Raw genomic sequence first — 57671 nt, forward strand, 5'->3', positions numbered from 1 at the left:
AAGGCCGTCTGAATATTTTTCAGACGGCCTTTTTCAGGTTTTATTCTTTAACCAAAGGACCTGATTTCTTTTCGCTACCGGCGGCAATGCGTACCAATTGGAGAAATTCCGATTTCAGTTCAAACGGATCGTTGCCTTGGACTTGCTGCGCCATTTTTTCGATGTCGCTCCAGCCCAGTTTGCCGTTGTATTCACCGCCGCGCAGGGCTTGGGCATAGGAAGCTGCGGCAAGGGCAAGTAGGGTGTCTTTATCGGCTTGCTCCAGCAGTTTGCTGCCAACGGGAATTGCTTGTTCCATCAACTTGCTGTCTTTTTCTCCGGGCAGTTTGTAGCGTACTTTGACAAAGGCGTATTCGTTTTTACTGCCTTTGACGGCAGGGGCTTTTTGATAGCGTGATTCGTTCAGCCAGCCGTTTTTGCCTGCCGGAATAATTTCATAGATGGCGGTCACGCTGTGGCCTGAGCCGATATCGCCCGCATCTACTTTGTCATTGTTGAAGTCTTCATTGCGCAAGGTGCGGTTGGTGTAGCCGACCAAGCGGTATTCTTTGACAGTGGCAGGATTAAATTCGACTTGGATTTTGACATCTTGCGCAACGGTGGCAAGCGTGGAAGTCAGTTGCTGCTGCAGAACTTTTTTCGCTTCTTTTTCATTGTCGATATAGCTGTAATTGCCGTCGCCTGCATCGGCAATTTGTTCCATCATGTCTTCGTTGTAATTGTCCGTACCAAAGCCTAGCGTACTGAGTGAAATACCGGTTTTACGTTTTTCGGCAACCATGGATTTGAGGGTTTCGGTATCAGATATGCCAACGTTAAAGTCGCCATCGGTCGCCAACAGGATACGGTTGATGCCGTTAGGTACAAAGGCTTTTTGCGCTTCTTCGTAGGCCATGCGTAAAGCGGATTCGCCTGAAGTCGAGCCTTCGGCTTTCAGCTTGTCGATGGCCTTCAGGATGGTTTCTTTATCTGAACCTGATGTGGGCGGAAGCACCAGCTCTTCGCCTGAAGAATAGGTAATCAGGGTAACTTTGTCCTGAGGCCGTAATTGTTGGGTCAAGATACGAAGCGTTTTTTGAACCAATGGAAGTTTATTTTCTTCATCCATACTGCCGGATACGTCCACGAGGAACACAAGATTGGCAGGCGGCAGGTCTTTCTTTGCCGTGTCTTGTGCTTGGATACCGATTTTGATCAGCTTGGCTTCCGGTTGCCATGGAGAATCAATGGTTTCAGTGTGAACGGCAAATGGACGGCCGTCAGTAGGTAGTGGATAGTTGTAAGGGAAATAATTAATAATTTCCTCAATGCGCACGGCATCTTTGGGCGGCTGTTTGCCGTTGTTCAGAAATCGGCGGACGTTGGCGTAACTGCCGGTATCGACATCGATGCTGAATGTGGAAACAGGTTCTTGAGCAACGGATTTGACCGGTTGGTCGGGTTGATCTTGGTAGCGTTCGGTATTTTGAACCTTGACAGCAGGTGTTTTAACCTTCTGTATGGCAACAATTTGGCTTTCCTTGAATCCTAGAGAGGGTCCAAAAGAGGGATTTGAGTATTCTTTTGATTCAGAACACGCGGTCAAAGCCGCCAAAGTGAGTATGGAAACGGTTTTTAGGAAGAAACGGGGCATGATTTAAGCTCCAGGGAAATATCATATGCTGATTATTAGAAGTGTTGATGGCAGTGTATTGGCAGAGTTAACGCTGGCGCTGAGTCACTTTTTTTGAGTTTTAATGTGTGAATAGTGGGTTAAGTTTAAATCAGGACAAGGCGGAGCAATGCGGTACTGGTCTAAACTTAACCCACTATTTTTATGACTTAGGCAAGATTTTGTCGGGCTGAGACGATTTTGTAAAGGCCTCAGCCCCGATTTATCTTACATTAACTTTTCTTCCGGCGACGTTCGCCTGGCAGCAGCATATCTGCCCATTTGATGATGTTGGCAACTTCTGCCGGATTGAGTTCGTAGAACTGGCCGCGTTTGAGGCGGTTGGGCAGGCCGATGGGGCCGAAGCCTACGCGGACGAGGCGGCTGACGGTCAGACCTTGGCTTTCAAAAATGCGGCGTACTTCGCGGTTGCGGCCTTCTTTGATAACCACGTTGTACCATTTGTTTGCGCCTTCGCCGCCTTGTTCGTAGATGCGTTCGACTTTTGCCAAACCGTCTTCGAGCATGACGCCTTCTTCGGTCAGGACGCGCATTTGTTCGGTGGTTAGTTCGCCCAATACGCGCACGGCGTATTCGCGTTCGACTTCAAAGCTGGGGTGGGCGAAGCGTTGAACGAGTTCGCCTGAAGTGGTCAGAATCAAAAGGCCGCTGGTATTGATGTCCAAGCGTCCGATGGCCACCCAGCGGCTGCTGGCGGCCTGCGGCAGGCGGTCGAAGATGCTGACGCGGCCTTGCGGATCGTCGCGGGAAACGATTTCGCCTTCTTGTTTGTAGTAGAGGATGATGCGTGGCAGGCGGTCGGCCCATTTGAGTTTGATGATGCTGCCTTTGACGGTAACGTGGTCGTCGGGCGTAACTTTGTCGCCCAGTTGGGCGACGCGGCCGTTGACCGTTACCCAGCCGTTGCTGATCCATTCTTCCATTTCGCGGCGTGAGCCGACGCCGGAGGCGGCCAGGACTTTTTGCAGACGCTCGGGTTCGAAGCGTGAAAGGTCGCTGCGGCGTTCTTTCAAATCGCGGGCGTGCTCCATGATTTTTTGATTTGGGTTGCGGACAACCAGTTTTTTGGCTTTGGCGGCACGTTGTTTGGGCGTGGTATTTTGAGCTTTGGGGCCGTCTGAAACTTTTTGGCCGTAAGGTTTGCCTGATGTTTTGCGTTCGTTGTCTTGACGTTTTTTATTGGCGAAGGATTTGGCCGGTTTGGAAGGTTTCTTGGCGGCAGATGATACGCCGTCGCGCCATTGGCGTTTGCTGGAAGGCTGTTTGGACATGATTTTTCCTAACTCGCTTGAAAAAGCGGTTCTTCTGCGGCAGTTGCGGCAGGGGTTGGATTGGGGGAAAAGGCCGTCTGAAAATCAGATTCAGACGGCCTGCCGATGAAAGGCTGTATTGTAACTCAACCAGTAGATTTTTGTTTGAAAATCCGAAAATTATGGTGAAAGGCGTTCGCGTATCCAGTTGCCGTCAACCAGGCGGTATTGGATGCGGTCGTGCAGGCGGCTGGGGCGGCCTTGCCAGAATTCGATGCGGTCGGGAATAACGAGGTATCCGCCCCAATGCGGCGGGCGGGGAACATGCAGGGGATGTTTGACACCGACGGCTGCGGCTTTGGCCACCAAGACGGCTTTGCTGGAAATCACTTCGCTTTGTTCGCTTGCCCATGCGCCGATACGGCTGGTGTAGGGGCGGCTTTCGAAATATTCGTCCGAAGCGGCGGCGTCGAGTTTTTCAATGCGTCCTTCAATGCGCACTTGGCGCTCGAGTTCCGGCCAGAAAAAAGTCATGGCGGCAAAAGGGTGTGCCGTATAGGAGCGGCCTTTACGGCTGTGGTAATTGGTAAAGAAAACAAAGCCTTTGGGGTTGACTTCTTTTAGCAGCACCATGCGGCTGTTGGGCCTGCCGTCTTCGCCTACGGCGGCAACGTTGACCGCGGTCGGCTCGTTGACTTCGGCGTGAATCGCTTCGTTCAGCCATTGCTCGAATTGGACAATCGGGTCGGCGTGGCATTCGGCTTCCGACAGCTCGCGTTTGCTGTAATCTTCGCGGATATTGTGCAGATCCATGATTTTTCTCCTTAGGTCTGACTGAATCATACTCCGTTTTTTCAGACGGCCTCAAGGGCATTTGTGTATAATCGTAGCCCTTTCCAATATAGAACAATACGGAGTCCCGTCATGCAAACCGAAGTCGAACTGAAAATCTTAAATCCGAAAATGGCCGATTCCCTGCCTGCTTATGCAACGCCCGGTTCCGCCGGTTTGGACTTGCGTGCCTGCTTGGATGAAGCTGTTGTATTGCAGCCGGGTGATGTGTATCTCGTTCCGACCGGTTTGGCGGTGCATTTGGCCAACCCTGCGTATGCAGCCGTTTTATTGCCGCGTTCCGGCTTGGGTCATAAACACGGTATTGTTTTGGGCAATTTGGTCGGTTTGATTGACTCGGATTATCAAGGCGAATTGAAGGTTTCTTTGTGGAACCGTGGTAAAGAAGCGTTTACCATCGAGCCGATGGAACGCATCGCGCAGATGGTGATTGTGCCGGTTGTCCAAGCTGCGTTTAAGGTTGTGGACGAGTTTGCCGCCAGCGAGCGCGGTGAAGGCGGATTCGGCAGCACCGGCAAAGCCTGATGATTTAAAAGGCCGTCTGAAACAGGATAAATTGAAATATTTGATTTCGGTTTGCCACGGTTCAGACGGCCTTTTTGTTGTGCCAACCTTTGCATAATTACACACAAGATTGCATTTTTATATCTTGCCTGCATGGCCGACGCACCCAATAATACAGGCCGTCTGAAACCTTTACGGAGCGTTGTTATGTCCCGCCCCTCACTTTTTCTGCCTTTGTTTTTGATTATCTTTGGCGCGATTTGGTTTTTACGCGCTACGGATATTTTGCCTGCGACATCGACAATGATTGCCGGTGTATTAATTATTTTGGGCTTTGCCGTATTGATTATGGACGGCATCAACAAACAGTCCATTGTTTCCGGCCCGATGTTGGTTTATATCGGTACAGCCATTTATCTGTACATGAGCTACTGGATTTACCTCTCGCCGTTGCTGGCCATCGGCATGGTCGTGTTGGGTTGCCTGCTGTTGCTCTCGCGCAGCGATATGATTCCTGAGAAACACACAAAATAGAAAGATGAGAGATTTGGGTTTTGCCCTATAAAGGCCGTCTGAACAATGGTATAATCCGCCGCTTCAGACGGCCTTTTTTATTGTGGTTTAAATTTGAAATTTACCCTATCGGCCGCACCGTTTTCTTACATTTTGCAAAGTTTCCTCCATGACCCAAGACAAAATCCTTATTCTCGACTTCGGCTCGCAAGTTACCCAGCTGATCGCCCGCCGCGTGCGCGAAGCCCATGTTTACTGCGAACTGCATTCTTTCGACATGCCTTTGGAAGAAATCAAAGCCTTCAACCCGAAAGGCATCATCCTCTCCGGCGGCCCTAATTCCGTTTACGAATCCGATTATCAAGCCGATACCGGTATTTTTGATTTGGGCATTCCGGTTTTGGGCATCTGCTACGGCATGCAATTTATGGCGCACCACTTGGGCGGTGAAGTTAGCCCGGGCAACCAACGCGAATTCGGTTATGCACAAGTTAAAACCATCGACAGCGAGCTGACACGCGGCATTCAAGATGATGCGCCTAATACGCTCGACGTATGGATGAGCCATGGCGATAAAGTTTCCAAACTGCCTACCGGCTTCTCTGTCATCGGCGACACCCCGTCTTGCCCGATTGCCATGATGGAAAACGCTGAGAAACAATTCTACGGCATCCAATTTCACCCTGAAGTGACCCACACCAAACAAGGTCGCGCGTTGTTGAACCGCTTTGTCTTGGATATTTGCGGCGCACAACCAAGCTGGACCATGCCGAACTACATCGAAGAAGCCGTTGCCAAAATCCGCGAACAAGTCGGCAGCGACGAAGTGATTTTGGGTTTGTCCGGCGGCGTGGATTCTTCCGTAGCAGCCGCGTTGATTCACCGCGCTATCGGCGACCAACTGACCTGCGTGTTTGTTGACCACGGTTTGTTGCGTTTGAACGAAGGCAAAATGGTAATGGACATGTTTGCCCGCAACTTGGGCGTACGTGTGATTCACGTTGATGCCGAAGAGCAATTTTTGGCGAAACTTGCCGGCGTGACCGATCCGGAGAAAAAACGCAAAATCATCGGTGCGGAATTTATCGAAGTCTTTGACGCTGAAGAGAAAAAACTCACTAACGCCAAATGGTTGGCGCAAGGTACGATTTACCCTGACGTAATCGAATCCGCAGGCGCGAAAACCAAAAAAGCCCACGCCATCAAATCCCACCACAACGTCGGCGGCCTGCCTGAAAACATGAAGCTCAAATTGCTTGAGCCTTTGCGTGATTTGTTCAAAGACGAAGTGCGCGAACTGGGCGTCGCTTTGGGCCTGCCGCGCGAAATGGTGTACCGTCATCCGTTCCCGGGCCCGGGTTTGGGCGTGCGTATCTTGGGCGAAGTGAAAAAAGAATATGCTGACTTGCTCCGTCAAGCAGACGATATTTTTATTCAAGAATTGCGCAATACTACCGATGAAAACGGCACATCTTGGTACGACCTGACCAGCCAAGCATTTGCCGTATTCCTGCCTGTGAAATCCGTCGGCGTGATGGGCGACGGCCGTACTTACGATTACGTCGTAGCCTTGCGTGCCGTGATTACCAGCGACTTTATGACTGCCCACTGGGCTGAGCTGCCTTACTCGCTGCTTGGCCGCGTGTCCAACCGCATCATCAACGAAGTCAAAGGCATCAACCGCGTGGTTTATGATGTCAGCGGCAAACCGCCTGCCACGATTGAGTGGGAATAATCCCTCAATAATAAAGGCCGTCTGAACAGATATTGTTCAGACGGCCTTATTTATTAGGGACCTAAGCCCAATTAAAATTGATTTTTCAATTCACGCAAAGCGGCGAAGACTTCGAGTTCGCTGTTTAATTTTCGTCCGCTCAATTCTTCGGCGCGTGCCTGAACTTGGGGCAGGTGTACGCGGAAAAACGGATTGACTTTGCGCTCGTGCGCCAGGCTGACAGGCAGTGTCGGCGTGTGTTCGGCTGCGGCCAAGGCCGTCTGAATGTCGATGTTGTCCGGCTCGATGTGCTGGGCAAAGCGTAGATTGGAGGCGGTGTATTCGTGCGCTGGATAAAACAGTGTTTCTTCGGGCAGCTGGTTGAATCGGTGGAAGCTGTCGTAAAGCTGCTCGATTGTGCCGGTAAATACGCGGCCGCAACCGGCGGAAAACAAGGTATCGCCGCAGAAAACGTGCAGGCCGTCTGAATTTTCCAACAGATAGCTGATGTGGCGGTCGGTATGGCCGGGGGTTGCCCAAACGGTAACCAAGCCTTCGCCAAACGGGAACTGCGTACCTGCGGTGACGGTATGCGTCGCCACGTCGATGTCGCTTTCGCCATAGATTGGGGATTCTAAAAAGCCATGGAACAAGCTTTTTGCGCCGCCGGTATGGTCGGGGTGCGGATGGGTAATCCATGTTTGCGCCAGCATCAGGCGGTTGTGGACGAGGAATTTCAAAACGGGCGTGGCATCGGATGGATCGACGCAGGCAGCATGGTTGCCTTCTTGAATCATCCAGATGTAGTTGTCGTTTAGGGCTTTAATTGGCGTGATTTTCATATGCTTTCTTCTGGTTTGGGGTTTCAGACGGCCTCTAAATAATCTTTGATATTCGGGCTTTGGCCGAACACGGCTTCATGGGCTTGATGGATGCACAGTCGGTTGAACAGCAATCTTTGGGTTTGGTCGCTGTCGATAATCCGCACTTGGCCTTGCAGTTTGGGCGCGTCGTGATGAAAGGTATTCTTAAACGCGTGCCAACGGTCGGTTTGCAGATGGACGACGGCAAACATATCGTGCGAGATATTAACGCCGACACTGAATAGCTTGGCCGAGGCTTGCAGGCAGAAACTGCTGTCGCCAAACAGGCATAGCCCCGTGTTTTCCGGATAGCGGAACAATTCGATTTTCACGGCTTCGGGTTTGGCAAAGATATTACAAAACAGCCGTTCAAACAACGACGGCTGTGCCACGCCTTCGCTCAACATACCGTAAAGTCCGCCCAGCCAATCGACATAGCCGAGAAAAGTGAAACGGTAGTCCTGTATAATGGCTTCGATGCGCTTGGGGTCGCGTTTGCTGATCAAGCGGACAAATTCAAAACCGACTTCCGGCAGCCGCGCCCGAAGTGTTTGATGTAGGCGGTGGGCAAACAGGTTTTTATGGTTGTGCGGATTGCGCAGGATACCGAGGAATTTCAGCCGTAATATCCGCCACAACGCATCCGGTACTTTGACGGTATCGGTATTTGCCGTAGTTGTTTTCAGACGGTCTGCAGGCAGGGTGCGCAGGTGGTTGCAGGCTTCTTCGTAGCCGCTTTCATGACGGTTGAACCAGCTTTCCAGATTATATTGGTTGGTGGAGTCTTCGACAAAGGTCAGCGTATAGAGGTTTTTCGCCGCCAAGTTGCCGATGATGTTGACGCTTATCGCTTCGCTGCGGTTTTGTTCTTTGCTACGGGTTTTTTCACCAGTATGGAATATGGACAAAGGCAGCTTGTAAACATTCTGATTCTGAGGGCTGACCTGCGGATTATGCGCGTGCTGCCGCTGCTCGGTTTGGGCGATGAAGTGGTGTTCCTTCGTCGGATTCGCGGTCAACAGGGCGTAAGGCTTTTCGCCGCATTCGGAAAATTCGCAATCGCTGAGGATAAAGGCTTGTCGAGTCATAATGTCAGGAAAGGCCGTCTGAATATGTCGATTATAGTTTAAAAGTGGCAATTATACAGAATGACGGCGACGAGTTTGGTCTTTATACGCAAAAGGACGCAAAAAGGTCATCTGAAAACGGATATAGCGAGGTTCGCTAAATCGTTTTCAGACGACCTTAAATCAACGGACTGTTCAACACTATTTATTCTTCTTTTTGGAAAACATGGTTGCGGTGATACTCGAAATATTTTTCGCTTTCAGGTTCGATTTTTAATTGCATATCGGGAAAAATCCCAAGCCGCTTTTGATTTCCCGGATCGATTTTTGGACTGATTTTTATCGTACCGTCGGGATCAAACGTAATCAGTCCTTTATCGAATAATCTGTCGATATTGGGTGCGAGCATCAGACCATTGAAAGGATCTAAACGTTCGTTATTATTGCATACACTCCAAGGTTTGATATGGCTGGCAATGAGTAAAGGCTGGATATCTAGACCTGTCAGTGGGCAGCTAGGATATAGTTTGAGTAGTTTTTGCCGAAAACTGCCTTGTCCTTGACGGGCTTTTATCAAAGTTTCGATTTCGGTTCGCTTTTCTGGATTGGTCTCGGAGGCTAAACGTTTTTCGAGTTCGTCTATATCCGATTTTAAGGACAGGGCAGAAGCCGCCTGAAAATTTGGTATTCCTGTGAGCCGTTCTACCGGTAATCCTTTTTTCTTACAGGCTCCGCATAGAGTTAGTTCTCTCCTGTATTCATCCAAGCTCCATTTTTCAAGTTCTTCGATTGAGTTTGAGCAAACTTTGAAATATTTTCCCGTTGTGCGCCCCGGCCTTTTATTTAGTTGGCTACAATTAGCAAAATGTATTTTGGGATAATCTTTCCAAATCTTAGAAGGGTCTTTAGTTTGATCTATATTTAATACAAATCCATTTGGATTTTCATCAATCCATTCAATAAATTCATCATCATTCGGCATGTTTTTAAAAATTTCTATGTCAGACATAAGATTCTCCAAATCTTTTCTATAGATTCAATTAAGTTTGTTTGTATATATAGGTTCGGGACAAAAAATCTAGGTCGTCATTCCCGCGCAGGCGGGAATCCAGAAGTTTGGATTTACAGTAATCTTTAAATATTTCTGAAATGCAGGGGTCTGGATTCCCGCCTGCGCGGGAATGACGGCGGTCGGTTCGGTCTTCATACGCAAAAGAATGAATAAAGGTCGTCTGAAAACGAATATAGCAGAATCCGCTAAATCGTTTTCAGACGACCTTTTCTTTAAAGCCGAATCAAATCAGCCTGCCGGTTAACCCAACGCCTTCCTTGCCCCGGCAAAGAGGCGGTACCAGCCGGACAGTTCCGTCCAGTCTTCCGGTTTCCAGCTCATTTGTGCGGCGCGGTACACGCGTTCCGGATGCGGCATCATGATGGTAACGCGGCCGTCGGCGTTGGTCACACCGGCGATACCTTGAGGAGAGCCGTTAGGGTTGAGCGGATAAGTTTGGGTCACTTGGTTTTGACCGTCCACATATTGCAGCGCAATGCCCAAATCGGCGGAAATATTGCCGCCGTGAAGCGCGAAGTCGGCGCGGCCTTCGCCGTGGCTGACCACGACAGGCAGGCTGGAGCCTTGCATTTCGTTCAGAATCAGCGATGCGGATTTTGGAACATGAACCATACTCAGGCGCGCTTCGAACTGTTCGCTCAGGTTGCGTTTGAACTTCGGCCAGCCTGCCGTGCCGGGGATGATTTCGGCGAGGTTGCTGACCATTTGGCAGCCGTTGCACACGCCCAATGTCAGCGTGTTCGGGTCGGCGAAGAAGGCGGCGAACTGGTCGCGCAAGGCGGGGTGGAACAGGATGGATTTCGCCCAGCCTTCGCCCGCGCCGAGTACGTCGCCGTAGCTGAAGCCGCCGCACGCCGCCAGCATTTTGAAGTCGGCAAGGTGGACGCGGCCTGCCATCAGGTCGGACATATGCACGTCGTAAGCATCGAATCCGGCGCGGGTGAAGGCGGCGGCCATTTCGATTTGTCCGTTCACGCCCTGTTCGCGCAGGATGGCGATTTTGGGTTTCGCGCCGCTGTTGACGAAAGGCGCGGCGATGTCTTCATTCACGTCGAATTTCACGTCGGCAAACAATGCGCTGCGTTCGTTGTCGCCAATCAGGGCGAACTCGCTGTCGGCGCAGGCGGGGTTGTCGCGCAGGCGTTGGATGGCGTGGCTGGTTTCCTGCCATGCGCGTTGCAGGTCGGTAAGGGATTGATTGAAAATTTCTTCTCCTGCATTGATGACCATATGGCCGCTGTCGGCAAACTCTCCCAAATGGTGCAGCGTGAGATTCAGTTTCTCGCACAAATTAGAAATATATTCGTGGTCGGCAGCGTGAACAGCAATAACGGCTCCTAATTCTTCGTTAAACAGGGTAGTTAGGACAAATTTTTGCCATTCTTGAGGCGAGTAATACTCGTTTTTAACGTTAATATTTTTATCTACCATTGTCAGCAGATCGAGATTCATGCCACGGCGAGAAGCAAATGCCATTTCTGCCAGAGTCACAAACAAACCGCCATCGCTGCGGTCGTGGTAGGCCAGCAACTTATCTTCTTGAACGAGTTGCTGAATTAACTGATAAAACGCTTTCAGACGGCCTGCATCAATATCAGGTGCTTCGCCGCCGCTTCGGTTATACACTTGAGCCAGTGCAGAACCACCCATACGGCACTTGTTGTTGCCTAAGTCAATCATCAGCAGAGTAGCGAACGAATTGGCATTGTCTTTTAATACGGGTGTAACAGTCTTGCGTACGTCTTCCACTGGCGCAAATGCAGAAATAATCAGGCTTAAAGGCGAAACCACGGATTTTTGTTCGCCATTCTCCTGCCATACGGTTTTCATCGACAAACTGTCTTTGCCCACGGGAATGCTCAAATCCAATGCCTGACAGGCTTTGGAAACTGCTTCAACGGTGCGGTAGAGTTTTTCGTCTTCGCCCTCGTTGCCGCATGCCGCCATCCAGTTGGCGGAGAGTTTGATGTTGCCGATGTCGCCGATATTGACCGCCGCGATGTTGGTGATGGCTTCGCCGACGCACATTCTGCCTGAAGCAGGCGCGTCAAACAGGGCGACGGTCGGTTTTTCGCCCATAGACATCGCTTCGCCGCGATAGGTGTTGAAACCCATCATGGTAACGGCGCAGTCGGCTACGGGGGTTTGGTATTTGCCGACCATTTGGTCGCGGTGAGTCATGCCGCCGACACTGCGGTCGCCGATGGTAATCAGGAAGTTTTTAGCGGCTACGGTAGGCAGGCGCAGAACGCGGTAGGCGGCTTCAGTAATGTCGATATCGCCGGCGTTAAATGGTTTTTCAGACGGCGTAACCGTTTTGTCGGTACGCGTGGTTTTAGGCGGTTTGCCGAGCAAAACGTTCAACGGCAAATCGACAGGGTTGTTGGAGAACAAATCGTCGCGTACTTTCAAATGACCGTCGTCGGTCGCCGTGCCGACTACGGCAAACGGGCAACGTTCGCGTTCGCAGATGGCGCGGAAGGTGTCCAAATCTTTTTCCAAAATGGACAATACATAACGCTCTTGCGATTCGTTACACCAAATTTGCAATGGGTTGAGGCCGTGTTCTTCCAGCGGCACTTCACGCAACTTGAATACCGCGCCGCGACCGGCATCGTTGACGAGTTCGGGGAAGGCGTTGGACAAGCCGCCTGCGCCGACGTCGTGGATGGAGATAATCGGGTTTTTGTCGCCAAGCTGCCAGCAGCGGTCGATGACTTCTTGCGCGCGGCGTTCGATTTCGGGGTTGCCGCGTTGTACGGAGTTGAAGTCCAAAGAGGCGTCGTTCGTGCCGGTGTTCATAGATGAAGCTGCGCCGCCGCCCAAGCCGATCAGCATGCCCGGGCCGCCCAGTTGGATCAGTAACGCGCCTTCGGGGATTTCGTCTTTGTGTGTTTGCTGCGCCTGAATGCTGCCCAAACCGCCGGCAATCATAATCGGTTTGTGATAGCCGCGGACTTGACCGTCAAATTTTTCTTCAAAGGTACGGAAGTAGCCCAAGAGGTTCGGACGGCCGAATTCGTTGTTGAACGCTGCGCCGCCGATCGGGCCTTCAATCATGATGTCTAGAGGAGAAGCAATATGGCCGGGTTTGCCATAGGCTTGTTCCCAAGGCTGCTCCAAGCCGGGGATATTCAGGTTGGAGACGGTAAAGCCGGTCAAGCCTGCTTTCGGACGTGAGCCTTTGCCTGTTGCGCCTTCATCGCGGATTTCACCGCCTGCACCCGTCGCCGCGCCCGCAAATGGCGCGATGGCGGTCGGATGGTTGTGCGTTTCCACTTTCATGATGATATGGGTGTCTTCTTCGTGGAAGCGGTAGCCTTGGTTTTCCGCCGCATTTGGATAGAAACGTTCGATTTTCGCGCCTTCGATCACGGACGAATTGTCTTTATAGGCAACGACTGTGCCTTCGGGATGCGCGTTGTGCGTGTCGCGAATCATGCCGAAAAGGGATTTCGGTTGTTTTTCGCCGTTGAGGATGAAGTCGGCGTTGAAGATTTTGTGGCGGCAGTGTTCGCTGTTTGCCTGAGCGAACATCATCAATTCAACATCGGACGGATTGCGGTTTAAAGCCTGATAGTTTTCAACCAGATAATCGATTTCATCGGCTGAAAGCGCCAAACCCATTTCGGTATTGGCTTTGACCAAAGCCTCTTTACCGCCGCCCAAAATATCTACGCTGGAGAAGGTTTCCGATTGGATATGGTGGAACAGTTGCGCCGCTGCATCGATGTCGGTCAACACGCTTTCGGTCATGCGGTCGTGCAGCAGGGCTGCCCATTGTTGTTTTTGCCCGTCGGTAAGCGCACCTTCCAACCATACGGCCATGCCGCGCTCGATGCGCTCAATGCCTTCCAAACCGCAGTTTTCGGCGATATTGGTTGCTTTGGAAGCCCAAGGCGAAATGGTGCCCAAACGGGGCGTTACCAAAAATAAATGCAAGCCCTCGCGCGCTTTGGGCGTTTGTTCAACGCTTTGCGCCGCCAGTAAGGCTTGCAGTTTTTCGACTGTCGCGGCATCAAGTGCTTTTTCGCTACCGACAAAATACCAAAATTCGCTGCTTAATTTGACTTCGGGCAGGCCGAGTGCGGCTGCTTTTTGAAAGAGTTTTTCAACACGGAAATCGGAAAGGGCGGTTACACCGCGCAAGGGCAGAACAACAGACATGGATTCAGCTCACAAAATGCAGTTGGGGAATCCATTATTATACCTGAAAAATGCGATTTTGCTTGTGAATTTATACTTGAAATGTTGACAATTTTTACTTGTGAACAGAAGACGGAAGAAGCCGTTTTTCCGTCCTTTTGTTTATTTTATATCTGATTATTCAGCTATTTTTATTTATTTTTGAAGGATTGGGCGAAATGGCGTTGGATAGGTGCAATGACATAAAGTAAGGATTATTGGATGGTTGTTTTTAATTTTTTGCTGACAATAAGGCCGTCTGAAACCTTGTTTTCAGACGGCCTTGCATTATCCTTTCTTTTTATTCCCCAGCATATCCAGCAATCCTGCTAAATGACTTTTTCCTTCTTCCTTGCTCACAATCGGCTCGCCGCCTTTGCGTCCTAGGATTTTGATGTCTTCCTGCGGCATTTCGTCTATGAAGCGGCTGGGTTCGGGAAATTGCCATGTGCCTTGTTTTTTGCGTTTGAGGCAGTGGGTCAGTGTAAGCTGGCGTTTGGCGCGTGTGATGCCGACGTACATCAGGCGGCGTTCTTCTTCGACGTTGTCTTCTTCGATGCTGTCGTTGTGCGGCAGGATGCCTTCTTCGCAGCCGACGAGGAAGACGTAGGGGTATTCCAATCCTTTGGAAGCGTGCAGGGTGGAGAGTTTGACGGCATCGACTTCTTCTTCGCTTTTACCCTCCAAAAGCGTCATCAGGGCGATGGTTTGGGCAAGCTCGATGATGTTTTTGCCGTCTTGCTCGCCTTTGCGTTCCAGCCAGCCGGTCAGGTCGCTGACGTTGCGCCATTTGATTTCGCCTGCTTTACCTTCTTCACTGGCCAACAGGTGGTTTTCGTAGTCGATTTCTTTGAGCAGGCTGTTGATGAGTTCACCCGCTTCGCTGGTTTCAGCTTTGGCGCGGTAGTTTTCAATCATATCCATGAAGGCTTGCAGGTGTTGGCGGTTGGTGTTGTTCAGCAAAGCAAGCGCTTCTTCGGTTTGCGCGGCTTCATACAGGCTGCATTCGTGTTCGTGCGCGTAGGTGTTGAGCTTGCCCAATGTAACGTCGCCGATGCCGCGTTTAGGCGTGGTTACAGCACGCAGGAAGGCGGGATCGTCGTTGGGGTTGGCAAGCAGGCGCAAATAGGACAAAACGTCTTTGATTTCGGCTTTGTCGAAAAAACTCTGTCCGCCGGAGAGCTGGTAGGGAACGCGCGCGCTGCGCAAGGCTTCTTCAAAAATCCGCGCTTGATGGTTGCCACGGTATAACACGGCGAAATCGGCGTATTGGGTTTTATCGCCGCCGACCAGCTTCTGCTTGACGATTTGGCTGACAACCCAGTCGGCTTCGTGCTGCTCGCTTTGACAGGCAACGACTTTGACGATTTCGCCTTCGCCAAACTGTGACCAAAGTTTTTTGGTAAAGAGTTTGGAGTTGTTTTCAATGACTTTGTTGGCGATTTTGAGAATGCGCGCGGTGGAGCGGTAGTTTTGCTCCAGCTTGATGACCTTCATCTGCGGATAGTCTTCTTGCATTTTACGCAGGTTTTCCATGTTTGCGCCGCGCCATGCGTAGATGGACTGGTCGTCGTCGCCGACGGCGGTAAACATGCCTTCCGCGCCGGTCAGAAGCTTCATCAGGGTGAATTGGCAGGTATTCGTGTCTTGGCATTCGTCAACCAGCAGATAACGCAGCCGCCGCTGCCATTTGTTGCGCACTTCGCTGTTTTGCTGCAACAGCACGGCAGGCAGGCGGATTAAGTCGTCGAAGTCTACTGCCTGATAGCTTTGCAGGGTTTCCTGATAACTTGCATAGACGCGCGCTGTTTGTTGTTCCCACACATTAGAGGCCGTCTGAACGACATCTTCAGGCGTTTTTAGATCGTTTTTCCACAGGGAAATTTGGTGTTGCGCTTTGAATATGGCTTCTTTGCCCGTACCGCCCAAAAGCTCGCCGATGATTTTCGCGCTGTCGGTAGAGTCGAGAATGGAAAAGTTTTTTTTATAACCGATTTGATTGGCTTCTTCGCGCAGAATCTTCATGCCCAAAGAGTGGAAGGTGCAAATCGTCAGCCCGCGCGTTTGCGACTTAGGCAGCATTTTAGAGACGCGCTCCTGCATTTCTGTGGCGGCTTTATTGGTAAAGGTAATCGCGGCGACGGTATGCGGCAGATAGCCGACGTTGACAATCAAATGCTTGATTTTTTGCGTAATCACACCGGTTTTGCCGCTGCCTGCGCCGGCAAGGACGAGCAGGGGGCCGCCTAGATATTTGACTGCGGCTTGCTGTTGGGGGTTGAGTTTCATTGAAGGGGAAGACGGGTAATGTGGGGAGCAATTATACAACAAGGCCGTCTGAAATTTTCAGACGGCCTTGGGTGTTTTTTAGCGTAAACCCTATGCAAAATATTTCAATTTGCCTTTGAAGTCTTCTATTTTTTCATAACCCTTTTGCGCCATGATGGCTTTTAACTCAAGGGAGACCCGCTCAAAAATGTCTACGCCTTGCTGGTGTAGCGCCGTGCCGATCTGCACCATGCTTGCGCCGCACAAGATGTGTTCAAATGCATCACGGCCGCTGTAAACGCCGCCTGTTCCAATGACTTGGATAGACGGCTCCAGTCTTTGATAGAACGCGTGGACATTGGCGAGCGCAGTCGGTTTGATGTATTGACCACCTATGCCGCCGAAGCCGTTTTTCGGGCGGATCACGACAGATTCATCTTCGATATACATGCCGTTGCCAATGGAGTTGACACAGTTGACGAATTTTAAGGGATGGCGGTTAAACACTTCCGCCGCTTGATCGAAATGGACAATATCGAAATACGGTGGCAGTTTGATGCCCAAAGGCTTGTCGAAGTAGGCAAAGGCTTCGCTCAAAATCCGCTCGGTGGTTTCAAAATCATAGGCGATTTGCGGCTTGCCGGGGACGTTTGGGCAGGAAAGATTGAGTTCGGTAATGCCGTTGAATCCACTGTTTTGCACTTTTTTTAACAACATATGCGTTTCATCGGGCGACATACCGACCAGTGAGAGGAAAAAAGCCCTTTTGGGATGAGACTCTTGAAGGGTAAGCAGGTAATCCAGATAGTAATCAATGCCTTGGTTTGGCAAGCCCATCGAATTGATGCTGCCGAGAGGGACATCGTGATAGCGCGGTTCGGAGTTGCCTTGACGGGGGGTAAGCGTTGCGGTCTTGGTAACGAAAGTGCCTGCCGAAGACTGTCTGACTGCTTCCAATTCCTCAACAGTCATACACGCCACACCAGCGGCATTCATCAGGCAGTTGTCAAAAGAAAAACCGGCGATTTGGGTTTTCAACGATACCATCTCCTGCTCCTTTTCTCTGTAAAATCAAAATGTTTGACAAGCGTAGCACGAAGAGGCGGCACGATTTTTAACAAACATCAAATGACAAAGCATGTAGGCGGATGTTGTTTTCAATATTGAAAAAAGGCCGTCTGAAAAACTCAAACGGTCTTTCAGACGGCCTTCGCTAAGCTGTCGGCTGATTTGGCTATTGGGTTTTGAAAATCAGGCCAACCATTCGTTCAAGGCCGCTTCAAAACGTTTCAAGCCTTCGGCCATGTCTTCATCGTTCAGCAGAAGGCTGGGGGCGAAACGCACCACATTGGCTCCGGCAACCAGTACCATCAGGCCGTGTTTCAAAGCGGCGGCGGTGATTTCCGATGCCTTGCCTGCGTATTTGTCTGCCAATACGCAGCCGAGCAGCAAACCCATGCCGCGGACTTCTTTAAATACGCCGGTTTTTACGCCCAATTCACGCAAGGCCGTCTGAAGTTTTTGGCCTTGTTGCTGAACGTGTGCCAATGTTTCGGGCGCATTGATGATGTCAAACGCACGGCCACCGACCGCGCATGCCATCGGATTGCCGCCGAAGGTTGAACCATGTGTTCCGGGGCCGAAGGTTGGGGCGATTTTATCGGTAGTCAGTATCGCGCCAATCGGGAAACCGCAACCCAAGGCTTTGGCGGAGCTGATGATATCGGGTGTGATGCCGTAATGCTCGTAGGCAAACAGTTTGCCTGTATGGCCCATGCCGGTTTGCACTTCGTCCAAAATCAGCAAGGCGCCGTGTTTGTCGCACAAACGGCGTGCGGCTTGCAGGTATTCTTTAGTGGCAGGCAGAATGCCGCTTTCACCTTGAATCGGCTCGATAATCACGGCGCAGGTTTTGTCGCCGACGGCGACTTCCAATGCGGCAATATCATTAAATGGAACATGGGTAATATCTGACGGCAGCGGCGCGTAGTCTTTGCTGTATTTGGGCTGGCCACCGACGGATACGGTAAACAGGGTGCGGCCGTGGAAGCTGTTGAGGCAGGAGATGATTTCGGTTTTGTGTTCGCCAAAATGATCGCGGCCGTATTTGCGTGCCAGTTTCAGTGCGGCTTCATTGGCCTCTGCGCCGGAGTTGCAGAAAAACACTTTGTCGGCAAAGGTGTTTTCGACCAATTTTTTGGCCAATTCTTGTGCCGGTTGGGTGGTGTAGATATTAGAAATGTGCCAGAGCTTTTGCGACTGCTCGGCCAAGGCTGCGACCAAATCGGGATGGCAATGGCCTAGCGCGTTCACAGCAATACCGCCTGACAGGTCAATGTATTCTCGTCCTTCGGTATCCCAAACCCGGCTGCCGAGCGCGCGTTCCGGAATCATGGGGGCGAATGAGAAATTGGGCGTCAGGTAGTTTTGCATGTTCTTTTCCTTTTGATATTGTCAACAATTTCTTCAATTATGCGCCTATTGATTGAGAGATTCAATATGGTAATCAGGCCGTCTGAAAACTGGCTTTCAGACGGCCTGATGCTTATTTATGCTTGATTTCCCAGCATTGATGGATTTTTTTGTTGCGGAAATCGTCGGGAACGGACTGCTTGGAAATGTCTTTGACGGTGTATTGTTCCGCGACCGAATCGTCCAACACAAAACTGCGCAGGTTGTTGGAGAAATACAGAATGCCGTCTGAAGCGAGCAGGCTCATTGCGCCGTCAATCAGCTTTTTATGGTCGCGCTGGATGTCGAGGATGTCGAGCATCTTTTTGCTGTTGGAAAAGCTGGGCGGGTCCATGACGATCAGGTCGAACTTTTTGCCTTCGTCTGCGGCATTTTGCAGGTATTGGAACACGTCGGCGCGGACGATTTTGTGTTGCTCAAGGTCGATGCCGTTGAGTTCGAAATTGCGTTTTGCCCACTCCAGATAAGTATTCGATAAATCGACGGTTTCGCTGGATACTGCACCCCCGGTTGCGGCATAGACGGTGAAGCTGCCTGTGTAGGAAAACAGGTTGAGGAAGCGTTTGCCCGCTGCGGTGTCGCCGACCTTTTTGCGCGTATTTCGGTGGTCGAGGAAAAGGCCGGTATCGAGGTATTTGTCGAGGTTGACCCAAAACTTGCGGCCGTTTTCAGTGATGACGAAATCGTCGCCGGTTTTGCCGGTTTTCTCGTATTGCTGTAAACCTTTTTGGCGTTCGCGGCGTTTGAGGTGGATTTGTTCGGGCGCAAAGCCGGTCACAAAACCAATAGCTTCCAATACATCGGCAAGCCATGCTTCGTATTCTTCGGGCTGCATCAGCCAGCCGGTATCGTATTCCTGAAGATGGATTTGGTCGCCGTAAACATCGACGGCAAAGGGAAATTGGGGAATATCGCGGTCGTAAATGCGCCAGGCTTCGATATTGTTGCGTTTGGCCCATTTCATAAGATGTTTGATGTTTTTGCCCAAGCGGTTGGCAAAGGGGGTAATGTCGGTCATGGTTTCAGACGGCCTTATTGGGGAAGTTTCCAGAATTGATCAGCAGGGACGTAGGCGTGGCGGTCAAGCATATAGAGAATTGTATCGTCAGGCGCAACCATGGTGGCACGGTCGGCCTTGCCTTTAAACGGGAACACGATTCGTGCTTCCGAGGCGTTTTTGATGTCGATGCCGTAGCTGGTTCTGCCGCTTTCTAATTTGTATTGGTTTTGAGTGTATTCGTAAACGGCTTCTTTGCCTTTTTCGTCTTTGACGGTAAAGCTTTTTTCGGCAAAAGTGATTTCGGCTTTGCTGCCGTCGGATGCAACGGCCTTCCATTCGCCGCGATAACTCTCCGAGCCACTGCACGCGCCAAGCAACAGGGCGGCAGCAAGTGCAGGTAATAAGGCGGTTTTGAAAAACTTCATGTCGGATTCATCCGTGCTGATTCAATAAAACGGCATTATAGCTTGATTTTGCACTCGCAGCCTGTTTTGCTTGACCTGGGCGGTTTTCTCCTTTATTATCCGCCGTTCGCCTTTTGATACGAAGCCATCGTCATCCAACCTAAACCGCCGTTTCGGGCGTGTTTCTTTTATTGCTTGCATATTTGCAAAGCCTTTTCTGTGCAGGTTGTCGTCGATGTTAACCACAAGCAAGATGCTTGCGACAACCCTGTAACTTCACATTCCCCGTATCGTTACTTTCCTTTGCTTCAGGTCGTCTGAAATTGTTCAGGCGTGCGCGTTGTTGTCTCTTAGGATAGATATGTCTATTAAATTTGCCGATTTGAACCTTGATAAAAACATTTTGTCTGCCGTACGCAGCGAGGGTTATGAAAGCCCGACCCCGATTCAGGCGCAAGCGATTCCGTTTGCTTTGGACGGTCGCGATATTATGGCTTCGGCACAAACCGGTTCAGGCAAAACCGCAGCCTTCCTGCTGCCGACTTTGCAAAAACTGACCAAGCGCAGCGAAAAACCGGGCAAAGGCCCGCGCGCTTTGGTGTTGACCCCGACCCGCGAACTGGCGGCACAAGTGGAAAAAAACGCGCTGGCGTATGCTAAAAATATGCGTTGGTTCCGTACTGTCAGCATTGTCGGCGGCGCATCTTTCGGCTACCAAACCCGCGCCCTGAGCAAACCGGTTGACCTGATTGTCGCCACTCCGGGCCGTCTGATGGACTTGATGCAAAGCGGCAAGGTTGATTTTGAACGTTTGGAAGTTCTGATTTTGGACGAAGCCGACCGTATGTTGGACATGGGTTTTATCGACGACATCGAAACCATCGTAGAAGCAACGCCGACTGACCGTCAGACTTTGTTGTTCTCTGCCACTTGGGACGGAGCAGTGGGCAAACTGGCGCGCAAACTAACCAAAGACCCTGAAGTCGTCGAAGTCGAGCGCGTGGACGACCAAGGCAAAATCGAAGAGCAGCTGCTGTACTGCGACGATATGCGCCATAAAAACCGCCTGCTCGACCATATCTTGCGCGATGCCAATATCGATCAATGCGTGATTTTCACGTCCACCAAAGCCATGACCGAAGTCATCGCGGATGAATTGTACGAAAAAGGTTTTGCCGCCAACTGCCTGCACGGCGATATGCCGCAAGGCTGGCGTAACCGCACGCTGATGGACTTGCGCAAAGGCCGCTGCAAAATTTTGGTTGCCACCGACGTTGCCGCACGCGGTATCGACGTACCAACCATTACCCACGTTATCAACTACGACTTGCCGAAACAGGCTGAAGACTACGTTCACCGTATCGGCCGTACCGGCCGCGCAGGCCGCACCGGTATTGCGATTACTTTTGCCGAAGTGAACGAATACGTCAAAGTACACAAAATTGAAAAATACATCGGCCGTAAATTGCCTGAGCTGACCATCGAAGGCATGGAGCCGACACGCAAACGCAAATCTGCCGGCGCTAAACCGAAAGGCAAAGGCGGCTGGGGCGATCGTAAATCCGGCGGCTGGCGCGGCGATAAGAAACCGGCTAAAGAAGGTTTCGGCGGTAAAGCTCGCGGCGAAGGCCATAAAAAAGACGGTTTCAAGAAAGATGGCTTTAAGAAAGATGGTTTCAAAAAAGCTGATGGTTTCAAAAAAGGCGGCGAAGGCTTTAAAGGCAAGCGTAAGTCTAACGACAGCTTTGGCGGCAAACACAAAAGAGGTTGATTTTTTCAATCTTAAGGCCGTCTGAAAAAGACATAAGGGCGTGTGAAGACACGCCCTTTTTTATGGTTTCAAGTTTTCGCATATAAAAAAGCGCGGGATTGATCCCACTCTTTTTTCAGACGGCCTTCTTACAAAGCAGCCAATACGGCATCGCCCATTTCGGAGCAGGAAACCAGTTTGGTACCTTCTTCGTAAATGTCGCCGGTACGCAAGCCTTGTTGCAGTACTTTTTGTACGGCGTTTTCAACTTGTTGCGCGCGGGCTTCGTCGTTCAGGCTGTAACGCAGCAGCATGGCAAGAGACAATACGGTCGCCAGCGGATTGGCTTTGTTTTGACCGGCAATGTCGGGAGCTGAGCCGTGAGATGGTTCGTACAGGCCTTTGCCGTTTTCGTCCAAAGAAGCAGAAGGCAGCATACCGATGGAACCGGTCAGCATGGAGGCTTCGTCGGAGAGGATGTCGCCGAAGATGTTGCCGGTGGCAATCACGTCAAATTGTTTGGGCGCGCGTACTAACTGCATGGCGGCGTTGTCGACGTACATATGGGAAAGCTCGACATCAGGGTATTCTTTGCCGATTTCTTCAAAGATTTCGCGCCACAGTTCGGTGGTTTCCAAAACGTTGGCTTTGCCTACGGAGCAGACTTTTTTGCTGCGTTTTTGGGCAGATTGGAAGGCAACGTGGGCGATGCGGCGGATTTCGCTTTCGCTGTATTTCATGGTGTTGTAGCCTTCGCGTTCGCCGTTTTCTAAAACACGGATGCCGCGCGGTTCGCCGAAGTAAATATCGCCGGTCAGTTCGCGTACGATAAGGATGTCGAGGCCGGCTACGATTTCCGGTTTCAGAGTGGAAGCATTGGCCAGCTCTTTATACAAAATGGCAGGGCGCAGGTTGGCAAACAGATTCAAGTCTTTACGGATGGCCAACAAGCCGCGTTCAGGGCGCAGCGGACGGTCGAGATTGTCGTATTGAGGAGAACCGACTGCACCAAGCAGAACCGCATCAGCTTTACGGCAAAGGTTTTGCGTGAATTCTGGATAAGGATGGCCGTATTCGTCATAGGCTTCGCCGCCCAAAGGTGCGTATTCGTAGCTGACATCCAAACCTTGTTCGATAAGTTTGTCGAGTACACGGACGGTTTCTGCAACGATTTCAGGGCCGATGCCGTCGCCGCGCAAGATAGCGATATGTTTGGTCATTTCGGGTTTCCTTATGGGAAGGTTTTAGGTAAAGGGCAGGTCGTCTGTTTTTCAGACGGCCTTAAATCAATTTGCTCTGAAAACGCTGATTGTACCATTATGGTACTGGTAAAGCTGGGTAGAAATCGCGTAGGCAGAGTCTTCAAATGCCTGCAGGGCGATATTCGCCATCGCCTGCAAAGCTTCTTCATCAGATGGGCTGCAAACGAGCAGGGCGTTGCGTGCCGGGACTGCAAAAACAGGGTTGGCCGGCAGCATAGGATCGTCTTTAAGTACTTCGTCCAAAAGCAAAATCAGGGAAGCATCATAGTCGTTGTCCAAATGGATTTGAGCCAATGACCAACCTTCGGCATGATGAATTTGGACACGTCCATTCATCCGTTGGTGCAAATTATTGATAGCGGTACGATACAAGGCGTCCTCATCTTCAATACCGGCCTCTTTCATATGCTCACGATTGAGCGTATGCATGGATTCTTCCGTATCCACCATATAAAGCAACATGATATCGCCGGCAATCGGTTTGTATACCAGGTAATCGGCAGGTTCGGCTTCGTCCGTATTTGTAATCAGTCTGGCGTTTTCCAGATAAATCGTATTTTTAATTGTCGGAAGAATTTGTTGTGCTGAAACACTGGCATCAGTGTCTTGAATCTTATAGATAACCGCTAAATTGGCTGCAACAATCGCCTCCAAGGCCTCGGGATTTTGCAGATAACTTGTGTAATGGTTGCTCAAATATGTACTGAATGATGCTTCATCGTCTTCGGAAAAATGGACAATGATGGGCGAAGAAGCAATATTTTCGCCCCAGTCGATTTTCGCCTCAAGATCCAATTCTTCTTGGATGCGACGGGCAAAGTATTCGACAAATTCCTGCCAAGTCATTAATTTAGGTTTGGAGCGGAACAACCTGCTGAAAAAAGACATATTGTGTCCTGAATGAGGGGATAAGGCCGTCTGAAATATTATAGACGTTCGGTTTCAACACGGATTTTAAAAACGACTTTGCGTATGTTCGCCCTGTCGCCGACCAATGGGGCATGCGCATCATTCGGGAAAAATAGCGCAAATTCGCCGGGCTCCAAGGTTAACCAGGTTTCCGGCTCGCAGTCGAAAAACTCGATATCGCGCTTTTCGTCGTAGCCTAAACCGTTTTTCAGACGGCCTCTGTCTATCCAGCCATACGTTTCGCTGCCATCAATCGGCGTTTGAATATCAATATGTTTTAAGTGCGCTTCAGGCTGAGCTTCGCCTTTAGTCCTCATCGGTTCACTGCCGATAAAAATACGGATATTGGGATTCTCGCATGGCACTTGACCATCCGGCAGCTTGGCAAAATCTAGGGTCTGCAACAGATGGAAAGCCTCGGCAAAGTCGGGATGCAGGGCAGCGTAGCGGGTGGCATTGCTTATGGTGTCGGTAATCATGGTATATTTGTGTAGATTAAAGGCCGTCTGAAACACTTAAATTTTTCAGACGGCCTTTTGTATGTCAACCGTTAAACAGCCAAGGCTGGTTTTGGCGGCGTTTTTCTTCAAAGGCGTGGATTTCGTCAGCGTGTTGCAGGGTCAGGCCGATTTCGTCCAAGCCGTTTAAGAGGCAGTGTTTGCGGTGTTCGGTAATGTCGAATGTGAATGTTTCGCCGCTAGGGGTGGTCAGGGTTTGCTCGGCAAGGTCGATGGAGAGCTGATAGCCTTCGTTGGCTTCAACTTCTTTGAAAAGCTGGTCAACCTGTTCTTCTGTCAAAACGATAGGCAAAAGGCCGTTTTTGTAGCAGTTGTTAAAGAAGATGTCGGCAAAGCTGGGGGCAATGACGGCGCGGAATCCGTAGTCGTCTAATGCCCAAGGGGCGTGTTCGCGTGAAGAGCCGCAACCAAAGTTTTTACGCGTCAACAGGATTTGTGCGCCTTGATAGCGTGGCTGGTTCAGGGAAAAATCCGGATTCAACGGGCGTTTGCTGTTGTCCATGCCTGGTTCGCCGTGGTCGAGGTAGCGCCATTCATCAAAGGCATTGGGGCCGAAGCCGCTGCGTTTGATGGATTTCAAAAATTGTTTGGGGATGATGGCATCGGTATCGACGTTGCTGCGGTCGAGCGGAGCAACGATGGCGGTAATTTTGGTAAAGGCTTTCATGTCAGATTCTTATAGTAATAATGGGAAATTTTATGGCTATTCGGGTTAGCGTGTGCTGTGCAAACCGATTCGGTTGCCTTCTGTGTCTTCGATAAATGCTGCAAAGCCGTTGGCAATGCGGAATTTCTCTTGTAACAGTTTGCCGCCTGCAGCAACGGCTTTTTCTGCTGTTTCGGCACAATCCGGGCAATTGAAGAAAATGGTTGTACCACCGTGGCCGGGCTGGGCGTTGCTGTCATGCCAAATCATGCCGGCCGTACCGTGTTGGGTGTAATCGGCTGGGAAAATGATGAAACGGAATCCGTTGCCGCCAACGTCTTGCAGGGGCTTGCCGAATACGGATTCGTAAAAGGCTTTGGCGCGATCCAAATCATGAGCGTGAATACCAAACCAGCTTGACGGATTACTCATTGTTTCTTCCTTTGCTTGGAATCGTGAAAATGTCTGAAAAATTAATAATGTATCAGGCCGTCTAAAACGGAGTCAGGAGCTTCAGACGGCCTGATTTACCGAATTATTCGGTAGCGGCTTCGATTTTTTCTCCAACATGGCTCATACCGCGACCTACGGCATTACCGCCTTTTTTAACGGCTTCTCCGGTTTTATCGGCTACGCGCTCGGCAGTCTCTTTGGTTTTGTCCCAATTGCGGTTGGTATCGTCTTTTGCGCCGGACCAAGTGCTGGAACAAGCTGACAGGATAAGGGCTGCGGCAGCCAATGCAAACAGTTTTTTCATACTAGATTCCTTTCAAGTTATCAATGATTAAGAAGGTTTTCGGACGTTTTTCGCAATATAATAAGAAAACTTGCTTGAGCAAGGTATTGTTTCAGACGGCCTGATGAATAAAGGCCGTCTGAAAATACTTTAAGCCATAGTGCGGATGTCGGTAAAGTGGCCGGTAACCGCGGCTGCGGCTGCCATGGCAGGGCTGACGAGGTGGGTGCGTCCGCCGTTGCCTTGACGGCCTTCAAAGTTACGGTTGGAAGTGGAGGCGCAACGTTGTCCCGGGGTCAAGCGGTCGGCATTCATGGCGAGGCACATTGAGCAGCCCGGCTCGCGCCATTCAAAACCGGCTTCGATAAATACTTCGTGCAAGCCTTCTTTTTCTGCCTGCTCTTTAACCAAACCGGAGCCAGGGACAATCAATACGCGTTGTACATTGTCCGCTTTTTTGCGGCCTTTGGCGATAGCGGCAGCTTCGCGTAAGTCTTCAATACGGCTGTTGGTGCAAGAACCGATAAAGACGATATCGACAGGGATTTCGTTTAATGGCGTACCGGCTTCCAAGCCCATGTATTCAAGGGCGCGTTCCATGCCGCTGCGTTTGACCGGATCGGCTTCTTCGGCAGGATTAGGCACTTTGCCGCTGATGTCTAAAACCATTTCAGGCGAGGTGCCCCAAGTTACTTGAGGCTCGATGTCTTCGGCTTTGAAGTGGTATTCTTTATCAAATACGGCACCTTCGTCAGACACCAGCGTACGCCAGTACTCGACGGCTTTGTCCCACGCTTCGCCTTTAGGTGCGAAAGGTTTGCCTTTTACATAGTCGATGGTGGTTTGGTCGACGGCAACCATGCCTGAGCGCGCACCGGCTTCGATCGCCATATTGCACAAGGTCATGCGGCCTTCCATAGAAAGGCTGCGGATGGCTTCGCCGCCAAACTCGATGGCGTAGCCCGTACCGCCTGCCGTACCGATTTGGCCGATGATGTAAAGTGCCACGTCTTTGGCAGTAACACCGGGTTTCAGACGGCCTTCAACGGAAATCAGCATAGATTTGGATTTTTTTGCGGTAATGCACTGGGTCGCCATGGTGTGTTCGACTTCGGAAGTGCCGATACCGTGCGCCAATGCGCCGAATGCGCCGTGGGTAGAAGTGTGCGAGTCGCCACAAACGACGGTCATGCCGGGCAGGGTAGCGCCTTGCTCCGGGCCCATAACGTGCACGATGCCTTGGCCTTTATCCATAAACGGGAAGTAGGCGAGTGCGCCAAACTCTTTAATGTTTTTGTCCAAAGTATCGACTTGCAGTTTGGAAATCGGATCTTGGATACCTTTGTCCCAGTCGCCGGTCGGGGTGTTGTGGTCGGCTGTGGAGACCACGCTGTCGATACGCCAGAGTTTGCGGCCGGCCATTTTCAAGCCTTCAAATGCTTGCGGGCTGGTTACTTCGTGAACCAGGTGGCGGTCGATGTAAAGCAGGACAGTGCCGTCTTCTTCTTCGCGGACAACGTGGCTGTTCCAAAGTTTATCGTAAAGGGTTTGTGCGCTCATGATGAGTATTCTTTGCTATTGGTAGGTATGAATGATGGTTTGCGTTTATGGGCGGATTTTAGGCTTTTTATAGGGGCTGCGCAATAGAAATTTGTCCAATTTTTAAAATTTGTCGCAAAGTTTCAAAAACGCTTATCAAAAATTGGACAAATTGTAGAATTGTTAACAAAAAGATGCATCTTATCTGAAAGAATGCTTGTCGAAATGCACTAAAAAGTTCTATCATTCTCACTCAACATCCACACTTACCAAGAGGTATAGAGAATGAAATTACCGGTAATGGCTCCTGAGCATCTGACTCAATTACGGGAATTTGAGAAAAAAGTCCTTGCCAATCATGCCAAAATCGAAGCATGGTTCCGTTCGCATTGGAACGAACACCGTCCGCCGTTTTATGGCTCGGTTGACATCCGTAATGCCGGTTACAAAATTTCATCTATCGATATGAACCTGTTTCCGGGCGGCTTCAATAATTTGAATCCCAACTTTATCCCGCTGGCGGCGGTTGCCGCGCAAGATGCGGTACAGCGCGCCTGTGAAACGGCAAAATCCGTATTGATTATTCCTGAAAACCACACGCGCAACACATTCTATCTGCAAAACGTTTACGCCCTCAGCGAGATTTTGCGTTCGGCAGGATACGAAGTGCGCTTGGGCAGCTTGAATCCTGAAGTGACTGAGCCAACCGAGTTTGAAACCGCATTAGGCAACAAAATTTTGCTTGAACCTTTATTGCGTACCCGTGAGCGTGTACATCTTGCCGACGGTTTCTCGCCTTGCGTTGTTTTGTTGAACAATGACTTGTCTGCGGGTGTTCCTGAAATCCTTAAAGGTATCAACCAAACCGTTTTGCCTCCATTGCACGGCGGCTGGACGACTCGCCGTAAAACCGAACATTTCGGCGCGTACAACCAAGTTGCTGCCGACTTTGCCAAGTTGATTGATATCGACGAATGGCAAATCAATCCTTATTTTGAAAAAATCAGCGGTTTGGATTTCCAAGAGCGTGAAGGCGAGGATGCGTTGGCAGACGCGGTAGAACGCGTATTGGCGAAAATTCAAGCCAAATACGATGAATTGGGCATTACCGACCAGCCTTTCGTTATTGTGAAAGCCGATGCAGGTACTTATGGCATGGGCGTGATGAGCGTTAAATCTGCGGATGAAGTGCGCGGCTTGAACCGTAAAAACCGCAACAAAATGGCGAAAGTCAAAGAGGGTTTAGAAGTTAGCGAAGTCATTGTCCAAGAAGGTATTTATACCTACGAAACCATGAACGGCGCCGTGTGTGAACCTGTCGTTTATATGATGGACCGTTTCGTTATCGGCGGTTTCTTCCGTGTACACGAAGGCCGTGGTGCAGACGAAAACCTCAACGCCGGCGGCATGGTATTCGTCCCGCTGTCCAACAGCATCCCCACCGGCAGCGGCGACAATTCCCAAGAAGCGCCCGAAGCCTGCAAGCGCGTATTTGAACAATGGGACTCGCTCGGCATGCCACGTTCTGAAAAAGACTGCGACGTCGACAATGAACACAACCGCCTCTACGTTTACGGCGTAATGGCGCGCCTGTCCTTGCTTGCTGCCGCATTGGAATTGGAGAAAACCGCGCCTCAAGCCTAATAAAGCATAAAGCGTTGATCGATATTGTCAGGCCGTCTGAAAATTTGTTTTCAGACGGCCTTTTCTGTCTGTACAATTCATTCTAACTAAAAAACATGATTTATTTTTATGAGCAAACCAGCCAATCCAGTTGAGACAACCGACAATCTGCAAGACCAAACCATGCAGCGCAGCAATACCGACAATGCGCCGCGTTCTGCTATCCATCAAACCTTGTATTCCGCCGATACCTTTGTTCAGCATGATTATCTTGCCGGAAAAAATTTGCCCGATATTGCCCATCCGCAAGAAGGTCAAATCAACTGGCTGCATTTTGTCGGTATTAATGATGTCGTCTTGCTCAAACACGCGCTTGAACCTTATGGTATTCATGAGCTAGTTATTGAAGATATTCTCAGCCGCAAGCAGCGTCCGAAAATCGAAGACTACGGCAACTATGTATTTACTGCCGCACAGGTATACCACTATACCTCTACGGGCAAACTCCATTCTGACCAAGTGTATGTGATTATCGGCAAAGATTTTGTGTTGTCTTTCCAACAAAAACCGTTGGGCTTGTTCAGCCATCTCCGTCGGCAGATGCACGAAAATCCGCACAATATTTTGAACAAAAATACGGCGTTTCTTGCTTATTGCCTGCTTGACCGTATTGTGGACGACTATTTCATTGTTTTGGAGTCATACAACAACCGCGTCGAAGTCATAGACAAGTCCCTGTTTAAAAATGAAAACAGCGATATTCTCAGTAAGATTCACCGCCTCAAGCGAGATGCCGTCCGTCTGCGACGCACGCTTTTACCATTGCGCGATGTGTTCTATCAACTGGCCGTGCGCGGCGATTTTGCCATTTTCAAAGGCGAGTCGACCGTCTATCTGCGCGACGTGTACGACCACAATATGCAACTTATCGAATCGCTTGATGCCTCGCGTGATATGGTGTTGAGCATGATGGACATTTACCTTTCCTTCCAATCCAACCGCATGAACCAGCAAATGCGCGTGTTGACGGTTATCACCATCATCTTTATGCCGCTGACCGTCATCACCGGCATCTACGGCATGAACTTCGACAATATGCCCGAGCTGCATTGGCATTACGGCTACTTCATGGTTTTGGGTATGATGCTGTGCATTATTATCGGACTGCTGATTTTCTTCTCACGTAGAAAATGGCTGTAAACAGGAAGGCAATGGGTTGAAATTCAACGATTAAAAACGGTAGAATGATTTTGCACACGTGCAGTCTGAAGTTTTCAGACAATTTTAAAATAAATATCAAAAGGAGAATAAACGATGAAACCGGAACGCCAACTACCTTCCCATGAACTGATTATGTCCGAACTGATGATGCCTTATACGGCAAACTTCAGCGGAAATGTTCACGGCGGCGATCTTCTGCGCCTGCTCGACCAAGTAGCATATTCCTGCGCCTGCCGTTACAGCGGTACCTATTGCGTTACTCTGTCTGTTGATAAAGTATTGTTTAAAGAGCCTATTCATGTCGGTGAGTTGGTAACCTTTTACGCCAGTATCAACTATACCGGCCGTACTTCTATGGAAGTCGGTATCCGTGTGGAGGCGCAAAACATCCACACAGGCGAAGTGCGTCATACCAACAGCTGCTACTTCACCATGGTTGCCGTTGAAGACGGTAAGCCGGTTCCTGTACCACCTTTGGAAATCAATACACAGCGCCAACGCTGCCGTTATGAAAGGGCTAAAAAGCGTAAAGAGTTGAGTTTGCAGGCTGCGAACGAAGATTCTGGCTGCAACTAAATTAAATTTATTAAATAACGAAGGCCGTCTGAAATCCTGTTTCAGACGGCCTTCACGCAAAAGCCATAAACCGCTTGTTTTGTGGTAGAATCAACAAGATTTTTGCCATACGAAATTACAGATAATCATGACCGACGCAACCATCCGCAACGACCATAAATTTGCACTTGAAACCCTGCCTGTCAGCCTTGAAGACGAAATGCGCAAGAGCTACCTCGATTACGCCATGAGCGTGATTGTGGGACGAGCCCTGCCGGATGTCCGCGACGGTCTCAAGCCGGTACACCGCCGCGTGTTGTACGCGATGCACGAGTTGAAAAACAACTGGAATTCCGCCTATAAAAAATCGGCGCGTATCGTCGGCGACGTTATCGGTAAATATCACCCCCACGGTGATATAGCCGTTTACGACACCATCGTCCGCATGGCGCAAGACTTCTCCATGCGTTATGTACTGATTGACGGTCAGGGCAACTTCGGTTCTGTCGACGGATTGGCCGCAGCAGCCATGCGTTATACCGAAATCCGCATGGAAAAAATTTCCCATGAAATGCTGGCGGATATCGAAGAAGAAACCGTCAATTTCGGTCCCAACTATGACGGCAGCGAACATGAGCCGCTGGTATTGCCGACCCGTTTCCCGGCGTTGTTAGTCAATGGTTCGTCCGGTATTGCCGTCGGTATGGCAACCAATATCCCGCCGCACAATTTGGGCGATACCATCAATGCTTGCCTGCGTTTGTTGGATGAGCCTGAAACTGAAATCGACGAGCTGATCAACATTATCCAAGCACCCGATTTCCCAACCGGCGCAACTATTTATGGCTTGAGCGGCGTGCGCGAAGGCTATAAAACCGGCCGCGGCCGTGTAGTGATGCGCGGTAAAACCCATATTGAGCCTATCGGTAAAAACGGCGAGCGCGAAGCCATCGTTATCGATGAAATCCCATATCAAGTAAACAAAGCCAAGCTGGTTGAGAAAATCGGCGAGTTGGTACGCGAAAAAACGTTGGAAGGCGTATCCGACCTGCGCGACGAGTCCGATAAATCCGGTATGCGTGTCGTGATCGAATTGAAACGCAATGAAAATGCCGAAGTCGTTTTGAACCAACTCTACAAACTGACCCAGCTGCAAGACAGCTTCGGTATCAACATGGTGGCCTTGGTTGACGGCCAGCCGCGCTTGCTGAACCTGAAACAAATCCTGTCCGAATTCCTGCGCCACCGTCGCGAAGTCGTTACCCGTCGTACTTTATTCCGCCTGAAAAAAGCGCGTCATGAAGGCCATATTGCCGAAGGTAAAGCAGTTGCCTTGTCTAATATCGACGAAATTATCCGCCTGATTAAGGAATCTGCCAATGCGCCGGAAGCCAAAGAAAAACTGCTGTCCCGCCCATGGCGCAGCAGCTTGGTTGAAGACATGCTCAGCCGTACGGATTTAGACCTGCACATGATGCGCCCTGAAGGCTTGCCAGAGAATTTGGGCCTGCATAGCCAAGGCTATTACCTGAGCGAATTGCAAGCCGATGCCATTTTGCGCATGAGCTTGCGTAACCTGACCGGTCTCGATCAGGAAGAAATTGTCGGCGAATATAAAAACCTGATGAGCAAAATCATTGATTTCGTGGATATTCTTTCCAAACCTGAGCGCGTTACCCAAATCATCCGCGAAGAATTGGCAGACATCAAAGCCAACTTTGGCGATGAGCGTCGCAGCGAAATCAATCCGTTTGGCGGCGATATCGCCGATGAAGACCTGATTCCGCAACGTGAAATGGTCGTTACCCTGACTCATGGCGGCTACATCAAAACCCAGCCGACTACCGATTATCAGGCGCAGCGTCGCGGCGGCCGCGGCAAACAGGCAGCGGCAACCAAAGACGAAGACTTTATCGAAACCCTGTTTGTTGCCAATACGCATGATTATTTGATGTGCTTTACCAATTTGGGCAAGTGCCATTGGATTAAAGTGTACAAACTGCCGGAAGGCGGCCGCAACAGCCGTGGTCGTCCGATTAACAACGTTATCCAATTGGAAGAGGGCGAAAAAGTCAGCGCGATTTTGGCCGTCCGCGAGTTCCCGGAAGACCAATACGTTTTCTTCGCCACTGCACAAGGCATGGTGAAAAAAGTCCAGTTGTCTGCGTTTAAAAACGTCCGCAGCCAAGGCATTAAAGCCATCGCGCTTAAAGAAGGCGATTACTTGGTCGGCGCAGCGCAAACCGGCGGTGCGGATGACATTATGTTGTTCTCCAACTTGGGCAAAGCCATCCGCTTTAACGAATATTGGGAAAAATCCGGTAACGATGAAGCAGAAGATGCAGATATCGAAACCGAAAACGAAGATTCAGACGGCCTGGATGATGAAAATGCCGAAAATGCATTGCCAAGCGGCAAACATGGTGTCCGTCCGTCCGGTCGCGGCAGCGGCGGTTTGCGCGGTATGCGCCTGCCGGCCGATGGCAAGATTGTCAGCCTGATTACCTTCGCCCCTGAAGCCGAGCAAAGCGATTTGCAAGTATTGACCGCTACCGCCAACGGCTATGGCAAACGCACCCCGATTGCCGATTACAGCCGTAAAAACAAAGGCGGCCAAGGCAATATCGCCATCAATACCGGCGAGCGCAACGGCGATTTGGTTGCCGCAACTTTGGTCCGCGAAACCGACGACCTGATGCTGATTACCAGCGGCGGCGTCCTGATTCGTACCAAAGTTGAGCAAATCCGCGAGACCGGCCGTGCTGCCGCAGGTGTCCGCCTGATTAATCTGGATGAAGGCGAAACTTTGGTCAGCTTGGAACGCGTGGCCGAAGAGGCTGAAGATGAAGCCGCTTTGGAAAGCGATGCAGCTGAAAACCAAGTGGTAGAAGCTGAAAATACTCCGTCTCAAGAATCCTAAACGTCAATGAAAAAGGCCGTCTGAAAAATTTTCAGACGGCCTGCTTATTCCAAAAGAAAATCCCGTGAGCGCAACCGAACCGTTCGATTTACCTCTTTTTCTGAAAAATCTGCCTAATCTGCCGGGCGTGTACCGCTTTTTTGACGAAGACAATAATGTTTTGTATGTCGGCAAAGCGGTCAATCTCAAGCGGCGCGTTTCCAGCTATTTCCAAAAAAATGACCATTCGCCGCGCATCGCATTGATGGTAAAACAGGTTCACCATATCGAAACCACCATCACGCGTTCCGAAGCCGAAGCGCTGATTCTCGAAAACAACTTCATCAAAGCCTTGTCACCGAAATACAATATTCTTTTCCGCGATGACAAAAGTTATCCTTATTTGATGCTCAGCGGCCATCAATATCCGCAAATGGCGTATTACCGCGGCACGCTGAAGAAGCCAAATCAATATTTCGGCCCGTATCCCAACAGCAATGCCGTGCGCGACAGCATTCAAGTATTGCAAAAAGTCTTTATGCTGCGTACCTGCGAAGACAGTGTATTCGAGCATCGCGACCGTCCTTGCCTGCTTTACCAAATCAAACGCTGCACAGCGCCTTGTGTCGGTCACATCAGCGAAGAAGATTATCGCGACAGCGTGCGTGAAGCAGCAACTTTCCTCAATGGCAAAACCGACGAACTGACGCGCACCTTGCAACACAAAATGCAAACCGCCGCCGCCAATCTGCAATTTGAAGAAGCCGCCCGTTACCGCGATCAAATTCAAGCACTCGGCATTATGCAGAGTAATCAGTTTATCGACAGCAAAAATCCGAACAATCCCAACGATATCGATTTGCTTGCGCTGGCGGTTTCAGACGGCTTGGTTTGCGTACACTGGGTCAGCATCCGCGGCGGACGGCATGTCGGCGATAAAAGCTTTTTCCCCGACACCAAAAACGATCCCGAGCCAAACGGACAAGATTATGCCGAAGCCTTCGTTGCCCAACATTATTTGGGCAAAAGCAAACCCGACATCATCATCAGCAACTTTCCCGTTCCCGATGCGCTGAAAGAGGCCTTGGAAGGCGAACACGGCAAGCAGATGCAATTTGTCACCAAAACCATAGGCGAACGCAAAGTCTGGTTGAAAATGGCGGAACAAAATGCACAAATGGCGATTGCCCAACGCCGCCTGCAACAAAGCAGCCAGCAACACCGTATTGATGAATTGGCCAAAATCCTCGGCATGGATTCAGACGGCCTCAACCGCCTTGAATGTTTCGATATCAGCCACACGCAAGGCGAGGCCACTATTGCGTCCTGCGTTGTGTACGATGAGCAAAACATCCAGCCTTCGCAATACCGCCGCTACAACATCACAACCGCCAAGCCCGGCGACGACTACGCCGCCATGCGCGAAGTGTTGACGCGCCGTTACGGCAAAATGCAGGAAGCCGAAGCCAACAGCGAAAGCGTCAAATGGCCGGATGTTGTGTTGATTGACGGCGGCAAAGGGCAAATCGGCGTAGCCGTATCGGTATGGGAAGAACTCGGGCTGCACATTCCTTTAGTCGGTATCGCCAAAGGCCCCGAGCGCAAAGCCGGTATGGAAGAACTCATACTGCCTTTTACCGGCGAAGTCTTCCGCCTGCCGCCCAATAGCCCGGCCTTGCATTTATTGCAAACCGTACGTGACGAATCACACCGCTTTGCGATTACAGGCCACCGCAAAAAACGCGACAAAGCACGCGTTACTTCCTCACTCAGCGAAATCCCCGGTATCGGCAGCAAACGCCGCCAAGCATTGCTCACTCGATTCGGCGGTCTGCGCGGCGTGATTGCAGCCAGCCGCGAGGACTTGGAAAAAGTTGAAGGCATCAGCAAAGCATTGGCGGAAACCATTTACGAGCATCTGCACTGAGCGATGAGATAAAAAGGATATCTAAAAAATTTTTAGACGACCTTTTACCTTATTGTATTAACCATTCCCTCAACGTTAAAGATTCTGGTTATTTCAGATAATACGTTGCTTTAATTTTTGAAAAGGATATAATCCCATTTGCATTCTATCTGCTATTGTAATGAATGCAGTCAAACTATCTATTTAATTGTAGGAGAACGTTTATGAAAAAATATTTGGTATTGTTGTTTGCAACACTAATGGTACCATCGCTTTCATTTGCTGACGGAAGTGATGCTGCTAAAATCAATTTAGTTAAAAAACTTTATAAGACTGATAAGCATGGCTATGAAAATGGGGAACCCTATTCTAAATATGCTTCGCCAGAGTTTAAAAATATCATAAAACAGGCTTACCGCATTATTGATGGTATCGAAAGAAGAACTGGCGATACTTGCGATATGGCAGAGCACTACGATCAAGGTTTTGGTAATGGAGATAGTAAAATCAGTAAGCTGAAAATTACCCCTTTATCTGGTAATCTTGTTCAAGTTACCTTTTCTGATGGCTCACTGAAAAACAACTTAAAATACGACATTAGTTGTGCCAGCAATCATTGTGTCATCAATGACATCATTAATGATGGAAGAAGTATTCGGAAGCAATACCAAAAAATTATTTCTAGTAAAAGTTGTGATTAAGTTATTTTAGTTAAGGTTGTCTGAAAATATTTTCAGACAACCTTTTAAAATCTTATTCTATATAGTATTGTGATTTTCATCTCTTAAGAAAATATCAGATTTAAACTAAAATAAATATGAAATTTAAAATATTTAATAAAAAACTTTATAAGGGTATTATTATGAAAAAACTATTTTTTATATTTTTTATATTAACGGCAACACAACTTGCTCAAGCAGAACAGAATAATTGCAACTCGCTTAATAAAATAGCAGAAGCTAAGGGGGCAATTTATGCTCCAGTTCTTGGTAAAACTGTTATCAAACCAGGTAGGCTATATTTTCATTCTGCCCCACATTCTTCTTGTAAATTAAAAGAAACCTTTATTATTAAAGGGGATAATGTTGTTGTTTATCAACATTATAAAAATTACGACTATGCAATGTTTATTAATAACAGAACTGGTATTACTACACAGGGCTGGATTTTGGAGAATGCTCTAAAAACTACCGGTACGATGGGAGGGCGTTTATAATTCAACACAAACTAAAAATTTTTGACAAACTATTTTTCCTCAAGCTAATACTGCTTAAAGTATTAAATAAGATAAAGGAACAATATGAAACCTGTCATCATCAAAAATATCGAGATCGGCAAAGGCCTGCCTAAAATTGCCGTGCCGCTGGTGGCCGCCAATACGCAGGAATTGGAGCAGGCTTTGCGCGTATTGAAAGAGACGGCTTTTGACATTATTGAATTTCGTGCGGATTTTTTTCAAGAAGCGCTTGATGCCGATTTTATTGCCGGGCAATTAGGCATTGTCCGACGGGCTTTTCCTGACAAGCCTTTACTGTTTACGTTTAGAAGGGCGCAAGAGGGCGGCAACACGCCTTGTTCGGACGACTATTATTTTGAATTATTGGAAAGAATCATCTGTTCCAAACAAGCCGATATTATCGACATCGAGCTTTTTGCCGGGGAAAGCGGCGTAAAACAAACTATCGCATTGGCGCATGAGTATCAAACTGCCGCCTTACTTTGTAATCACGATTTCCAAGCCACGCCGTCTTTGGCAGAGATTACAGGCTGTCTGAAAACAATGGCCGAGTGGGGCGCGGATATCTGCAAAATTGCCGTTATGCCGCAATCGCCGCAAGATGTATTGACCTTATTACAGGCAACATATGATGTTTCACAAAGTATAAACTGCCCGATTATTACTATGTCTATGAATAAAATCGGTGCAATCAGTCGTCTGGCCGGCTCGGTTTTCGGCTCGGCCGTAACCTTTGGTGCAGCAGGAAAAACGTCGGCCCCCGGTCAAATTGATGCCAATGAATTGAGGAAAATCTTGACCATTTTAGGATAATTTAGTTATTAACATTCAAGTCCATTTGAAAAATATTTTTCTGATGGACTGATTTTTTATCATTTTTTTCTTTCAATTCTAAATAAAATAGGTAACAATAGGCTTCCTATTTTAATAACTAGAGGAGAAATAAAATGACTACTACTAAAGAAAACCTGGCGAACCCAGGTCCAGTAGGCCTGTGTGGCTTTGCATTGACAACTTGGTTGCTCAGTCTGATTAACGGCGGCTTTTTTACTGCTCAAGAGGGTGTCGGCTTAGTTTTGGGCATGGCTCTCGCCTTTGGTGGTATCGCCCAAGTTATTGCCGGTATGTTTGAGTTCAAGAAAGGCAATACGTTTGGCTTTACCGCTTTTATCAGCTATGGTGCATTCTGGTGGACATGGGCTTTGTTTACCATCTTTTTTAAAGGTGAAACAGCTCCGGCATTTATCGGCTGGTATCTCTGCGCATGGGGTATGTTTTCGCTGATGATGTTTGTGGCCACCTTGACCAAACCTAAAGTATTGAGCGGTATTTTCTTTTGCTTGACGTTGACGTTCTTTGCTTTGGGTATTGGCGATGGCATGGAAAATCATAGCATCGTCCATATCGGCGGTTGCTTAGGCTTGGTAACTGCACTTGGTGCGTTCTACTTGGCAGCGGCAGAAGTCATCAACGAATCTTTCGGCAAGACGGTTTTGCCGGTTGGCGAACGTAAGTAAGCTTGACCATACAAAATGCCGTCTGAACGGTGGAAATGAAATCAAAGATTTCGGCCACAATGTTCAGACGGCATTTTTTATTTATCTTCAAATAAATCGACATCAAATAAGTCCGGCTCTTTGATGCGCTCCCGACAATCGAGCTTGATGTCTTCAGTAACCCGACAGCAACACGGCAAAATTTCTCCGGGCGCGACAAAAGCGAGCGGAAAATTATCATAAGAGACTTTTCCATCCAAGATTTTGACCCGGCATGAACCGCAATAACCGCTGCGACATTGGTATTCAACCTCGTGACCGGTGCGCTCCAAGCCCTCCAATAAGGTTTCGCCTTGTTGGAGTTGGAAGGTTTTGTCGTGTGTGCTGATGAGTGCCATATGATTTGTTTGGATTGGAAAGGCCGTCTGAAACGGTGTAAAGACGAAATCAAAGATTTCTGCCACACCGTTCAGACGGCCTTGATCATAAAACCGAATGTTCGATTACAGCTCGAAATCGCCCAAATCGTCGGCATTGACTTCCGAATCAATCTGACCAATCAGGTAAGAGGAAATTTCTACTTCCTGCGGCGCAACCTGTACATTGTCAGAAGACAGCCATGCGTTAATCCAAGGAATCGGATTTTGAGTCGCACCTTCAAATCCAGCAGGAAGGCCAACCGCCTGCATGCGCAGATTGGTAATATATTCAACGTATTGAGCCAAAATTTCTTTATTCAGGCCAATCATGGAACCGTCTTTAAACAGATATGCCGCCCATTCTTTTTCCTGCTCGGCTGCTTTTTTGAAGAGATTGAAACACTCGTCCTGTAATTCATTTGCAATTTCAGCCATTTCAGGATCATCGGCACCGGCACGCATCAGGTTCAGCATATGCTGGGTGCTGGTTAAATGCAGTGCTTCATCGCGGGCAATCAGCTTGATGATTTTGGCGTTGCCTTCCATCAATTCGCGCTCGGCAAAGGCGAACGAGCAGGCAAATGAAACGTAGAAGCGGATGGCTTCCAATACATTAACGCACATCAGGCAGAGATAGAGTTTTTTCTTCAGCTCACGTAAAGACACGGTAACAAGCTTGCCGCCGACATTGTGTGAACCTTCGCCCAACAGATTGTAATATTGGGTGTATTCAATCAAATCATCGTAATAGCAGGCAATGTCTTCAGCACGGGCGATGATGTATTTGTTTTGCACAATATCATCGAACACGACTGACGGATCATTTACGATATTGCGGATGATATGAGTGTAGCTGCGCGAGTGGATGGTTTCGCTGAAGCTCCACGTTTCAATCCAAGTTTCCAGCTCGGGAATAGACACCAAAGGCAAGAACGCGACATTCGGGCTGCGGCCTTGGATCGAATCGAGCAGGGTTTGGTATTTCAGATTGCTGATGAAAATATGTTTTTCATGTTCGGGCAGATTGGCGTAGTCAATACGGTCGCGCGACACGTCGATTTCTTCCGGACGCCAGAAGAAAGACAATTGTTTTTCGATCAGTTTTTCAAATACTTCGTATTTCTGCTGGTCATAACGGGCGACATTTACCGGTTGACCAAAAAACATCGGCTCTTTCAGCGCGTCGTTTTTGGTTTTGGAAAAGGTGCTGTATGACATGGTTAGGTGTTCGCAGGACATAATGTCTCTCTTTTTAAAAATTAGTCGACTTTTCTATTAATTGTTAATTCACCATATGAAACATGTTGAATTTTATCAATAAAGTGCCATCCTAAAATAGCGAAGACTAAAAGAACACTAATAAATACATAAAATTTATATTCAGCTAAGAATGACCAAATGGCATCCATATTTTTCCTTTTCTGGAAAATAACAACTTAGCTTCATATAGTAGTAGGTTTTAATTTAAGAAAATCCTTAAAGCCTTCTACTATCTAGAAGCCTTGGATATATTTCAAAAATCAGCCTATTTTAAATCTTACAAGCCCCGCCCGAACAGCCGTCATCTTGAATATCGGTCTGCGTATCGTCTGCGCCATCACGGGTGTTGTGGTAGTACAGGGTTTTGACGCCGTATTTATAGGCGGTCAGCAGGTCTTTGAGCATTTGTTTCATGGAAACTTTGCTGCCTTCAAATTTGTTCGGGTCGTAGGCGGTATTGGCGGAAATCGATTGATCGACAAATTTTTGCATTACACCGACGAGTTTCAGGTAGCCTTCGTTACCCGGAAGCTGCCACAGGGTTTCGTAGGCATCTTTCAGGGTTTCAAATTCCGGTACGACTTGTTTCAAAATACCGTCTTTTGATGCTTTAACGCTGACCAGGCCACGTGGAGGCTCGATGCCGTTGGTGGCGTTGGCAATTTGCGAGCTGGTTTCAGACGGCATGAGTGCGGTCAGGGTAGAGTTGCGCAGGCCGTATTTGACGATGCCAGCGCGCAGGCTTTCCCAGTCGTAATGCAAAGGCTCGCTGCACACGGCGTCCAAGTCTTTTTTGTAGGTGTCGATAGGCAGTTTGCCTTGCGAATAAACGGTTTGGTTGAAGAGCGGGCATGCGCCGTATTCTTTGGCAAGGTTTACCGATGCTTTGAGCAGGTAATACTGCATGGCTTCAAAGGTACGGTGGGTCAGGCCGAGCGCGGAATCGTCGCTGTAACGTACGCCGTTTTTCGCCAGATAGTAGGCGTAGTTGATGACGCCGATACCAAGCGTGCGGCGGTTCATGGTTGCGGTGCGTGCTGCTGCAACCGGATAGTCTTGATAATCCAACAGGGCATCAAGTGCGCGTACGGTCAAATCGGCAAGCTCTTCCAGTTCGTCCAAGTTGTTCAATGCGCCCAAGTTGAAGGCAGACAAGGTACACAAGGCAATTTCGCCGTTCGGATCGTTGATGTTATCCAAAGGCTTGGTCGGCAGGGCGATTTCCATACACAAGTTGGACTGATGAACAGGCGCAACGTGTGGATCAAACGGGCTGTGCGTGTTGCAGTGGTCAACGTTTTGGATGTAGATTCGACCGGTACCGGCGCGCTCCTGCATCAGGGGAGAGAACAATTCTGTTGCCGGCAAAGTACGTTTGCGGATGTTTGGATCTTGCTCGTATTGAGTGTAGAGGCGCTCGAATTCGTCTTGATCGGCGAAGAAGGCATCATACAAACCCGGAACTTCATTCGGCGAGAACAGGGTAATATTGCCGCCTTTGATCAAGCGGGTGTACAGCAGACGGTTGATTTGCACGCCGTAGTCCAGTTGGCGGATACGGTTGTCTTCTACGCCGCGGTTGTTTTTCAATACCAACAGGCTTTCGGCTTCGATGTGCCACAATGGGTAGAACAAGGTTGCCGCGCCACCGCGTACGCCGCCTTGCGAGCAGGATTTAACCGCCGCTTGGAACATTTTGAAGAATGGGATACAACCGGTGTGTTGTGCTTCGCCGCCACGGATTTCACTACCCAAGCCACGGATACGGCCGGCGTTGATGCCGATGCCTGCTCGTTGGGAAACGTATTTCACAATCGCGCTGGTGGTGGCGTTGATGGAGTCAAGGCTGTCGTCGCATTCAATCAACACGCAGCTTGAGAATTGACGGGTAGGCGTACGCACGCCGCTCATGATAGGTGTAGGCAGCGATACTTTGAATGTGGAAACGGCATCGTAAAAGCGTTTGACGTAATCCAAACGGGTCTCTTTCGGATATTTGCTGAAGAGACACATGGCGACCAAAATATATAAGAACTGCGGCGTTTCATAAATTTGGCGGGTAACGCGGTTTTGAACCAGATATTTGCCTTCCAGCTGTTTTACGGCTGCATAAGAGAAGGTCATATCGCGGCTGTGGTCGATATAGGCATTCAGCTCGTCGAATTCTTCGCGGCTGTAATCTGCGATGATGTGGCGGTCGTATTTACCTGCTTCGGTCAGTTTTTTAACGTGATCGTAGAGGTGGGGCGGTTCGAATTCGCCATAAGCGATTTTACGCAGATGGAAAATGGCGAGGCGGGCGGCCAGATATTGATAATCAGGCGTATCTTGTGAGATCAGGTCGGCCGCGGCCTTGATGATGGTTTCATGGATGTCGTCGGTACGGATACCGTTGTAAAACTGAATATGTGATTTGAGCTCGACTTGCGATACGGAGACGTTTTGTAAGCCTTCCGCCGCCCAAGTAACAACACGGTGGATTTTGTCTAAATTGATATCTTCCAAGCGTCCGTCGCGTTTGGTTACTTTAATATTCGTTGCTGCATTCATTGTTCAGTCTTCCCATTAAAAAACACAAGATACGGTATGTGATTGCTTTGAACGGCACAATATAATGTATTTTTCTTTGTTTAACTAGACTTGACAATGCGCTTTTTTCGGGGTGTGGATTAGGGGATGGGAGGCTTAAACTAGATTTTATGTGGCTTTGTGGCGATTTGGCATTATTTTGCGTTTGCATCACATTTTGCCAGACATTGGCTAGAGGCTTATGAAATAAAGAAATTTATATTCAGGTTTCGTCTAAATGGAAGGAGTGTTAAATTTTGCAAAGCAAGTAGTATGATGTAGTAATTAACCACATTTTTGTCATGTAAAAAATGGGCGTTTTGCCGGTGCCCTGGCGAAACATATAATGGAAAAACTATTTAGGAGGCGAATCATGTTAATGTTGAAAAATTTAGGTTCCGCACTGACGGCGGTTGCCGTATTGAGCTTGGGTACTTATTCTGCCGAAGTTGCGGCCAAACCGCATGGCCATCATGTGAGCAAACACCAGCAGGCAAAGAAAAACAAATTGCATCCTGCTTGTAAGAGATACCTTGAGCGCCGTGCCGCTTGGTATCGCTACAAAGGCAATAAGGCCGAGTTGAGGGAAAACCGTAAAGCGGCAAAAGCGTTCCGCGGTTTGTCTTATGCCGAGCAAAAAATTCAATGCCAAGCTGCTTATCAGGCATTTGATGATTTTGATCACGGCAAATTCCGCCGCCGTTAATCGTCTGATTTAAACAAAGGCCGTCTGAATGTTTCAGACGGCCTTTGATATTTATTTCTCAACAATGATTTTGTTTTCGGCTTGAGGCTCGTATTGGGTGGATTCATCACCGTAATACAACACGCCCAGCTTGATGGGGATGCGGCCTTGCGATTTGCGGTGGGCATTGGAGTCACGCAGGGAGTAGGCGCAACCGCAATATTCTTGTTGGTAGAAATGCTCGCGCTTGCTGATTTCAATCATGCGTGCGCTGCCGCCGCCTTTGCGCCAGTTGAAATCCCAATAAACCAAGTCATCGTACGGCTCGGCAGCGCGATGGCCGCAGCCGTTAATTTGTTTCATGTCTTTCCAGCGTGAAATGCCCAGTGAGCTGGTGAAGACATGAAAGCCGTTTTCATGGGCGTATTGCGCCGCTTTTTCAAAACGCATGTCGAAACACATGGTGCAGCGGATACCGCGTTCGGGTTCGAATTCCATGCCTTTGGCTTTGGCGAACCATTCTTTACGGTCGTTTTCGTAGTCATCGTCTTTATCGACAAAAGGGATGCCAAATTTGTCCGCAAAGCGCATATTTTCTTCTTTGCGCAACATATATTCTTTGTGTGGATGGATATTGGGGTTGTAAAAATAAATGGTGTATTCGATGCCGCTGGCAAGCATGGCTTCCATCACTTCGCCGGAACATGGGGCGCAGCAGGAATGCAGCAGGACTTTTTTATGGCCGCCGGGCGGAACGAGAATAGGGCGGTCAATATCGGTAACGATAGGCGTGGTTTTTTCGGTCATGGTTGTATTCTGTTTTTGATATTTTTTCAGACGGCCTTTATCTCTGAGGCCGTCTGAAGGGGTTGAAATCTATTTGTCTATTTTAACAGAGCAATACTTTATGGAACAGTTTGTTACTGCTTTTTCTTTTCGTTCAATGGCTTGAACTCTTGTTCATCCAGAGGCGGGGCTGCGAAGATGGTGTCTGGATTGGGGTGTGCCGCAAATTCTGCCAGCAGGTTGCGATAGTCCAGCGACTGCTTCATCAGTTCGGCCGCGGCGGTGCGCAGGTTGTCCACATCTTCTGGTGGCAGATAAAAACTGGTCGAAATGTTCAATACTTTTTCCCTCAACTCGGAAGGAGGGAGGTCTTTGAGGTTGAGGCTGACGAAGGAGAAGCTGATGCCGTCGGTTTGTTTGTCTTTATTCCACTGATCGACGAAGGCACGGAAACGGCGCAGGGATTCTTGCGAGTTTTGGTCAATGGGGATATTGACGATGGAGGAGACGACGTCGCGGAAACCGGGAACGGCCGCAGTTTTGTCCAAATTGCTGCTGACTTGGTTTTGCGCATTGACGTTGATGACGACGATATGGCGGATGTTGTTTTGCAGGATTTTGTTTGTCAGGATTTTTTCCGGGTACATTTCCGTCATATCCAAAAGGCTACGCATACCCAGATTGTCGGTCAGGCCGCCGTCTATCAGGTGGATGTAGGGTCGGTTTTTCCCGTCTGCGTATTTTTGGAAGCGCTCGTAAAATTCTTTTATGGTGCGGCTTTGTTGTCTGCCTGTTTCGCTGTCGTCTGCATCTTCGATTTTGATCGGCGGCGTGTAGTTGCAGCGTCCGCCGTTGTTGTTTAGGGTGACGGTGCAAAGACCATGGGGACGGAACTGGATGCGGCGACGGCGCGGGCAAGTCGCAAGTCGCCCAAGTCGATACACATCGGGTCGAAATATTCCTGCGTGAAATTGAAACGCTCGCCTATGCCCATATCGGTGGCGGAAATGATGGCAAACGGGCCCTTGGCATTTTTTTCCAAATCGCGGAAAGTGGTTTTGCCGAAAAGGTAGTTTTCAAACTGCTCCTGCAACAGATCGCCGCGTCCGTATTCAGGCGAGGCCAGTCGGGGCAGGTTGGACATGGAAAACGCTTGTTTGACGACTTGGCGTTGGAAGTTTTGGTGTAGGAAACGTTTATAAAACAAGGGAATGGTTTCTTCGCCCTTGAGTGCAAAATAAGCTGCCAAAACCGAGCCGCCGGATACGCCGACCACTACATCGACATTCGACATCAAAGACTGTTTTTTGCCTCCGATAGTAATCTGCTGCTTATGAAGCTGCTCCAACACGCCATAACCCAAGGCCGCCGCGCGCGTACCACCGCCGGAGAACATCAACACAATAAGCGTATCGTCTTCATCGTTGTGCTGAAGCCGGCTGGTTTCAAAGCGGTAGCCGCGTTGCAGGTCGACCGTATCAATACTGGCAACAGGCTGATATTTCACCAGCGAACAGGCGGATAATAGGGCTGCGGAGAGCAGGGAAAGGGCAGATTTAAAAGGGAATTTCGGCATAAACACAGGAAAGTCGGTTGTTCATTCAAAACGGATTATAAAGGTTTTTAGACGGCCTTTATAGAAGGCGGACTTTTAGACGGCCTTTTTGCATCGATTTTCCGTTATAATCGACACAATCTTTATCTTTCCAAACCCTTATGGCGCAACCAAACCGCATCAACCACGAACCTATCTTTCTGCTTGCCTCCGCCCCGTGGCGCGAGAGCAGCTTGTGGGTGGAAGCTTTCAGCCGCCGTTATGGGCGGGTGGCTTTGTTGGCCAGAAGTGCGCGCAAACGGCAGAGCGAATTGCGCGGCGTGTTGGTGCCGTTTGTGCCGGTGAGCGCGTCTTGGTATGGTTCGCAAGAGTTGAAGACCCTGCATCGCGCCGAATGGATAGGCGGTTGGCCGCAGCCGCAGGGCAGGGCTTTGTTCAGTGGATTGTATGTGAACGAGTTGATGCTGAAATTGACCGTCCGCGAAGACCCGTTGCCCGAGCTTTATGATGTTTTGGCAAAGACCATGAAAACCATCTGTTGCGAGGCCAACCATATTGCCACTTTGCGCCGTTTTGAATGGTCGCTGCTGACACGCTTGGGCTTTGCCCCCGATTTGTTCCATGACGGCAACGGAAATGAAATCAACGGTGAAGAAACTTATTGGCTCACACCGGAAGAGGCTGTGGTTCCCCTGGCCGAGGCCGACCGTTTCCATGCGCTCAATAAGGGCGTTGCCGTATTGGGCGCGACGTTAATTGATTTGAGGGAAGGCAGTTTCGTTCATCAGGAAAGTCTGGGGCAGGCTTTGAAAGTGACGCGGCTTTTGATTGACAACCTTCTGCCCGAGGGCATCAAGTCTCGGCAGGTTTTGCAGCAGTTGCAGCAGTTTGGCTTGGGCAGTTGAATTTTTTTCAGACGGCCTGTGATATGAGCAGGCTCAGGCCGTCTGAAACTTTAATGAAAGGACATTATTATGTTGTTAGGCGTAAACATCGACCATATTGCCACCGTCCGCAATGCGCGCGGTACGATTTATCCCAGCCCTGTCGAAGCGGCGCTGATTGCGGAAACCCACGGCGCAGATTTGATTACCATGCACTTGCGTGAAGACCGCCGCCATATTAAAGATGCGGACGTGTTCGCCGTTAAAAACGCTATCCGCACGCGTTTGAATTTGGAAATGGCGCTGACGGAAGAAATGCTGGAAAACGCGCTCAACGTCATGCCGGAAGATGTGTGCCTTGTGCCTGAAAAACGTCAAGAAGTGACCACCGAAGGCGGTTTGGACGTATTGGCGCAACAGGATAAAGTGGCCGAATTCACCAAAATCCTGACCGATGCAGGCATTCGCGTGTCCTTGTTTATCGATGCCGACAACGCGCAAATCCAAGCCGCTTATGATGTTGGCGCGCCCGTTATCGAGTTGCATACCGGTGCGTATGCCGATGCACACGGCCACGCCGAGCAGATGAAACAATTCGAGCGCATTCAAAACGGTGCGCATTACGCCAGCGATTTGGGCTTGATCGTCAACGCAGGACACGGCCTGACCATTCACAACGTAACGCCAATTGCTCAAATTCTTGCCATCCGCGAGCTGAACATCGGTCATTCGCTGATTTCCCAAGCACTCTTCCTCGGCCTGCCTGAAGCGGTCCGCCAAATGAAGGAAGTCATGTTCAGAGCCAGAATGCTGCCTTAACGGCATCAGCCATACAGGCTAAAGCGGTTTGCTTTGGCCTGTATTCACACTTTCAGACGGCCTGACTATTTAAACAAGGAGCAGACCCATGATTTACGGAATTGGTACAGACATTGTTTCCCTCAAACGCATTATCCGCCTGAACAAAAAATTCGGACTGGCATTTGCGCAACGCATTCTCAGCCCGGAAGAGCTGTTGGAGTTTCCACAGGCAGGCAAGCCGGTTAACTATCTTGCCAAACGCTTTGCCGCCAAAGAAGCTTTTGCCAAAGCCGTCGGTACGGGCATACGCGGCGTGGTGTCTTTCCGCAATATCGGTGTTGGACATGACGCACTGGGCAAACCTGAATTGTTTTTTGCACCGGTTTTGAGCAAATGGCTGGAAGAGCAGGGCATCCACGGCTGTCATCTCAGTATGAGCGATGAAGAGGATACTGTCATGGCTTTTGTCATTGCGGAAAAATAAGGCCGGATTTAAGTATTCTGAAATAGAGCATCCTTTTCAGACGGCCTGAAGGATTAGATTTTTGTTAAAAGTCGGGCGTATGGGCCCGACATCGTTTTTTTACGCACAAATCGGCAGGTGTCGCCGCCTGCCGCATAGTAAGAATAATCTCATGATGACTGAAGACACACGTCCCTTGGTGCAAGTGGTTGCCGGGATTTTGCTCGACCAAAACGGCCGCTACCTGCTCAGTTCCCGCCCGGAGGGCAAGCCGTATGCCGGCTATTGGGAATTTGCCGGCGGCAAGGTGGAAGCTGGCGAAAGCGATTTTCAAGCTTTGCAACGCGAATTTGAAGAAGAACTCGGCATCCATATCCTTGCCGCTACGCCGTGGCTGACCAAAGTCCATTCCTACGAACACGCACATGTACGCCTGCATTTTTTATGGGTAGAAGCCGACCAATGGACAGGCGAAATCCAATCGAGGGAAGGGCAGAAATGGGCATGGCAAAAGGCAGGGGATTTTACCGTTGCGCCGATGTTGCCTGCCAATAGCGCATTGTTACGCTCACTATCTATTCCGCGCCAGCTTCAAGGCCGTCTGAAAAGCGGCTTGAGCGGTCAAAACAACATGGGCGAATATCATGTTGCGCCATATGGATTGGCTCATCAAACCGCATCGGCGGTATTACTGGAGTTTGCCGATTGGCAGCAAGACAAGCTGCAAGAAGCGTCCAGCGTGTGGCCAATCATTGAGAATGCCGAACAATGGCGGCAGGTGCAAAATGCGGATGCCGTTGTTTGGAAAGTGGCTGACGAAGCGGCCGCCGGGCAAGTTGCCGATATTTTGGCACAAGGCGTGGCGATGCCGTTGATTGTGGCAGCTCCGGAAAGTATGGTTTTCATTTATCGCGAACAGTGGCAGAGCATGGGTGCGCATGCCGTTTTGACCGATAATGACATTGAGGCCGTCTGAAATGAGTAAAAATCAAAAACTACTGATTACCGCTGTTTTACTGATTGTGTTTGCGGCGGCCAAACTGCTGCTCTTGGATTGGTGGCAGCAACAGCAATCAAAAACGAAAGTAGTCGAATGTAATTTAATACAAGGTTGCATCTTGCCTGACGGTTCAAAAGTGCGTGCGACATCCATCAATACGCACGAGCCGTTTGATATTGTGATAGAGAATGTTCCGCAAAATGCGGGCGCGGTCAGTATCAGTTTCAGCATGAAAAACATGGACATGGGCTTCAACCGCTATAATCTGGTGCAACAATCTCCGCAAAGCTGGCAGGCTTTGCAAATCCGCTTGCCGTTTTGTGTCGAGGGCCGCCATGATTACATTGCCGATATTACCGTCGGCAAACAGACTTTTCAGACGGCATTTAGCGCGAAGTAGCCATCCGATAGAGGCCGTCTGAACGGCCATAGGCTAAAAAAATCTAATTTTTTTGATAACGTATTTAAAAATTCCTTATAAATGAATCAATTATAAATTATTTTTTGATGGATTGTTTACAATCATTCTGACTATAAACCAAAAATACAAAACGGACAGAAGCCAGGCTACATCAGGGTTTGATGTGGCAGGGACTGTCCGTTTTTTATGTTTGTTGCTAAAGAATCATTTATTAGCAACTGAATTTTTTATAAATTTTTTGAAAAAAGTGTTTGACAAGACCTGTTTTATTTTTTAAATTTGTTTCCATAAATAAAAACTACATCGCACTACAAAGGAACATCATCATGAATCTGTATCAAACCACTCTCTCTTGTTATAGATTTTCTCCCCTCTCCGCCGATCCCGTCGTCGTCTGCTTATTGCCAGTCGCGGCGGTCTGAAGGCTCTCAACCCGAATCCAGTTTCCGCATTCCCACAAGCACTTCGGGTTTTAAAACTTCTTTCCCCTGTTGCATTCATATACTGATTAATAATATTTAAAAAACAAATACCTCCGCTTCAGCCTTATTGTATTCAATAGTTTTGATAACTATTTGTTTTTATTAATTTTAAATTTTTAGATGGTTGATAATGGAAATTTTATAGGCCGTCTGAAAACAGTTTTTGAAACGATTGTTTCTTTTTAAACGGTTCGTTTCTGGTTTAGAGAAAACCGAACCGGCCAATTGATACTGATAAAAGTCTATAAAGGAGAAATATGATGAGCCAACACTCTGCCGGAGCGCGTTTCCGTCAAGCCGTGAAAGAATCGAATCCTCTTGCCGTCGTCGGTTGCGTCAATGCTTATTTTGCGCGATTGGCCACCCAAAGCGGTTTCAAGGCGATTTATCTGTCCGGCGGCGGCGTGGCAGCCTGCTCTTGTGGTATCCCTGATTTGGGTATTACCACAATGGAAGATGTGCTGATTGATGCGCGGCGGATTACGGACAATGTGGATACGCCTTTGCTGGTGGACATCGATGTGGGTTGGGGCGGGGCATTCAATATCGCGCGTACGATTCGCAACTTTGAACGCGCTGGTGTTGCAGCGGTTCACATCGAAGATCAGGTAGCGCAAAAACGCTGCGGCCACCGTCCGAACAAAGCCATTGTCTCTAAAGATGAAATGGTCGACCGTATCAAAGCTGCCGTCGATGCGCGCGTTGATGAGAACTTCGTGATTATGGCGCGGACCGATGCGCTGGCGGTAGAAGGTTTGGATGCCGCTATCGAACGTGCTCAGGCTTGTGTCGAAGCCGGTGCAGACATGATTTTCCCTGAAGCCATGACCGATTTGAAAATGTACCGCCAATTTGCAGATGCAGTAAAAGTACCTGTATTGGCCAACATTACCGAGTTTGGTTCCACTCCGCTTTATACCCAAAGCGAACTGGCTGAAAACGGCGTGTCGCTGGTACTGTATCCGCTGTCATCGTTCCGCGCAGCAAGCAAAGCCGCTCTGAATGTTTATGAAGCGATTATGCGCGATGGCACTCAGGCGGCGGTGGTTGACAGTATGCAAACCCGTGCCGAGCTGTACGAGCATCTGAACTATCATGCCTTCGAGCAAAAACTGGATAAATTGTTTCAAAAATAAGTAACCGCTTTCAGACGGCCTTTCAACAAATCCGCATCGGCCGTCTGAAAAATAAAACCCATAAAAATACAAAGGAGAAATACCATGACTGCAACTACTCAAACCCCGACTTTCAAACCTAAAAAATCCGTTGCGCTTTCTGGCGTTGCGGCCGGTAATACCGAATTGTGTACCGTTGGCCGTACCGGCAACGATTTGAGCTATCGCGGTTACGACATTCTGGATTTGGCACAAAAATGCGAGTTTGAAGAAGTCGCTCACCTGCTGATTCACGGCCATCTGCCCAATAAATTCGAGCTGGCTGCTTATAAAACCAAACTCAAATCTATGCGCGGCCTGCCTATCCGTGTGATCAAAGTTTTGGAAAGCCTGCCTGCACATACCCATCCGATGGACGTGATGCGTACCGGTGTATCCATGCTGGGTTGCGTTCATCCTGAACGTGAAAGCCATCCGGAAAGTGAAGCGCGCGACATCGCCGACAAACTGATCGCCAGCCTCGGCAGCATCCTCTTGTACTGGTATCAATATTCGCACAACGGCAAACGCATTGAAGTTGAAAGCGACGAAGAGACCATTGGCGGTCATTTCCTGCACCTGTTGCACGGCAAACGCCCAAGCGAATCACACATCAAAGCCATGCACGTTTCACTGATTCTGTATGCCGAACACGAGTTCAACGCTTCTACCTTCACCGCCCGCGTGATTGCCGGTACAGGCTCTGATATGTACTCCTGCATTACCGGTGCAATCGGCGCGTTGAAAGGCCCGAAACACGGCGGCGCGAACGAAGTAGCTTACGATATTCAAAAACGCTACCGCAATGCCGACGAAGCCGAAGCCGACATCCGCGAACGTATCGGCCGCAAAGAAATCGTGATCGGTTTCGGTCATCCGGTGTACACCATTTCCGACCCTCGCAATGTTGTCATTAAAGAAGTGGCACGCGGTTTGAGCAAAGAAACCGGCGATATGCGCCTCTTTGATATTGCCGAACGCTTGGAGAGCGTGATGTGGGAAGAGAAAAAAATGTTCCCGAATCTGGACTGGTTCTCCGCCGTTTCCTACCAAAAATTGGGCGTACCGACTGCTATGTTCACACCGCTGTTCGTAATTTCCCGTACAACCGGTTGGAGCGCACACGTTCTCGAGCAACGCAAAGACGGCAAAATCATCCGTCCGAGCGCAAACTACACAGGCCCTGAAGATTTGGCATTCGTGGAGATTGAAAACCGCTAATACGCGTAACAGCAGGGTGGGCCGCCAGCCTGCCCCATCTCGAAATGCCGTTTGAAAACAATGAATAAATTAAGTTTTCGTTTTTCGACGGCCTAGTGCAGTATGCGAGAGAGAGAGAGCCGGCCGTTTGGAAAACATGCTGCTCTGCTGTCGTCATTCCCATACAGGCAGAAATTCAAAAGTTGAAATGTTCTGCTGTAAAGAGTGCTGAAAGATTTAAGTTTGGATTTCCGTCTATACGGGAATGATGGTAGCGGAGCAGCAATTTTTTTTCATACCGCGAATAGATTTCAGACAACAAGCAATAAAACAGAATTTATGGTTTCAGACGGCCTTAAGGTCCGAATCAACAGTCCGTCTGAAACCCCAAAACCAAAAAAAGAATAGATTTAGGAGAACCGACATGACTGCCAACCAACGCTACCGCAAAGCTTTACCCGGTACGGATTTGGAATATTACGACGCGCGTCAGGCGTGTGAAGACATCAAACCAGGCTCTTACGACAAGCTGCCTTATACAAGCCGTATCTTGGCTGAGAACTTGGTCAACCGCGCAGACAAAGTCGACCTGCCTACGCTGCAAAGCTGGCTGGGCCAGCTGATTGAGGGAAAACAGGAAATCGACTTTCCTTGGTATCCGGCGCGCGTGGTGTGTCACGATATTCTGGGTCAGACAGCGTTGGTGGATTTGGCGGGCCTGCGTGATGCAATTGCCGAAAAAGGCGGCGATCCTTCCAAAGTGAATCCGGTGGTGCAAACCCAGCTCATCGTCGACCACTCTTTGGCCGTTGAATGCGGCGGTTACGATCCTGATGCCTTCCGCAAAAACCGCGAAATCGAAGACAGACGTAACGAAGACCGTTTCCACTTCATCAACTGGACAAAAACCGCATTTGAAAATGTGGACGTGATTCCTGCGGGCAACGGCATTATGCACCAAATCAATTTGGAAAAAATGTCGCCGGTTGTCCAAGTCAAAAACGGCGTAGCATTCCCTGACACCTGCGTCGGTACTGACTCACATACGCCGCACGTCGATTCATTGGGCGTGATTTCCGTAGGTGTGGGTGGTTTGGAAGCCGAAACCGTAATGTTGGGCCGTGCCTCCATGATGCGTCTGCCTGATATTGTCGGCGTTGAGCTGACCGGCAAACGCCAGCCGGGCATTACTGCCACCGATATCGTGTTGGCACTGACCGAATTCTTGCGTAAAGAGCGCGTGGTTGGTGCATTTGTCGAATTCTTTGGCGAGGGCGCAAGAAGCCTGTCCATCGGCGACCGTGCCACCATTTCCAATATGACCCCTGAGTTCGGCGCGACTGCTGCGATGTTCGCTATTGATGAGCAAACCATTGATTATTTGAAACTGACCGGTCGCGACGATGCGCAAGTGAAATTGGTGGAAACCTACGCCAAAACCGCAGGCTTGTGGGCAGATGCCTTGAAAAACGCCGTTTATCCTCGCGTATTGAAATTTGATTTGAGCAGCGTAACGCGCAATATGGCAGGCCCAAGTAATCCGCATGCCCGTTTTGCGACCGCCGATTTGGCCAGCAAAGGCTTGGCTAAACCTTACGAAGAGCCTTCAGACGGCCAAATGCCTGACGGTGCAGTGATTATTGCCGCGATTACTTCGTGTACCAATACTTCCAATCCGCGCAACGTTGTCGCCGCCGCGCTGTTGGCACGCAATGCCAACCGCCTCGGCTTGAAACGCAAACCTTGGGTGAAATCTTCGTTTGCCCCGGGTTCAAAAGTAGCCGAAATCTATTTGAAAGAAGCAGGCCTGCTGCCTGAAATGGAAAAACTCGGCTTCGGTATCGTTGCCTTCGCATGTACCACCTGTAACGGCATGAGCGGCGCGCTGGATCCGAAAATCCAGAAAGAAATCATCGACCGCGATTTGTACGCCACCGCTGTATTGTCAGGCAACCGCAACTTTGACGGCCGTATCCATCCGTATGCGAAACAGGCTTTCCTCGCTTCGCCTCCGTTGGTCGTTGCCTACGCGCTGGCAGGCAGCATCCGTTTCGATATTGAAAACGACGTACTAGGCGTTGCAGACGGCAAAGAAATCCGCCTGAAAGATATCTGGCCGACCGATGAAGAAATCGATGCCATCGTTGCCGAATATGTGAAACCGCAACAATTCCGCGACGTTTATATTCCGATGTTCGATACCGGCACAGCGCAAAAAGCACCAAGCCCGCTGTACGACTGGCGTCCAATGTCCACCTATATCCGCCGCCCACCTTACTGGGAAGGAGCACTGGCAGGGGAGCGCACATTGAGAGGCATGCGTCCGCTGGCGATTTTGCCCGACAACATCACCACCGACCACCTCTCGCCGTCCAATGCGATTTTGGCCAGCAGTGCCGCAGGCGAATATTTGGCGAAAATGGGTTTGCCTGAAGAAGACTTCAACTCTTATGCAACCCACCGTGGCGACCACTTGACCGCCCAACGCGCAACCTTCGCCAATCCGAAACTGTTTAACGAAATGGTGAGAAACGAAGACGGCAGCGTACGCCAAGGTTCGCTGGCACGCGTTGAACCCGAAGGTAAAACCATGCGCATGTGGGAAGCCATCGAAACCTATATGAACCGCAAACAGCCGCTCATCATCATTGCCGGTGCGGACTACGGTCAAGGCTCAAGCCGCGACTGGGCTGCAAAAGGCGTACGCCTCGCCGGCGTGGAAGCGATTGTTGCCGAAGGCTTCGAGCGTATCCACCGCACCAACTTGATCGGTATGGGCGTGTTGCCGCTGCAATTCAAACCGGGTACTAACCGCCACACCCTGAAACTGGACGGTACGGAAACCTACGACGTGGTCGGCGAACGCACACCGCGCTGCGACCTGACTCTCGTGATTCACCGTAAAAACGGCGAAACTGTCAAAGTTCCGGTTACCTGCCGCCTCGATACTGCAGAAGAAGTATTGGTATATGAAGCCGGTGGTGTGTTGCAACGTTTCGCACAAGACTTTTTAGAAGGAAATGCAGCGTAAGGTAAATCGGGCATGATCAAAATGTCCGGGCTACGCTCAAAAAGGTTTTCAGACGGCCTCGAATGTTTGAGAGGCCGTCTGAAAAAACCATACTAGAAATACAAAGGAGAACTCGAAATGCCGCAAATTAAAATTCCAGCCGTTTACTACCGCGGCGGTACATCTAAAGGCATTTTCTTCAAACGCACCGATCTGCCGGCAGCTGCGCAGGAAGCAGGCGAGGCACGCGACAAAATCCTCTTGCGCGTACTCGGCAGCCCCGACCCTTACGGCAAACAGATTGACGGTTTAGGCAATGCCAGTTCGTCCACCAGCAAAGCCGTAATTTTGGACAAATCCGAACGCGCCGATCACGATGTTGATTACTTGTTCGGACAAGTTTCCATCGACAAACCTTTTGTCGATTGGAGCGGCAACTGCGGCAATCTGACTGCCGCCGTGGGCGCATTTGCCATCGAGCAAGGCTTGGTCGATAAAGACAAAATCCCTTCAGACGGCCTGTGTACCGTCAAAATTTGGCAGAAAAACATCGGCAAAACCATTATTGCCCATGTACCGATGCAAAACGGCGCAGTTTTGGAAACAGGCAATTTTGAGCTTGACGGCGTAACGTTTCCGGCAGCCGAAGTACAAATCGAATTTCTTGATCCGGCCGACGGCGAAGGCAGTATGTTCCCAACCGGCAATTTGGTCGATGAAATTGATGTGCCGAATATAGGCCGTCTGAAAGCCACGCTTATCAATGCCGGCATTCCAACCATTTTCCTGAATGCCGCAGATTTGGGCTATACAGGCAAAGAGTTGCAAGACGATATCAACAACGATGCCGCGGCTCTGGAAAAATTTGAAACCATCCGCGCGTATGGTGCGCTGAAAATGGGTTTAATCAGCGACGTATCCGAAGCCGCTACCCGCGCCCATACTCCGAAAGTCGCTTTTGTCGCCCCTGCGGCCGATTACACCGCTTCAAGCGGCAAAACCGTCAAAGCTGCCGACATCGATTTATTGGTACGCGCACTGAGCATGGGCAAATTGCACCACGCCATGATGGGTACTGCTTCAGTCGCCATCGCTACCGCTGCCGCCGTGCCCGGTACGCTGGTCAACCTTGCAGCCGGAGGCGGAGCGCGTAAAGAAGTCCGTTTCGGCCATCCGTCAGGCACACTGCGCGTTGGTGCAGCCGCCGAATGTCAGGACGGACAATGGACGGCCACCAAAGCAGTCATGAGCCGTAGCGCACGCGTGATTATGGAAGGACAAGTCCGAGTGCCGGAAGATTGCTTTTAAGTTTTCAGACGGCCGCAGCACTAAACAAGGCCGTCTGAAAACCAAATAAGCAGATTTTAGTCAGGTAGCGATACCTGCAATGGAGATTATGGTTGGGCATAAAGCCTGACTAAACATCAAACCAAAGGCAATCTGAAAAGCTCTCAAATGTTTTTGCTCTTTTCAGACGGCCTGAAGCCAAAAAAACAATCAAAAATCAAAGGAGAAACACCATGTCCAACCAACTCATTCTTGTTCTAAACTGCGGCAGCTCTTCACTCAAAGGTGCTGTTATCGACCGTAAAAACGGCAAAGTTCTCTTAAGCTGTCTCGGCGAACGTTTGGGTACGCCCGAAGCAGTCATTACGTTCAGCAAAGACGGCAAAAAATGCCAAACAGCCTTGACCGGCCGTAACGACCACGCCGGTGCAGTAGGTATGTTGCTGAAAGAACTTGAAAAACACGGCCTGCACGACCGCATTAAAGCCATCGGCCACCGCATCGCCCACGGCGGCGAAAAATACAGCGAATCTGTTTTGATCGATCAAGCAGTAATGGACGAACTCAATGCCTGCATTCCGCTCGCTCCGCTGCACAATCCTGCTAATATCAACGGCATTTTGGCTGCGCAAGAGCATTTCCCGGGTCTGCCCAATGTCGGCGTGATGGATACTTCGTTCCACCAAACCATGCCGGAGCGTGCCTACACTTATGCCGTTCCGCGCGAATTGCGTAAAAAATACGCTTTCCGCCGCTACGGTTTCCACGGTACCAGTATGCGTTACGTTGCCCCTGAAGCCGCACGCATCTTGGGCAAACCGTTGGAAGACATCCGCATGATTATTGCCCACTTAGGCAACGGCGCATCCATTACCGCCATCAAAAACGGCAAATCCGTTGACACCAGTATGGGCTTCACGCCGATCGAAGGTTTGGTAATGGGTACGCGCTGCGGTGACATCGACCCGGGCGTATACAGCTATCTGACTTCACATGCCGGTTTGGATGTTGCCCAAGTTGATGAAATGCTGAACAAAAAATCAGGCTTGCTCGGTATTTCTGAACTCTCCAACGACTGCCGTTCTTTGGAAATCGCTGCGGATGAAGGCCATGAAGGCGCACGTTTGGCTCTGGAAGTAATGACTTACCGCCTTGCCAAATACATTGCTTCTATGGCTGTGGCTTGTGGCGGCGTTGACGCACTCGTGTTTACCGGCGGTATCGGCGAAAACTCGCGTAATATCCGAGCTAAAACTGTTTCCTACTTAGATTTCTTGGGTCTGCACATCGACACCAAAGCCAATATGGACAAACGCTACGGCAACTCCGGTATCATCAGCCCGACAGGTTCTATGCCGGCTGTTTTGGTTGTTCCAACCAATGAAGAGCTGATGATTGCCCACGATACGGCTCAGTTAGCCGGCTTTATGGAAGAAGCAGGCTAGGGCGGAGATTCCCCTAGATCATAAACAATAAAAAGTGCGGATTCATCATCCGCACTTTTTTAATTACATCTCAATCAAGCCACTTGGGTTTGATGTTCGTCGCCGTTGCGCTCACGAA

At 49.5% G+C, this 57671-nt stretch carries 50 protein-coding genes and 1 pseudogene (1 of these 51 only partly in view); 24 read left to right on the plus strand and 27 right to left on the minus strand.

The genetic code is table 11. From position 1 onward, the window contains the following. Nucleotides 1–40: 40 nt before the first annotated feature. The 3 genes from HMPREF2871_RS04635 to pdxH form a co-directional block, all read right to left on the minus strand. Nucleotides 41–1633, minus strand: coding sequence for a vWA domain-containing protein (locus HMPREF2871_RS04635; protein WP_049335250.1), 1593 nt, complete (start codon nucleotides 1631–1633; stop codon nucleotides 41–43). Between the two features lie 251 nt (nucleotides 1634–1884). Continuing rightward, nucleotides 1885–2943 (minus strand): pseudouridine synthase, encoded by a 1059-nt coding sequence (locus tag HMPREF2871_RS04640; protein ID WP_049343601.1) that lies wholly within the window; start codon nucleotides 2941–2943, stop codon nucleotides 1885–1887. 159 nt (nucleotides 2944–3102) lie between these two features. After that, the gene (gene pdxH, locus HMPREF2871_RS04645; RefSeq protein ID WP_049335246.1) at nucleotides 3103–3735 is read right to left on the minus strand and encodes a pyridoxamine 5'-phosphate oxidase; all 633 of its coding nucleotides are present in this window, start codon (nucleotides 3733–3735) and stop codon (nucleotides 3103–3105) included. A 111-nt stretch (nucleotides 3736–3846) separates the two neighbouring features. Here pdxH and dut point away from each other — a divergent pair, with 111 nt between their 5' ends. From dut to guaA, 3 genes are all read left to right on the plus strand, one after another. Continuing rightward, on the plus strand, nucleotides 3847–4299 hold the full coding sequence (dut, locus tag HMPREF2871_RS04650) for a dUTP diphosphatase (RefSeq protein WP_003680707.1): 453 nt from the start codon (nucleotides 3847–3849) through the stop codon (nucleotides 4297–4299). Between the two features lie 186 nt (nucleotides 4300–4485). After that, nucleotides 4486–4812 carry a hypothetical protein gene (locus HMPREF2871_RS04655; RefSeq protein WP_049343599.1) on the plus strand — a complete coding sequence of 109 codons (327 nt, stop codon included), beginning with the start codon at nucleotides 4486–4488 and terminating at the stop codon, nucleotides 4810–4812. A gap of 148 nt (nucleotides 4813–4960) precedes the next feature. Next, nucleotides 4961–6526 carry a glutamine-hydrolyzing GMP synthase gene (gene guaA / locus HMPREF2871_RS04660; protein ID WP_003686344.1) on the plus strand — a complete coding sequence of 522 codons (1566 nt, stop codon included), beginning with the start codon at nucleotides 4961–4963 and terminating at the stop codon, nucleotides 6524–6526. A gap of 71 nt (nucleotides 6527–6597) precedes the next feature. On the opposite strand, the gene gloB is transcribed toward guaA, so the two are convergent. The 10 genes from gloB to HMPREF2871_RS04705 form a co-directional block, all read right to left on the minus strand. Further along, nucleotides 6598–7347, minus strand: a complete 750-nt coding sequence (gloB, locus tag HMPREF2871_RS04665; protein WP_049335243.1) for a hydroxyacylglutathione hydrolase — start codon at nucleotides 7345–7347, stop codon at nucleotides 6598–6600. Nucleotides 7348–7370: 23 nt separating this feature from the next. Further along, nucleotides 7371–8456: a hypothetical protein gene (locus HMPREF2871_RS04670; protein WP_049343597.1), complete on the minus strand. Its 1086-nt coding sequence runs from the start codon at nucleotides 8454–8456 to the stop codon at nucleotides 7371–7373. A gap of 184 nt (nucleotides 8457–8640) precedes the next feature. Beyond that, nucleotides 8641–9444: an HNH endonuclease gene (locus HMPREF2871_RS04675; protein ID WP_049343595.1), complete on the minus strand. Its 804-nt coding sequence runs from the start codon at nucleotides 9442–9444 to the stop codon at nucleotides 8641–8643. Between the two features lie 69 nt (nucleotides 9445–9513). Continuing rightward, entirely contained in the window at nucleotides 9514–9642 is a 129-nt protein-coding gene (locus HMPREF2871_RS12100; protein WP_283126913.1) for a hypothetical protein, read from the minus strand. 105 nt (nucleotides 9643–9747) lie between these two features. Continuing rightward, nucleotides 9748–13674 carry a phosphoribosylformylglycinamidine synthase gene (purL, locus tag HMPREF2871_RS04680; protein WP_049343594.1) on the minus strand — a complete coding sequence of 1309 codons (3927 nt, stop codon included), beginning with the start codon at nucleotides 13672–13674 and terminating at the stop codon, nucleotides 9748–9750. Nucleotides 13675–13980: 306 nt separating this feature from the next. Then, the gene (rep, locus tag HMPREF2871_RS04685) at nucleotides 13981–15981 is read right to left on the minus strand and encodes a DNA helicase Rep (protein WP_049343592.1); all 2001 of its coding nucleotides are present in this window, start codon (nucleotides 15979–15981) and stop codon (nucleotides 13981–13983) included. Between the two features lie 90 nt (nucleotides 15982–16071). After that, nucleotides 16072–17007 (minus strand): dihydroorotate oxidase, encoded by a 936-nt coding sequence (locus HMPREF2871_RS04690; RefSeq protein WP_049335235.1) that lies wholly within the window; start codon nucleotides 17005–17007, stop codon nucleotides 16072–16074. A 204-nt stretch (nucleotides 17008–17211) separates the two neighbouring features. After that, nucleotides 17212–18393, minus strand: a complete 1182-nt coding sequence (locus tag HMPREF2871_RS04695) for an acetylornithine/succinyldiaminopimelate transaminase (protein WP_049343590.1) — start codon at nucleotides 18391–18393, stop codon at nucleotides 17212–17214. Between the two features lie 112 nt (nucleotides 18394–18505). Further along, nucleotides 18506–19450, minus strand: a complete 945-nt coding sequence (locus HMPREF2871_RS04700; RefSeq protein ID WP_004520340.1) for a class I SAM-dependent methyltransferase — start codon at nucleotides 19448–19450, stop codon at nucleotides 18506–18508. A gap of 14 nt (nucleotides 19451–19464) precedes the next feature. Further along, nucleotides 19465–19857, minus strand: coding sequence for a hypothetical protein (locus tag HMPREF2871_RS04705; protein ID WP_049335231.1), 393 nt, complete (start codon nucleotides 19855–19857; stop codon nucleotides 19465–19467). A 340-nt stretch (nucleotides 19858–20197) separates the two neighbouring features. On the opposite strand from HMPREF2871_RS04705, the gene HMPREF2871_RS04710 reads away from it, so the two are divergent. Beyond that, on the plus strand, nucleotides 20198–21607 hold the full coding sequence (locus HMPREF2871_RS04710) for a DEAD/DEAH box helicase (protein WP_049335229.1): 1410 nt from the start codon (nucleotides 20198–20200) through the stop codon (nucleotides 21605–21607). A 128-nt stretch (nucleotides 21608–21735) separates the two neighbouring features. Here the strand turns inward: HMPREF2871_RS04710 and leuB are convergent, their stop codons facing one another. From leuB to leuC, 7 genes are all read right to left on the minus strand, one after another. Then, a complete protein-coding gene (gene leuB / locus HMPREF2871_RS04715; RefSeq protein ID WP_004520344.1) occupies nucleotides 21736–22806 on the minus strand; it encodes a 3-isopropylmalate dehydrogenase in 1071 nt (356 codons plus the stop codon). A gap of 66 nt (nucleotides 22807–22872) precedes the next feature. Beyond that, nucleotides 22873–23736: a DUF1444 family protein gene (locus HMPREF2871_RS04720; RefSeq protein WP_049343588.1), complete on the minus strand. Its 864-nt coding sequence runs from the start codon at nucleotides 23734–23736 to the stop codon at nucleotides 22873–22875. Between the two features lie 38 nt (nucleotides 23737–23774). Continuing rightward, on the minus strand, nucleotides 23775–24236 hold the full coding sequence (locus tag HMPREF2871_RS04725) for a NanQ anomerase/TabA/YiaL family protein (RefSeq protein WP_049343586.1): 462 nt from the start codon (nucleotides 24234–24236) through the stop codon (nucleotides 23775–23777). 64 nt (nucleotides 24237–24300) lie between these two features. Further along, nucleotides 24301–24942 (minus strand): 3-isopropylmalate dehydratase small subunit, encoded by a 642-nt coding sequence (gene leuD / locus HMPREF2871_RS04730; RefSeq protein WP_049343584.1) that lies wholly within the window; start codon nucleotides 24940–24942, stop codon nucleotides 24301–24303. A 45-nt stretch (nucleotides 24943–24987) separates the two neighbouring features. Beyond that, entirely contained in the window at nucleotides 24988–25353 is a 366-nt protein-coding gene (locus HMPREF2871_RS04735) for a VOC family protein (RefSeq protein ID WP_049331002.1), read from the minus strand. Nucleotides 25354–25456: 103 nt separating this feature from the next. Continuing rightward, nucleotides 25457–25678, minus strand: coding sequence for a hypothetical protein (locus tag HMPREF2871_RS04740; protein ID WP_004520349.1), 222 nt, complete (start codon nucleotides 25676–25678; stop codon nucleotides 25457–25459). Nucleotides 25679–25807: 129 nt separating this feature from the next. After that, entirely contained in the window at nucleotides 25808–27217 is a 1410-nt protein-coding gene (gene leuC / locus HMPREF2871_RS04745) for a 3-isopropylmalate dehydratase large subunit (protein WP_049343582.1), read from the minus strand. A gap of 264 nt (nucleotides 27218–27481) precedes the next feature. Between leuC and gshA the strand changes: the two genes are divergently transcribed. The 9 genes from gshA to HMPREF2871_RS04790 all read left to right on the plus strand — a co-directional run bounded on the left by gshA (nucleotide 27482) and on the right by HMPREF2871_RS04790 (nucleotide 38154). Next, nucleotides 27482–28840: a glutamate--cysteine ligase gene (gene gshA, locus HMPREF2871_RS04750; RefSeq protein ID WP_004520351.1), complete on the plus strand. Its 1359-nt coding sequence runs from the start codon at nucleotides 27482–27484 to the stop codon at nucleotides 28838–28840. Nucleotides 28841–28948: 108 nt separating this feature from the next. Beyond that, a complete protein-coding gene (gene corA / locus HMPREF2871_RS04755) occupies nucleotides 28949–30019 on the plus strand; it encodes a magnesium/cobalt transporter CorA (RefSeq protein WP_004520352.1) in 1071 nt (356 codons plus the stop codon). 114 nt (nucleotides 30020–30133) lie between these two features. Continuing rightward, entirely contained in the window at nucleotides 30134–30616 is a 483-nt protein-coding gene (locus tag HMPREF2871_RS04760; RefSeq protein ID WP_003686444.1) for an acyl-CoA thioesterase, read from the plus strand. A 127-nt stretch (nucleotides 30617–30743) separates the two neighbouring features. Beyond that, nucleotides 30744–33515, plus strand: coding sequence for a DNA gyrase subunit A (gene gyrA, locus HMPREF2871_RS04765; RefSeq protein ID WP_070629589.1), 2772 nt, complete (start codon nucleotides 30744–30746; stop codon nucleotides 33513–33515). 64 nt (nucleotides 33516–33579) lie between these two features. Then, the gene (gene uvrC / locus HMPREF2871_RS04770; protein ID WP_070629591.1) at nucleotides 33580–35421 is read left to right on the plus strand and encodes an excinuclease ABC subunit UvrC; all 1842 of its coding nucleotides are present in this window, start codon (nucleotides 33580–33582) and stop codon (nucleotides 35419–35421) included. A 203-nt stretch (nucleotides 35422–35624) separates the two neighbouring features. After that, complete coding sequence (locus tag HMPREF2871_RS04775) at nucleotides 35625–36101, plus strand: hypothetical protein (protein ID WP_070629594.1); 477 nt, start codon at nucleotides 35625–35627, stop codon at nucleotides 36099–36101. Nucleotides 36102–36217: 116 nt separating this feature from the next. Beyond that, nucleotides 36218–36616 carry a hypothetical protein gene (locus HMPREF2871_RS04780; protein WP_083309265.1) on the plus strand — a complete coding sequence of 133 codons (399 nt, stop codon included), beginning with the start codon at nucleotides 36218–36220 and terminating at the stop codon, nucleotides 36614–36616. Nucleotides 36617–36700: 84 nt separating this feature from the next. After that, on the plus strand, nucleotides 36701–37450 hold the full coding sequence (gene aroD / locus HMPREF2871_RS04785) for a type I 3-dehydroquinate dehydratase (RefSeq protein ID WP_070629595.1): 750 nt from the start codon (nucleotides 36701–36703) through the stop codon (nucleotides 37448–37450). A gap of 134 nt (nucleotides 37451–37584) precedes the next feature. After that, nucleotides 37585–38154, plus strand: a complete 570-nt coding sequence (locus HMPREF2871_RS04790; protein WP_004520357.1) for an acetate uptake transporter — start codon at nucleotides 37585–37587, stop codon at nucleotides 38152–38154. Between the two features lie 77 nt (nucleotides 38155–38231). Here the strand turns inward: HMPREF2871_RS04790 and yfaE are convergent, their stop codons facing one another. The 4 genes from yfaE to nrdA form a co-directional block, all read right to left on the minus strand. Beyond that, nucleotides 38232–38531, minus strand: coding sequence for a class I ribonucleotide reductase maintenance protein YfaE (yfaE, locus tag HMPREF2871_RS04795; protein ID WP_003686421.1), 300 nt, complete (start codon nucleotides 38529–38531; stop codon nucleotides 38232–38234). 105 nt (nucleotides 38532–38636) lie between these two features. Next, the gene (nrdB, locus tag HMPREF2871_RS04800; protein WP_004520359.1) at nucleotides 38637–39770 is read right to left on the minus strand and encodes a class Ia ribonucleoside-diphosphate reductase subunit beta; all 1134 of its coding nucleotides are present in this window, start codon (nucleotides 39768–39770) and stop codon (nucleotides 38637–38639) included. A gap of 41 nt (nucleotides 39771–39811) precedes the next feature. Then, entirely contained in the window at nucleotides 39812–39961 is a 150-nt protein-coding gene (locus tag HMPREF2871_RS11950; RefSeq protein WP_004520360.1) for a hypothetical protein, read from the minus strand. 121 nt (nucleotides 39962–40082) lie between these two features. Further along, nucleotides 40083–42362, minus strand: coding sequence for a class 1a ribonucleoside-diphosphate reductase subunit alpha (gene nrdA / locus HMPREF2871_RS04805; RefSeq protein WP_070629597.1), 2280 nt, complete (start codon nucleotides 42360–42362; stop codon nucleotides 40083–40085). Between the two features lie 391 nt (nucleotides 42363–42753). Here nrdA and HMPREF2871_RS04810 point away from each other — a divergent pair, with 391 nt between their 5' ends. After that, nucleotides 42754–43086 (plus strand): hypothetical protein, encoded by a 333-nt coding sequence (locus HMPREF2871_RS04810; protein ID WP_039862332.1) that lies wholly within the window; start codon nucleotides 42754–42756, stop codon nucleotides 43084–43086. Between the two features lie 51 nt (nucleotides 43087–43137). On the opposite strand, the gene HMPREF2871_RS04815 is transcribed toward HMPREF2871_RS04810, so the two are convergent. After that, nucleotides 43138–43872 carry an epoxyqueuosine reductase QueH gene (locus HMPREF2871_RS04815; protein ID WP_004520363.1) on the minus strand — a complete coding sequence of 245 codons (735 nt, stop codon included), beginning with the start codon at nucleotides 43870–43872 and terminating at the stop codon, nucleotides 43138–43140. Between the two features lie 113 nt (nucleotides 43873–43985). After that, a pseudogene (locus HMPREF2871_RS04820) lies at nucleotides 43986–45427 on the minus strand (patatin-like phospholipase family protein). Between the two features lie 140 nt (nucleotides 45428–45567). Between HMPREF2871_RS04820 and recO the strand changes: the two are divergent. The 10 genes from recO to HMPREF2871_RS04870 all read left to right on the plus strand — a co-directional run bounded on the left by recO (nucleotide 45568) and on the right by HMPREF2871_RS04870 (nucleotide 57553). Next, nucleotides 45568–46311, plus strand: coding sequence for a DNA repair protein RecO (recO, locus tag HMPREF2871_RS04825; RefSeq protein ID WP_049335205.1), 744 nt, complete (start codon nucleotides 45568–45570; stop codon nucleotides 46309–46311). A gap of 69 nt (nucleotides 46312–46380) precedes the next feature. Further along, nucleotides 46381–47109 carry a pyridoxine 5'-phosphate synthase gene (gene pdxJ, locus HMPREF2871_RS04830; protein ID WP_004520366.1) on the plus strand — a complete coding sequence of 243 codons (729 nt, stop codon included), beginning with the start codon at nucleotides 46381–46383 and terminating at the stop codon, nucleotides 47107–47109. Between the two features lie 88 nt (nucleotides 47110–47197). Continuing rightward, nucleotides 47198–47575, plus strand: a complete 378-nt coding sequence (acpS, locus tag HMPREF2871_RS04835) for a holo-ACP synthase (RefSeq protein ID WP_049335203.1) — start codon at nucleotides 47198–47200, stop codon at nucleotides 47573–47575. A 154-nt stretch (nucleotides 47576–47729) separates the two neighbouring features. Then, entirely contained in the window at nucleotides 47730–48530 is an 801-nt protein-coding gene (locus HMPREF2871_RS04840) for an NUDIX domain-containing protein (RefSeq protein WP_191620584.1), read from the plus strand. Between the two features lies 1 nt (nucleotide 48531). After that, entirely contained in the window at nucleotides 48532–48954 is a 423-nt protein-coding gene (locus HMPREF2871_RS04845; RefSeq protein WP_049335200.1) for a hypothetical protein, read from the plus strand. A gap of 763 nt (nucleotides 48955–49717) precedes the next feature. Continuing rightward, nucleotides 49718–50593: a methylisocitrate lyase gene (prpB, locus tag HMPREF2871_RS04850; protein ID WP_039862334.1), complete on the plus strand. Its 876-nt coding sequence runs from the start codon at nucleotides 49718–49720 to the stop codon at nucleotides 50591–50593. Between the two features lie 84 nt (nucleotides 50594–50677). After that, nucleotides 50678–51832 (plus strand): bifunctional 2-methylcitrate synthase/citrate synthase, encoded by a 1155-nt coding sequence (gene prpC, locus HMPREF2871_RS04855; RefSeq protein ID WP_049335196.1) that lies wholly within the window; start codon nucleotides 50678–50680, stop codon nucleotides 51830–51832. 403 nt (nucleotides 51833–52235) lie between these two features. Then, the gene (gene acnD / locus HMPREF2871_RS04860) at nucleotides 52236–54842 is read left to right on the plus strand and encodes a Fe/S-dependent 2-methylisocitrate dehydratase AcnD (protein WP_049335194.1); all 2607 of its coding nucleotides are present in this window, start codon (nucleotides 52236–52238) and stop codon (nucleotides 54840–54842) included. Between the two features lie 117 nt (nucleotides 54843–54959). Then, complete coding sequence (gene prpF / locus HMPREF2871_RS04865; protein WP_004520374.1) at nucleotides 54960–56129, plus strand: 2-methylaconitate cis-trans isomerase PrpF; 1170 nt, start codon at nucleotides 54960–54962, stop codon at nucleotides 56127–56129. Nucleotides 56130–56341: 212 nt separating this feature from the next. Then, complete coding sequence (locus tag HMPREF2871_RS04870) at nucleotides 56342–57553, plus strand: acetate kinase (RefSeq protein ID WP_049343851.1); 1212 nt, start codon at nucleotides 56342–56344, stop codon at nucleotides 57551–57553. A 74-nt stretch (nucleotides 57554–57627) separates the two neighbouring features. Here HMPREF2871_RS04870 and purM read toward each other — a convergent pair whose 3' ends face one another. Next, nucleotides 57628–57671 carry the final stretch of a phosphoribosylformylglycinamidine cyclo-ligase gene (gene purM, locus HMPREF2871_RS04875; RefSeq protein WP_003686290.1) on the minus strand. 991 nt of this gene lie beyond the right edge of the window, so the window shows 44 of its 1035 coding nt (coding positions 992–1035); its start codon lies beyond the right edge, outside the window; it ends in the stop codon at nucleotides 57628–57630.

It is taken from the genome of Neisseria sp. HMSC067G12 (genome assembly GCF_001812725.1).
GTDB lineage: Bacteria > Pseudomonadota > Gammaproteobacteria > Burkholderiales > Neisseriaceae > Neisseria > Neisseria perflava.

Bases quoted from the DNA above. Each gene is read 5' to 3' on its own strand.
- HMPREF2871_RS04635 (WP_049335250.1), bottom strand. From the start codon at position 1,633: ATGCCCCGTTTCTTCCTAAAAACCGTTTCCATACTCACTTTGGCGGCT.
- HMPREF2871_RS04640 (WP_049343601.1), bottom strand. From the start codon at position 2,943: ATGTCCAAACAGCCTTCCAGCAAACGCCAATGGCGCGACGGCGTATCA.
- pdxH (WP_049335246.1), bottom strand. From the start codon at position 3,735: ATGGATCTGCACAATATCCGCGAAGATTACAGCAAACGCGAGCTGTCG.
- dut (WP_003680707.1), top strand. From the start codon at position 3,847: ATGCAAACCGAAGTCGAACTGAAAATCTTAAATCCGAAAATGGCCGAT.
- HMPREF2871_RS04655 (WP_049343599.1), top strand. From the start codon at position 4,486: ATGTCCCGCCCCTCACTTTTTCTGCCTTTGTTTTTGATTATCTTTGGC.
- guaA (WP_003686344.1), top strand. From the start codon at position 4,961: ATGACCCAAGACAAAATCCTTATTCTCGACTTCGGCTCGCAAGTTACC.
- gloB (WP_049335243.1), bottom strand. From the start codon at position 7,347: ATGAAAATCACGCCAATTAAAGCCCTAAACGACAACTACATCTGGATG.
- HMPREF2871_RS04670 (WP_049343597.1), bottom strand. From the start codon at position 8,456: ATGACTCGACAAGCCTTTATCCTCAGCGATTGCGAATTTTCCGAATGC.
- HMPREF2871_RS04675 (WP_049343595.1), bottom strand. From the start codon at position 9,444: ATGTCTGACATAGAAATTTTTAAAAACATGCCGAATGATGATGAATTT.
- HMPREF2871_RS12100 (WP_283126913.1), bottom strand. From the start codon at position 9,642: ATGAAGACCGAACCGACCGCCGTCATTCCCGCGCAGGCGGGAATCCAG.
- purL (WP_049343594.1), bottom strand. From the start codon at position 13,674: ATGTCTGTTGTTCTGCCCTTGCGCGGTGTAACCGCCCTTTCCGATTTC.
- rep (WP_049343592.1), bottom strand. From the start codon at position 15,981: ATGAAACTCAACCCCCAACAGCAAGCCGCAGTCAAATATCTAGGCGGC.
- HMPREF2871_RS04690 (WP_049335235.1), bottom strand. From the start codon at position 17,007: ATGGTATCGTTGAAAACCCAAATCGCCGGTTTTTCTTTTGACAACTGC.
- HMPREF2871_RS04695 (WP_049343590.1), bottom strand. From the start codon at position 18,393: ATGCAAAACTACCTGACGCCCAATTTCTCATTCGCCCCCATGATTCCG.
- HMPREF2871_RS04700 (WP_004520340.1), bottom strand. From the start codon at position 19,450: ATGACCGACATTACCCCCTTTGCCAACCGCTTGGGCAAAAACATCAAA.
- HMPREF2871_RS04705 (WP_049335231.1), bottom strand. From the start codon at position 19,857: ATGAAGTTTTTCAAAACCGCCTTATTACCTGCACTTGCTGCCGCCCTG.
- HMPREF2871_RS04710 (WP_049335229.1), top strand. From the start codon at position 20,198: ATGTCTATTAAATTTGCCGATTTGAACCTTGATAAAAACATTTTGTCT.
- leuB (WP_004520344.1), bottom strand. From the start codon at position 22,806: ATGACCAAACATATCGCTATCTTGCGCGGCGACGGCATCGGCCCTGAA.
- HMPREF2871_RS04720 (WP_049343588.1), bottom strand. From the start codon at position 23,736: ATGTCTTTTTTCAGCAGGTTGTTCCGCTCCAAACCTAAATTAATGACT.
- HMPREF2871_RS04725 (WP_049343586.1), bottom strand. From the start codon at position 24,236: ATGATTACCGACACCATAAGCAATGCCACCCGCTACGCTGCCCTGCAT.
- leuD (WP_049343584.1), bottom strand. From the start codon at position 24,942: ATGAAAGCCTTTACCAAAATTACCGCCATCGTTGCTCCGCTCGACCGC.
- HMPREF2871_RS04735 (WP_049331002.1), bottom strand. From the start codon at position 25,353: ATGAGTAATCCGTCAAGCTGGTTTGGTATTCACGCTCATGATTTGGAT.
- HMPREF2871_RS04740 (WP_004520349.1), bottom strand. From the start codon at position 25,678: ATGAAAAAACTGTTTGCATTGGCTGCCGCAGCCCTTATCCTGTCAGCT.
- leuC (WP_049343582.1), bottom strand. From the start codon at position 27,217: ATGAGCGCACAAACCCTTTACGATAAACTTTGGAACAGCCACGTTGTC.
- gshA (WP_004520351.1), top strand. From the start codon at position 27,482: ATGAAATTACCGGTAATGGCTCCTGAGCATCTGACTCAATTACGGGAA.
- corA (WP_004520352.1), top strand. From the start codon at position 28,949: ATGAGCAAACCAGCCAATCCAGTTGAGACAACCGACAATCTGCAAGAC.
- HMPREF2871_RS04760 (WP_003686444.1), top strand. From the start codon at position 30,134: ATGAAACCGGAACGCCAACTACCTTCCCATGAACTGATTATGTCCGAA.
- gyrA (WP_070629589.1), top strand. From the start codon at position 30,744: ATGACCGACGCAACCATCCGCAACGACCATAAATTTGCACTTGAAACC.
- HMPREF2871_RS04775 (WP_070629594.1), top strand. From the start codon at position 35,625: ATGAAAAAATATTTGGTATTGTTGTTTGCAACACTAATGGTACCATCG.
- HMPREF2871_RS04780 (WP_083309265.1), top strand. From the start codon at position 36,218: ATGAAATTTAAAATATTTAATAAAAAACTTTATAAGGGTATTATTATG.
- aroD (WP_070629595.1), top strand. From the start codon at position 36,701: ATGAAACCTGTCATCATCAAAAATATCGAGATCGGCAAAGGCCTGCCT.
- HMPREF2871_RS04790 (WP_004520357.1), top strand. From the start codon at position 37,585: ATGACTACTACTAAAGAAAACCTGGCGAACCCAGGTCCAGTAGGCCTG.
- yfaE (WP_003686421.1), bottom strand. From the start codon at position 38,531: ATGGCACTCATCAGCACACACGACAAAACCTTCCAACTCCAACAAGGC.
- nrdB (WP_004520359.1), bottom strand. From the start codon at position 39,770: ATGTCATACAGCACCTTTTCCAAAACCAAAAACGACGCGCTGAAAGAG.
- HMPREF2871_RS11950 (WP_004520360.1), bottom strand. From the start codon at position 39,961: ATGGATGCCATTTGGTCATTCTTAGCTGAATATAAATTTTATGTATTT.
- nrdA (WP_070629597.1), bottom strand. From the start codon at position 42,362: ATGAATGCAGCAACGAATATTAAAGTAACCAAACGCGACGGACGCTTG.
- HMPREF2871_RS04810 (WP_039862332.1), top strand. From the start codon at position 42,754: ATGTTAATGTTGAAAAATTTAGGTTCCGCACTGACGGCGGTTGCCGTA.
- HMPREF2871_RS04815 (WP_004520363.1), bottom strand. From the start codon at position 43,872: ATGACCGAAAAAACCACGCCTATCGTTACCGATATTGACCGCCCTATT.
- recO (WP_049335205.1), top strand. From the start codon at position 45,568: ATGGCGCAACCAAACCGCATCAACCACGAACCTATCTTTCTGCTTGCC.
- pdxJ (WP_004520366.1), top strand. From the start codon at position 46,381: ATGTTGTTAGGCGTAAACATCGACCATATTGCCACCGTCCGCAATGCG.
- acpS (WP_049335203.1), top strand. From the start codon at position 47,198: ATGATTTACGGAATTGGTACAGACATTGTTTCCCTCAAACGCATTATC.
- HMPREF2871_RS04840 (WP_191620584.1), top strand. From the start codon at position 47,730: ATGACTGAAGACACACGTCCCTTGGTGCAAGTGGTTGCCGGGATTTTG.
- HMPREF2871_RS04845 (WP_049335200.1), top strand. From the start codon at position 48,532: ATGAGTAAAAATCAAAAACTACTGATTACCGCTGTTTTACTGATTGTG.
- prpB (WP_039862334.1), top strand. From the start codon at position 49,718: ATGAGCCAACACTCTGCCGGAGCGCGTTTCCGTCAAGCCGTGAAAGAA.
- prpC (WP_049335196.1), top strand. From the start codon at position 50,678: ATGACTGCAACTACTCAAACCCCGACTTTCAAACCTAAAAAATCCGTT.
- acnD (WP_049335194.1), top strand. From the start codon at position 52,236: ATGACTGCCAACCAACGCTACCGCAAAGCTTTACCCGGTACGGATTTG.
- prpF (WP_004520374.1), top strand. From the start codon at position 54,960: ATGCCGCAAATTAAAATTCCAGCCGTTTACTACCGCGGCGGTACATCT.
- HMPREF2871_RS04870 (WP_049343851.1), top strand. From the start codon at position 56,342: ATGTCCAACCAACTCATTCTTGTTCTAAACTGCGGCAGCTCTTCACTC.